56 protein-coding genes and 1 tRNA gene (1 of these 57 only partly in view) are annotated in these 56,532 nt (G+C 69.0%); 32 read left to right on the forward strand and 25 right to left on the reverse strand.

Translation table 11 applies throughout. The features are described 5' to 3' along the window. Positions 1-211 precede the first annotated feature (211 nt). Positions 212-844: a DUF305 domain-containing protein gene (locus tag ON41_RS40630; protein WP_083905660.1), complete on the forward strand. Its 633-nt coding sequence runs from the start codon at positions 212-214 to the stop codon at positions 842-844. Positions 845-891: 47 nt separating this feature from the next. Here ON41_RS40630 and ON41_RS26440 read toward each other — a convergent pair whose 3' ends face one another. The 3 genes from ON41_RS26440 to ON41_RS26450 all read right to left on the reverse strand — a co-directional run bounded on the left by ON41_RS26440 (position 892) and on the right by ON41_RS26450 (position 3,989). Next, complete coding sequence (locus ON41_RS26440) at positions 892-1,182, reverse strand: hypothetical protein (protein WP_174411365.1); 291 nt, start codon at positions 1,180-1,182, stop codon at positions 892-894. Positions 1,183-1,401: 219 nt separating this feature from the next. Beyond that, positions 1,402-3,078: a DUF885 domain-containing protein gene (locus ON41_RS26445; protein ID WP_246460892.1), complete on the reverse strand. Its 1,677-nt coding sequence runs from the start codon at positions 3,076-3,078 to the stop codon at positions 1,402-1,404. 8 nt (positions 3,079-3,086) lie between these two features. Then, positions 3,087-3,989, reverse strand: coding sequence for an NADP-dependent oxidoreductase (locus ON41_RS26450; RefSeq protein ID WP_040750535.1), 903 nt, complete (start codon positions 3,987-3,989; stop codon positions 3,087-3,089). Between the two features lie 66 nt (positions 3,990-4,055). Here ON41_RS26450 and ON41_RS26455 point away from each other — a divergent pair, with 66 nt between their 5' ends. Continuing rightward, entirely contained in the window at positions 4,056-4,475 is a 420-nt protein-coding gene (locus ON41_RS26455) for a winged helix-turn-helix transcriptional regulator (protein WP_051162524.1), read from the forward strand. Here the strand turns inward: ON41_RS26455 and ON41_RS26460 are convergent. Both ON41_RS26460 and ON41_RS26465 read right to left on the reverse strand, forming a co-directional pair. Further along, a complete protein-coding gene (locus tag ON41_RS26460; RefSeq protein ID WP_063709958.1) occupies positions 4,417-5,817 on the reverse strand; it encodes a lipase family protein in 1,401 nt (466 codons plus the stop codon). The two genes, ON41_RS26455 and ON41_RS26460, sit on opposite strands and share 59 nt — an antisense overlap. Further along, on the reverse strand, positions 5,814-6,962 hold the full coding sequence (locus ON41_RS26465; RefSeq protein WP_040750536.1) for an esterase/lipase family protein: 1,149 nt from the start codon (positions 6,960-6,962) through the stop codon (positions 5,814-5,816). The genes ON41_RS26460 and ON41_RS26465 overlap by 4 nt, the downstream gene beginning before the upstream one ends. A 251-nt stretch (positions 6,963-7,213) precedes the next feature. On the opposite strand from ON41_RS26465, the gene ON41_RS26470 reads away from it, so the two are divergent. Both ON41_RS26470 and ON41_RS26475 read left to right on the forward strand, forming a co-directional pair. Beyond that, positions 7,214-8,446 carry a PucR family transcriptional regulator gene (locus ON41_RS26470; RefSeq protein WP_040750589.1) on the forward strand — a complete coding sequence of 411 codons (1,233 nt, stop codon included), beginning with the start codon at positions 7,214-7,216 and terminating at the stop codon, positions 8,444-8,446. 125 nt (positions 8,447-8,571) lie between these two features. Beyond that, the gene (locus tag ON41_RS26475) at positions 8,572-9,774 is read left to right on the forward strand and encodes a PucR family transcriptional regulator (RefSeq protein WP_040750538.1); all 1,203 of its coding nucleotides are present in this window, start codon (positions 8,572-8,574) and stop codon (positions 9,772-9,774) included. Here the strand turns inward: ON41_RS26475 and ON41_RS26480 are convergent. Both ON41_RS26480 and ON41_RS26485 read right to left on the reverse strand, forming a co-directional pair. Beyond that, on the reverse strand, positions 9,768-10,427 hold the full coding sequence (locus tag ON41_RS26480; RefSeq protein ID WP_040750539.1) for a TetR/AcrR family transcriptional regulator: 660 nt from the start codon (positions 10,425-10,427) through the stop codon (positions 9,768-9,770). The genes ON41_RS26475 and ON41_RS26480 overlap by 7 nt on opposite strands. Before the next feature lie 102 nt (positions 10,428-10,529). Continuing rightward, positions 10,530-11,384, reverse strand: a complete 855-nt coding sequence (locus tag ON41_RS26485; RefSeq protein ID WP_040750540.1) for an alpha/beta fold hydrolase — start codon at positions 11,382-11,384, stop codon at positions 10,530-10,532. A 299-nt stretch (positions 11,385-11,683) separates the two neighbouring features. Here ON41_RS26485 and ON41_RS26490 point away from each other — a divergent pair, with 299 nt between their 5' ends. Beyond that, entirely contained in the window at positions 11,684-12,232 is a 549-nt protein-coding gene (locus tag ON41_RS26490; RefSeq protein WP_040750542.1) for a hypothetical protein, read from the forward strand. 19 nt (positions 12,233-12,251) lie between these two features. Here ON41_RS26490 and ON41_RS26495 read toward each other — a convergent pair whose 3' ends face one another. The 3 genes from ON41_RS26495 to ON41_RS26505 all read right to left on the reverse strand — a co-directional run bounded on the left by ON41_RS26495 (position 12,252) and on the right by ON41_RS26505 (position 16,324). Further along, a complete protein-coding gene (locus ON41_RS26495) occupies positions 12,252-13,751 on the reverse strand; it encodes an amino acid permease (RefSeq protein ID WP_051162548.1) in 1,500 nt (499 codons plus the stop codon). Between the two features lie 133 nt (positions 13,752-13,884). Continuing rightward, complete coding sequence (locus ON41_RS26500; RefSeq protein WP_051162526.1) at positions 13,885-14,991, reverse strand: phosphotransferase enzyme family protein; 1,107 nt, start codon at positions 14,989-14,991, stop codon at positions 13,885-13,887. Further along, entirely contained in the window at positions 14,984-16,324 is a 1,341-nt protein-coding gene (locus tag ON41_RS26505; protein WP_040750545.1) for a purine-cytosine permease family protein, read from the reverse strand. Before ON41_RS26505 ends, ON41_RS26500 begins: the two co-directional genes overlap by 8 nt. Positions 16,325-16,403: 79 nt before the next feature. On the opposite strand from ON41_RS26505, the gene ON41_RS26510 reads away from it, so the two are divergent. Further along, on the forward strand, positions 16,404-17,636 hold the full coding sequence (locus ON41_RS26510; RefSeq protein ID WP_063709959.1) for a glycosyltransferase 87 family protein: 1,233 nt from the start codon (positions 16,404-16,406) through the stop codon (positions 17,634-17,636). After that, a complete protein-coding gene (locus ON41_RS26515; protein ID WP_040750547.1) occupies positions 17,633-18,271 on the forward strand; it encodes a TetR/AcrR family transcriptional regulator in 639 nt (212 codons plus the stop codon). The genes ON41_RS26510 and ON41_RS26515 overlap by 4 nt, the downstream gene beginning before the upstream one ends. On the opposite strand, the gene ON41_RS26520 is transcribed toward ON41_RS26515, so the two are convergent. Next, positions 18,247-18,738: a DUF3237 domain-containing protein gene (locus tag ON41_RS26520; protein ID WP_218003565.1), complete on the reverse strand. Its 492-nt coding sequence runs from the start codon at positions 18,736-18,738 to the stop codon at positions 18,247-18,249. The genes ON41_RS26515 and ON41_RS26520 overlap by 25 nt on opposite strands. Positions 18,739-18,822: 84 nt before the next feature. On the opposite strand from ON41_RS26520, the gene ON41_RS26525 reads away from it, so the two are divergent. Next, positions 18,823-19,170, forward strand: a complete 348-nt coding sequence (locus ON41_RS26525) for a hypothetical protein (RefSeq protein ID WP_051162530.1) — start codon at positions 18,823-18,825, stop codon at positions 19,168-19,170. A 285-nt stretch (positions 19,171-19,455) separates the two neighbouring features. Here ON41_RS26525 and ON41_RS26530 read toward each other — a convergent pair whose 3' ends face one another. Beyond that, positions 19,456-20,352 (reverse strand): Sco1979 family transcriptional regulator, encoded by an 897-nt coding sequence (locus ON41_RS26530; protein WP_040750549.1) that lies wholly within the window; start codon positions 20,350-20,352, stop codon positions 19,456-19,458. Between the two features lie 270 nt (positions 20,353-20,622). Between ON41_RS26530 and ON41_RS26535 the strand changes: the two genes are divergently transcribed. The 13 genes from ON41_RS26535 to ON41_RS26595 all read left to right on the forward strand — a co-directional run bounded on the left by ON41_RS26535 (position 20,623) and on the right by ON41_RS26595 (position 34,003). Beyond that, a complete protein-coding gene (locus tag ON41_RS26535) occupies positions 20,623-21,420 on the forward strand; it encodes an SAM-dependent methyltransferase (protein ID WP_040750550.1) in 798 nt (265 codons plus the stop codon). Between the two features lie 43 nt (positions 21,421-21,463). Continuing rightward, positions 21,464-22,783, forward strand: coding sequence for an MFS transporter (locus ON41_RS26540; protein ID WP_040750551.1), 1,320 nt, complete (start codon positions 21,464-21,466; stop codon positions 22,781-22,783). Between the two features lie 247 nt (positions 22,784-23,030). Next, positions 23,031-24,494, forward strand: coding sequence for an MDR family MFS transporter (locus ON41_RS26545; RefSeq protein WP_040750552.1), 1,464 nt, complete (start codon positions 23,031-23,033; stop codon positions 24,492-24,494). 282 nt (positions 24,495-24,776) lie between these two features. After that, complete coding sequence (locus tag ON41_RS42520; protein ID WP_184782127.1) at positions 24,777-25,250, forward strand: hypothetical protein; 474 nt, start codon at positions 24,777-24,779, stop codon at positions 25,248-25,250. A gap of 207 nt (positions 25,251-25,457) precedes the next feature. Continuing rightward, positions 25,458-26,315, forward strand: a complete 858-nt coding sequence (locus tag ON41_RS26555; protein ID WP_246829610.1) for an MlaE family ABC transporter permease — start codon at positions 25,458-25,460, stop codon at positions 26,313-26,315. Beyond that, a complete protein-coding gene (locus ON41_RS26560) occupies positions 26,315-27,166 on the forward strand; it encodes an MlaE family ABC transporter permease (RefSeq protein ID WP_040750554.1) in 852 nt (283 codons plus the stop codon). Before ON41_RS26555 ends, ON41_RS26560 begins: the two co-directional genes overlap by 1 nt. Before the next feature lie 6 nt (positions 27,167-27,172). Beyond that, the gene (locus tag ON41_RS26565; RefSeq protein WP_040750555.1) at positions 27,173-28,174 is read left to right on the forward strand and encodes an MlaD family protein; all 1,002 of its coding nucleotides are present in this window, start codon (positions 27,173-27,175) and stop codon (positions 28,172-28,174) included. Then, on the forward strand, positions 28,171-29,178 hold the full coding sequence (locus ON41_RS26570; protein WP_040750556.1) for an MlaD family protein: 1,008 nt from the start codon (positions 28,171-28,173) through the stop codon (positions 29,176-29,178). Before ON41_RS26565 ends, ON41_RS26570 begins: the two co-directional genes overlap by 4 nt. After that, on the forward strand, positions 29,166-30,221 hold the full coding sequence (locus tag ON41_RS26575) for an MlaD family protein (protein ID WP_051162534.1): 1,056 nt from the start codon (positions 29,166-29,168) through the stop codon (positions 30,219-30,221). The genes ON41_RS26570 and ON41_RS26575 overlap by 13 nt, the downstream gene beginning before the upstream one ends. Continuing rightward, positions 30,221-31,336: an MlaD family protein gene (locus ON41_RS26580; protein WP_246460894.1), complete on the forward strand. Its 1,116-nt coding sequence runs from the start codon at positions 30,221-30,223 to the stop codon at positions 31,334-31,336. The genes ON41_RS26575 and ON41_RS26580 overlap by 1 nt, the downstream gene beginning before the upstream one ends. Continuing rightward, positions 31,333-32,385: an MlaD family protein gene (locus ON41_RS26585; RefSeq protein ID WP_051162536.1), complete on the forward strand. Its 1,053-nt coding sequence runs from the start codon at positions 31,333-31,335 to the stop codon at positions 32,383-32,385. The genes ON41_RS26580 and ON41_RS26585 overlap by 4 nt, the downstream gene beginning before the upstream one ends. Further along, positions 32,382-33,344 (forward strand): MlaD family protein, encoded by a 963-nt coding sequence (locus ON41_RS26590; RefSeq protein WP_040750558.1) that lies wholly within the window; start codon positions 32,382-32,384, stop codon positions 33,342-33,344. Before ON41_RS26585 ends, ON41_RS26590 begins: the two co-directional genes overlap by 4 nt. Before the next feature lie 29 nt (positions 33,345-33,373). Beyond that, positions 33,374-34,003 (forward strand): hypothetical protein, encoded by a 630-nt coding sequence (locus ON41_RS26595; RefSeq protein ID WP_063709962.1) that lies wholly within the window; start codon positions 33,374-33,376, stop codon positions 34,001-34,003. Positions 34,004-34,005: 2 nt separating this feature from the next. On the opposite strand, the gene ON41_RS26600 is transcribed toward ON41_RS26595, so the two are convergent. Continuing rightward, a complete protein-coding gene (locus tag ON41_RS26600) occupies positions 34,006-34,659 on the reverse strand; it encodes a TetR/AcrR family transcriptional regulator (RefSeq protein ID WP_169336515.1) in 654 nt (217 codons plus the stop codon). A 38-nt stretch (positions 34,660-34,697) separates the two neighbouring features. Then, on the reverse strand, positions 34,698-35,435 hold the full coding sequence (locus ON41_RS26605; RefSeq protein ID WP_083905664.1) for a GntR family transcriptional regulator: 738 nt from the start codon (positions 35,433-35,435) through the stop codon (positions 34,698-34,700). A 162-nt stretch (positions 35,436-35,597) separates the two neighbouring features. Here ON41_RS26605 and ON41_RS26610 point away from each other — a divergent pair, with 162 nt between their 5' ends. From ON41_RS26610 to ON41_RS26630, 5 genes are all read left to right on the forward strand, one after another. Beyond that, positions 35,598-36,518 carry a polysaccharide deacetylase family protein gene (locus ON41_RS26610; RefSeq protein ID WP_051162542.1) on the forward strand — a complete coding sequence of 307 codons (921 nt, stop codon included), beginning with the start codon at positions 35,598-35,600 and terminating at the stop codon, positions 36,516-36,518. Further along, positions 36,515-37,834 (forward strand): MFS transporter, encoded by a 1,320-nt coding sequence (locus ON41_RS26615; RefSeq protein ID WP_040750559.1) that lies wholly within the window; start codon positions 36,515-36,517, stop codon positions 37,832-37,834. The genes ON41_RS26610 and ON41_RS26615 overlap by 4 nt, the downstream gene beginning before the upstream one ends. Continuing rightward, positions 37,834-38,262 carry a GAF domain-containing protein gene (locus tag ON41_RS40635; RefSeq protein WP_040750560.1) on the forward strand — a complete coding sequence of 143 codons (429 nt, stop codon included), beginning with the start codon at positions 37,834-37,836 and terminating at the stop codon, positions 38,260-38,262. Before ON41_RS26615 ends, ON41_RS40635 begins: the two co-directional genes overlap by 1 nt. 17 nt (positions 38,263-38,279) lie before the next feature. Continuing rightward, positions 38,280-39,713 carry an NCS1 family nucleobase:cation symporter-1 gene (locus ON41_RS26625; protein WP_040750562.1) on the forward strand — a complete coding sequence of 478 codons (1,434 nt, stop codon included), beginning with the start codon at positions 38,280-38,282 and terminating at the stop codon, positions 39,711-39,713. 62 nt (positions 39,714-39,775) lie between these two features. Then, the gene (locus ON41_RS26630) at positions 39,776-40,714 is read left to right on the forward strand and encodes a polysaccharide deacetylase family protein (RefSeq protein ID WP_051162544.1); all 939 of its coding nucleotides are present in this window, start codon (positions 39,776-39,778) and stop codon (positions 40,712-40,714) included. Positions 40,715-40,718: 4 nt separating this feature from the next. Here the strand turns inward: ON41_RS26630 and ON41_RS26635 are convergent, their stop codons facing one another. Both ON41_RS26635 and ON41_RS26640 read right to left on the reverse strand, forming a co-directional pair. Then, entirely contained in the window at positions 40,719-41,681 is a 963-nt protein-coding gene (locus tag ON41_RS26635; RefSeq protein WP_040750563.1) for an AraC family transcriptional regulator, read from the reverse strand. A 125-nt stretch (positions 41,682-41,806) separates the two neighbouring features. Next, entirely contained in the window at positions 41,807-42,244 is a 438-nt protein-coding gene (locus ON41_RS26640) for a MarR family winged helix-turn-helix transcriptional regulator (RefSeq protein ID WP_040750564.1), read from the reverse strand. A gap of 102 nt (positions 42,245-42,346) precedes the next feature. Here ON41_RS26640 and ON41_RS26645 point away from each other — a divergent pair, with 102 nt between their 5' ends. After that, on the forward strand, positions 42,347-42,997 hold the full coding sequence (locus ON41_RS26645) for a maleylpyruvate isomerase family mycothiol-dependent enzyme (protein ID WP_040750565.1): 651 nt from the start codon (positions 42,347-42,349) through the stop codon (positions 42,995-42,997). A 50-nt stretch (positions 42,998-43,047) separates the two neighbouring features. Here ON41_RS26645 and ON41_RS26650 read toward each other — a convergent pair whose 3' ends face one another. Beyond that, complete coding sequence (locus tag ON41_RS26650) at positions 43,048-43,941, reverse strand: helix-turn-helix domain-containing protein (RefSeq protein WP_040750566.1); 894 nt, start codon at positions 43,939-43,941, stop codon at positions 43,048-43,050. Positions 43,942-44,127: 186 nt separating this feature from the next. Between ON41_RS26650 and ON41_RS26655 the strand changes: the two genes are divergently transcribed. Then, positions 44,128-44,937 (forward strand): SAM-dependent methyltransferase, encoded by an 810-nt coding sequence (locus ON41_RS26655; RefSeq protein WP_040750567.1) that lies wholly within the window; start codon positions 44,128-44,130, stop codon positions 44,935-44,937. 63 nt (positions 44,938-45,000) lie between these two features. On the opposite strand, the gene ON41_RS26660 is transcribed toward ON41_RS26655, so the two are convergent. The 7 genes from ON41_RS26660 to ON41_RS26690 form a co-directional block, all read right to left on the reverse strand. Further along, positions 45,001-45,074 (reverse strand) — tRNA-Leu (locus tag ON41_RS26660). A gap of 56 nt (positions 45,075-45,130) precedes the next feature. Next, positions 45,131-46,597 carry a peptide MFS transporter gene (locus ON41_RS26665; protein WP_040750568.1) on the reverse strand — a complete coding sequence of 489 codons (1,467 nt, stop codon included), beginning with the start codon at positions 46,595-46,597 and terminating at the stop codon, positions 45,131-45,133. Between the two features lie 441 nt (positions 46,598-47,038). Then, the gene (locus ON41_RS26670; RefSeq protein WP_040750569.1) at positions 47,039-47,986 is read right to left on the reverse strand and encodes a Ppx/GppA phosphatase family protein; all 948 of its coding nucleotides are present in this window, start codon (positions 47,984-47,986) and stop codon (positions 47,039-47,041) included. Continuing rightward, positions 47,979-48,509: a DUF501 domain-containing protein gene (locus ON41_RS26675; RefSeq protein ID WP_040750570.1), complete on the reverse strand. Its 531-nt coding sequence runs from the start codon at positions 48,507-48,509 to the stop codon at positions 47,979-47,981. Before ON41_RS26675 ends, ON41_RS26670 begins: the two co-directional genes overlap by 8 nt. An 83-nt stretch (positions 48,510-48,592) precedes the next feature. After that, a complete protein-coding gene (locus tag ON41_RS26680) occupies positions 48,593-49,231 on the reverse strand; it encodes an FtsB family cell division protein (RefSeq protein WP_040750571.1) in 639 nt (212 codons plus the stop codon). A 43-nt stretch (positions 49,232-49,274) separates the two neighbouring features. After that, entirely contained in the window at positions 49,275-50,564 is a 1,290-nt protein-coding gene (eno, locus tag ON41_RS26685; protein WP_040750572.1) for a phosphopyruvate hydratase, read from the reverse strand. A 302-nt stretch (positions 50,565-50,866) separates the two neighbouring features. Beyond that, positions 50,867-51,622 carry a lytic transglycosylase domain-containing protein gene (locus tag ON41_RS26690; protein WP_040750573.1) on the reverse strand — a complete coding sequence of 252 codons (756 nt, stop codon included), beginning with the start codon at positions 51,620-51,622 and terminating at the stop codon, positions 50,867-50,869. Positions 51,623-51,830: 208 nt separating this feature from the next. Here ON41_RS26690 and ON41_RS26695 point away from each other — a divergent pair, with 208 nt between their 5' ends. Beyond that, the gene (locus ON41_RS26695; RefSeq protein WP_040750575.1) at positions 51,831-52,820 is read left to right on the forward strand and encodes an AurF N-oxygenase family protein; all 990 of its coding nucleotides are present in this window, start codon (positions 51,831-51,833) and stop codon (positions 52,818-52,820) included. A gap of 102 nt (positions 52,821-52,922) precedes the next feature. On the opposite strand, the gene ON41_RS26700 is transcribed toward ON41_RS26695, so the two are convergent. After that, a complete protein-coding gene (locus ON41_RS26700; protein ID WP_051162546.1) occupies positions 52,923-53,684 on the reverse strand; it encodes a TetR/AcrR family transcriptional regulator in 762 nt (253 codons plus the stop codon). 177 nt (positions 53,685-53,861) lie between these two features. Between ON41_RS26700 and ON41_RS26705 the strand changes: the two genes are divergently transcribed. The 3 genes from ON41_RS26705 to ON41_RS26715 all read left to right on the forward strand — a co-directional run. Then, positions 53,862-54,971 carry a TauD/TfdA family dioxygenase gene (locus tag ON41_RS26705; RefSeq protein WP_040750576.1) on the forward strand — a complete coding sequence of 370 codons (1,110 nt, stop codon included), beginning with the start codon at positions 53,862-53,864 and terminating at the stop codon, positions 54,969-54,971. 13 nt (positions 54,972-54,984) lie between these two features. Next, the gene (locus ON41_RS26710; RefSeq protein WP_174411364.1) at positions 54,985-55,971 is read left to right on the forward strand and encodes an ornithine cyclodeaminase family protein; all 987 of its coding nucleotides are present in this window, start codon (positions 54,985-54,987) and stop codon (positions 55,969-55,971) included. Between the two features lie 191 nt (positions 55,972-56,162). Further along, a protein-coding gene (locus tag ON41_RS26715; RefSeq protein WP_051162552.1) for a type III PLP-dependent enzyme domain-containing protein crosses the window boundary here: on the forward strand, positions 56,163-56,532 show its beginning. Its footprint extends 959 nt past the window's final position; the window shows 370 of its 1,329 coding nt (coding positions 1-370); its start codon is at positions 56,163-56,165; its stop codon lies beyond the right edge, outside the window.

Here is a 56,532-nt window from a genome sequence, read left to right on the forward strand (position 1 = left end):
TGGGTGGGCATCCGCGGGCGCGATTCCGGAATGCGGACGGCGTGGCCGCGTGCGGTCCGGCGCACCCGACCGCCACCATGGACGGTGCTCTCGCTGGCGGAGTTGGCGATTCTGCGGATCTGACGGGCCACCGCGCCGGCGTGCACACTCCACGCGGGCGCGAGTCAACCTGCCGATCGCAGAACTTCCCCAACTCCAGAGGAGTATCACCATGTTCCATTCGCGTACCCGAATCACCCTGGCCGGCACCGGTATCGCCGCCGTCCTGCTCATCGCCGGCTGTAGCAACGGGGACTCGAACACCTCGACGCCCGCATCGCACGCTCCGGCGACCGGTATGTCGGATATGCCCGGCATGAACCACGACAAGCCCACGGGCGCCACCGCGCCCACCCGGACCGACTTCACCGACGCCGACGTCTCGTTCCTGGAGATGATGTATCCGCACCACGCCCAGGCGGTCGAGATGGCGAAGCTGGTCCCGGGCAGGTCACAGAATCAGCAGCTGATCGCGCTGGCGGCGGATGTGGAGAAGGCCCAGGCCCCGGAGATGCGACAGTTCACGGAGTTGCTGGGCAGCTTCGGCAAACCGGCGCCCGGGGCGATGGGGCACGAGATGCCCGGCATGATGTCGCACGATCAGATGTCGGCGCTCGAGAATGCCACCGGGCCGGAGTTCGATCGGATGTGGATGCGAATGATGATCGACCATCACCAAGGGGCCATAGATATGGCGAACACCGAGCTGGCGCAGGGCGTGAATCCGGACGCCAAGGCGCTCGCCCAGGCCATCGTCACCGCCCAGCAGGCCGAGATCCAGCAGATGCGGGGCATGCTCGGCTGAGTACACGCGTCGCGGGTGTGCCTCGCGGGCACACCCGCGCGGGCCGGTCAGCTGCCGATGACGGCGTTCATGATGGTCCCCGCGCTGGTCGCGACGCCGCCACCGATCATCGCGCCGGCGATCATCTTCGGCGACTCCAGGCTCCCGCCGCTCCACTTCTCCCAGGCGAACTTGCCGCCACCGTAGGTGACGGCCGTGACGCCGGAGAGCAGAACGAACCAGGTGAAGTACCGGACCAGCTTCATGAGCTTGTCGGCCGCCGGCGGGGTCTCCGGCGTGGGATTGCCGACCTGGGCCAGCACCGTGCTGTACATATCGTGGGCTGCGGCGAGAACCATGCTCACGGTCGTTGTCCTCTCGGATGCTGAGGTGATGCCGGTGTGTAGCGATACGCCCGGATGGCGCGCTGGGCGGCTGAGCATGCAGCTAGAACTCGTCGATCACATCAATTGAACCGCATTTGCTGCTTACCCCGTGAGCGGACACACCAACATCGCCGCAGCTGATCACGCGACCGAAAACCTGCGCCCCGTTTAGGGCTGGTTCTCACGACACGCCTACAGCGAGGACACCAATTCTCGGAGCACCGGCAGGCCGACCGAACCCGCTCCCAGGACGACGTCGTGGAAAGCCTTGATGTCGAAGCGATCACCGAGGCGCTCGGTCGCCAGGGCGCGCTGCCGGAGGATCTCCAGCTGACCCACCTTGTAGGCGACGGCCTGGCCGGGGATGGCGATGTAGCGGTCGACCTCGACGACGATCTCCGAGACGGCGACCGGCGCGTTGGCGGTCATGAAGTCGACCGCCTGCTGCCTGGTCCAGCCCTTGGCGTGCAGTCCGGTGTCGACGACCAGGCGGCACGAGCGCCAGGAGTCGGCGGCCAGCATGCCGACGCGGGCCAGATCGTCGCCGTACAGGCCCATCTCGTCGGCGAGCCGCTCGGCGTACAGCCCCCAGCCCTCGACGAAGGCGGTGTTGGCGAACGACTGCCGCTGGAATCGCGGCAGGTGGTCGAGTTCGTTGGCGATGGTCAATTGCAGATGATGACCCGGGATGGCCTCGTGGAAGGCCACCGCGGCGGTCTCGAAACGGTTGCGGCCCTTGGCATCACGCAGGTTGACGAAGTACGTGCCCGGCCGGGAGCCGTCGGCGGCGGGCGGGAAGTAGTACGCCCCCGGAGCATCCGCGGCGAGGTAGTCCGGAACCGGGACGATCTCGCAGGATTCGCGGGGCAGGCGCCCGAACCAGCGGGGCATCTCGGCCAGCGCCGCGCCCAGGTAGCGCCGGGCATCGGCCAGGATCTCGTCGGCGTCGGAGTAGCGCAGGGCGGTGTCCTCGCGCAGGCGGGTGAAGATCACGGACTGGTCGGTCGTTCCGAACAGTCGTTCGCCCACCTTCGCGTACTCCTCGCGCAGTCGCTCGAGTTCGGCCAGGCCCAGGGCGTGGATCTCGTCGGCGCCCAGATCGGGCAGGGTGGTGTGGCGATGCAGCTGGCGGCGGTAGATGTCGGCCCCGTCGTCGCCCAGCCAGCACAGGCCGGGCCGGTCGTCGGGGCGGGCGGCGGGCAGCAGTTCGCCGGCGAGGACGTCGCGGTAGGCCCGGAACGCCGGGCGGATGACATCGGCGGCCACCTCGGACAGCGTTGTGCGCCATTCCTTTTCGCCGTCCCAGTCCGAGGGGCCGGAGAGAGTGACGAAAGGATCGTCCGCGAGATCGGAGGCCAGGTAGCCGTCGAGCTGGTTGAGCGACCGCTCGACGGTGATGCGCGCGGGCGTGCGCCCGGCCGCCAGCCCCGCCCGAAACCGGCCCGCGGCCTGGTCCAGCAGCGTGCCGAACTGCCGGTGCCGCCGCACCAGGGCCTCGGCGTTCTCCGGCTGCGGGGCGTTGACCTGCGACGCCAGCGTCAGCAGTCCGGCGTGCACGCCGTCCATCTGATCCGACGCCAGCTCCGCCGGCCGCCAGGACAGCTGGCCGATCCCGGACTCGAGTTCGGTCTGCAGCAGGCTGCGGGTGATGCGGTCCTCGGCGGTCAGGCGGGCCGGATCGAGCACGGACACCCGGCCGAGCAGGCCCTGCCAGACCGTCAGCAGCCGCTGTTCGGCGGCCTCCGACAGGTCCTCGATACGATCGTCGAAGCGCCTGTCCCCCAGCAGCGTCGCCGAACTCGGCGACGCCTCCAGCACGCTCTCCCAGTACCGCTCGGCCAGATCCGTCAGCTCGTCGTGGGCATCCATGACGACCATCATGCCGTGGGCGCCTCCCAGGGAACCAGCACGATCTTGCCCCGGACCCGGCCGGATTCGCTGAGCTTGTGCGCCTCGGCGACGTCCGCCAGCGACATCACGCGCTCGACCTCGATGTGCAACGGACCGGATGCGAGGACCGCGCGCAGATCGGATCCCGAGGGCTGGACGTAGATCCGGACGTAGCGCGGATCGTTCTCGGCGTCGGAGCCCTGCGTGTCCAGATAGGCGCCGCCGGGGCGCAGCACCGTGAGGGAGCGGGAGCCGTAGTCGCCGCCGATCAGATCGAGCACGACATCGACGTCGCGCACCGCCGTCGTGAAATCGACTGCGGTGTAATCGATCAGCTCGTCGGCGCCCAGGCCGCGGAGGAATTCGTGGTTGACGGCGCGGGCGGTCCCGATGACGTAGGCGCCGCGGGCCTTGGCGAATTGCACTGCCAGATGGCCCACTCCGCCCGCGGCCGCGTGGATGAGGACGCGCTGCCCCGCGCGCAGTTCGGTCAGCGCCTGCCATCCGGTCAGCGCGACCACCGGCAGCGCGGCCGCGTGCACGTGGTCGAGGTCGGCCGGTTTGGCGGCGAGCGAATCCGCCGGAACCGCAACGTATTCCGCGTATGCTCCGAATGCGCTGAAGAGCATTCCGAACACCTCGTCCCCCGGTGCGAACGCCGTCACGCCCGGACCGAGTTCCGCGACCGTCCCGGAGACGTCGAAGCCGAGGGTGATCGGCAACTCGGGGCTGTGCGGCAGGGCCCCCGAACGGAGTTTCCAGTCGGCCGGATTCACCGAGGTGGCCGCCACCCGGACCAGCACCTCGCCCGCCTGCGGCACCGGCCGCGGCGCCTCCACGGTCTCCAGCACGTCGGGGCCGCCGAATGACTTCTGAGTGATCGCTCGCATGCCACCGATTCTGTGCGGCTTGGTATCTTCTGGAAAGAAGGCACTAATTCGATACCGAGGTACCCGATGGATACTGTCTGTGACTGGGGGGCCGATCCCGACGACCTGGTGAACAGCTACCTGCACCAGTGCCCCGCCCGCGAGATCCTCGCCGTGCTGGCGGACAAGTGGGTCCTGCTGGTGCTGGGCGTCCTGCGCTCGAGCGGCGCCCCCGTCCGCTTCAACGATCTGCGCCGCCGTCTGGACGGCATCACCCAGAAGATGCTCACCCAGACCCTGCGCACGCTGGAACGCGAGGGCCTGGTCCTGCGCTCGGTCTACCCCACAGTCCCGCCCCGCGTCGAGTACTCCCTCACCGACCTCGGCAACGACCTGGGCCGGGTGACACACCTGCTGGGCGAGTGGACCGTCGAGCACAAGGACCAGATCATCGCCGCCCGTGCGGAATTCGACGAACGTCAGGTGGCAGTACCGACTCCCCTCTGATGTCGGGGGTACGGCGGGGAGCATGTCCCGCGATGAAACCGACTCTTCTTCCGGCACGCTTTCGGCCGGAATCCATTGCGGGAGATGACGGCTGGATAGGACGGGCGGTCAGCAGCCGGAGCGTCAGATAGGCCATGTGCAGGTGGAGGGCCAAGGCGCGGCGGGCGAAGGCTACCGACCAGACCGTGGTGGTTCCTTCGGGGGCGGGGGCGCCTGCGAAGCGGGCGGCTATCCAGTCGGTCATGACCGGGATGCCGAGGAATTGGAGGGGGAGGTGGGTGCTGAGGCGGTCGCGTATGTACCGGACCCGGGCGCCGGCCTCGGTGTAGCGGTGGACCAGGGCGTCCACGTCGGCGGCGGCGATGACCTCGTCGTTGACGCCCTGGAGGACGAACAGGGGCATCTCCGGGGCGTGGGCGCCGGGGCGGATGTCGTCGAGGATCTCCACCATCCGGGGGTGGGTTATCAGGGCGGCCAGGCCGGTGTCGGAATGTCTGTCCACATTGCGGCGGGCCAGCGCCGCGAGCAACGGAATGGTCGGCGTCACTTCGGCTTTCGCGAGCATGGCCAGATAGCGCGGGCGCAGCCGGCCGCGCAGGACGTCGTCCAGTTCGGGATATCCCCGGCGCAGGCCCGCGGTGAACACCATCGCGAATCCGGCGAACCAGGTGCCGTTGAGCCGCACGAACGCATTGCCGGGATCGCCGACCGGCGAACCCGCGACCGCGCCCACGATGCCGAGTTCGGGCGCGTAGCCGGCGGCGAGTTCGGCCGCCCACGCGGTGGCCAGTCCCCCGCCCGAATACCCCCACAGCGCAACCGGTGTCGTCGCCGCATCACCCCCGATCGGCGCGAACGACAGCGCGGCGCGAATACCGTCCAGCGCCCGGTAACCAGGCTCCCGCGCGACCCCGAACCGCCCGCCGAGGCCGCCGTGATCGGGCACCGACACCGCCCACCCCCGCGCCAGCGCCGCGACGATCAGCGGCAGCTCCAGTTGCGGAATCGCGCCGAGCGCCCGCGCGCCCCGTCGCAGGGCGTAAGACGGAAAACACTGCGGCGCAACGGCATCGATCGCGCACTGGAACGACACCAGCGGCCTCGACGGGTCCGGCCGGGACCCGTGGGGCAGAAGCACCGTGGTGACCGCCGCCTCCGCCACACCGTCGCGATCCCGGGTGCGATAGAGCAGCTGCCACGCCGACACCCGAAGCGGGACAACGCCGAACACCGCGAGTTCGACCACGCGGCTGCGTAGCACAGCCCCGTCCGGCAGCCGCTGGAATCCGTCCGGCGCCCGGTAGAAGGGATCCCGGTCGGGCAACAGCGGGCGCTGGCTCACAGCCCGCCCCCGCCGCCGACGAACCAGGGATTGAACGCGCACACCAGATCCGGCTGTCCGGCCGGATCGAGCGCGTGCAGGGCGATCGACAGCGCCCGCGGCGAGTACATCATCGTCAGGTGATCGGACAGATCCTGTTCGCACCCGTTCTGCAGGGTGACGTTGTCGACCGTGGCATCCGCCCCGGCGCGCAGGAAGGTCAGCTCGAGCGGATTCATCACCTCGTCGTAGCGCGACCCGACGACCGTGTACGCGACCCCGGGAACGGTATCGCCGGCGGCGTTCAGCCGCGTCACGAATTCCGAGCCGACCGCCTGCTCGAAATTGGCGGGCCCGATGATCGGCCGGTAGAAGCCCAGGATGTCGAGGCCCGCGTTGGTGATCAACCGGCCCAGGGTCGCCATCCCGAGCATCGATGTGCCGTGATGGGTGGCGCCGAAGGTGACCAGCCGCTCCACCTTCCCGGCGCCGCCCTCGAATTTCAGATACTGGTTCGACACCGTCCCGCCCTGCGAATGGGCCACGATATCGACCCGCTCGGCATGCGTGGCCGCGCGCACCCGATCGACGAAGGCGCCGAGCTGCCGCGCGGAATCCTCGATCCGGCCCACACCGAAGCGCCCCGGCAGGATCGGGCCGATCCCGCCGCCCTCGAGAATTCCCGACAACCCGTAATCCAGGGCGAATACGCAATATCCCTCGCGGGCCAGTTTCGGCGATATGTACGCGAAATTGTCGTAGGCATTCAGCCACGTCCCGTGCACCAGCACCACCGGATTCGGATGTGCCGCACTCGGAACGCAGTCCCAGCGGTTGGCGCCGGGCGGCGCGGCATTCGGATGGGTGAGGCCGTAGGCGAACGCGGGGAGATACGCCGACATCTCCGGGCCCTCGCCGATCGCCTCGGCCGCACGGCTGACCACCTCGCCGGATCCGGAACCGCTCCCGGAGTCGACGATCGGCCGGGGCACCCGCCCGTCCGGCGCGGGACGCAGGCCCGCGGCCACTTGGTCGGCCAGGTCGGCCGCGGCGGGCGGCGGGGCGGGCGCCGCCGCGGCCGCACCCGCTACCATCGCGGCGGCGACCACGACCGCACCGGCCATCGCCGCGCCGACCGAGGCGCTCCGCCGAATCTTTCGCATCATTGCAAAACCTTCCGTGTGACACGAGGCGACCGCGCACCACAGTCCCGCCGGAATTGTGGCGCCGATCATTTCTCGTGCCCGATGTGATGTCGAACATATCGACCCCACGAGAAATGTAGAGCCCGGAATCCCCCACTGTCACTGCACTTGGACGAACAGATATCCACGACCCCTTTGTCGCCCGCGACAAAAAACGGTTCCCGGAAACGCAACCCTTGCCGCTCACTCTGTCGCGCACAACAATCACCAGCATGTCGGTCGCCGTTCACCCGCTGCCCAGCTCCCCCGGTCTAGCCGCCCGCATGCTCGATCGCCTGCCCCAGTTCGCCGAGCGCATCCTGGCCTCCGGCCTGGGTTCGACACCCCAGGCCGCGGACCTCCCCGAGGACCACTTCCTCGAGGTGCTGCCGGCGATCTACGGCTGCGCGCACGCCTTCCTGCACGCGACGGAACAGCGGCGCGAATTCGGCCAGGAGGAGGTCGCCGAACTCATCCTCCCGGTGGTGCGGCACCACGCCGAGGACCGGCTGCCGCTGCGCCTGCTGATGGAGGCGGTGCACCTTTCGGCGCGGCAGGTGCTCCGCGAGGCGGTGGAACTCGCCGACCCGTCCGAACTCACCGAACTGGTGGATTTCGGCGACCGGCTGCTGCAACTGCTCATGCACATCACCGCGATCACGGTCGAGTCCTACGGCGATGTCGAGCAATCGATCTACCACGCGGAACGCGAGGCCCGCCGCGCGCTGTGCGCCGCGATACTGCGTGGTCAGCCCGCCGAGGAACTGGCCGCCCGCGCCGATATCGCCCTGGCCGACCGCTACACCGTGCTCGCGATCCAGCCACGGCCGGAGGACCAGCCCGCCGCGGTCGCGAATCTGCTCATCCGGCGCCGCATCCGGCTGCTGCAGCACACCCTGGACCGGCTGGCCAATGCCCCTACTTTGCATACCTTCGACGGTGCCTCCGGGATTGCTCTGCTGCCCAGCGGATCCGATCTGGACCGGGTCGAAACATCGCGGCTGGCAACCGAACTCGCCGAGCAATTCGACGCGGACGTCTTCCTGGCCGAGATCCCGGCCGCCACGCGCGCCGATGTGCCCGTCGCCGCCCGGCAGGCCGCCGAGCTGGCCGAACTGGCCCGGCTGCTGGGCCGGCCGGGCGGCGCCTACCGGTTCGACGACCTGCTGCTCGAGTACCAGCTCACCCGCCCCGGCCCCGCCCGCGACCGGCTGGCCGAGCGCATCGCCCCGCTGCTGCGCAGCCCGCATCTGATGGAGACCCTGGACGCCCATCTGCGCCACGGCCCGGACCGCAAGGCGGCGGCCGCCGAGATCCACGTCCACCCCAATACATTCAGCTACCGCCTACGCCGCATCGCCGAGCTGACCGGCACCGATCCCGCCGATCCGAACGGCTCCCGGCTGCTGGCCGCGGCGCTCACGGTGCACCGCCTGCATCCGATGCCCGACGATGCCGCCGGATAACCGAAAGTGCGCGAGCCGCCGTCACTTTCGAGACGGGAAGTTGCGCCCGCCGGGGTGCCGTCGCTAGGGTTGGCCGCCAATAGGAACGTTGTAGTTCCTTGAATCCCCCCAGCGCGGAGCCCTGCATGAGCGGACGCACATCTCATGATCTTCGGAGTCTGTCCCGGCAGCTTGTCGGACACTTCGCTACCCACGTGGCATCGTGCGCCACATTGCCCGGGGATGCCCTGCACGGCGATATCACCACGGTCACCCGGGTCTGCCTGGAACTGACGATCGACCTGCTCGAGGGCCGCGATCCCAGCGACAAGGTGGCGCGCCTGCAGCGGGCCGCCGCGGACTGGGCCCGCGAGGGCATCCCGATCGACACCGTGCACCACGCGGTCCACGAGGGGTTCCGCCTGGCCTTCGATCTGCTGCTGAACAAGACCGATCCGGCGCAGCGGCCCGAGGACCCCGCGCAGTTGCTGCTGCGGACGCTCGACACCATCACCCCGGCCGTCGCGCTGGCCTACGTGCGCGAGCATCAGGCCGCGGTGACCGAGCACCACACCGCGGTGCACACTCTGGTCTCGGCGCTGCTGGCCGGGCATCCGACCTCGACCATGGCCCGCGAGAGCGGTATCGAGATCGGGCCGGCGTACGCGGTTCTCGCCGTTCACGTGCCGCGCCACCGCGACGAGACGCATCCGAACGTGGATCCCAAGGTCGTCGCCCGCCGCAAGCTCCGGCGACTACAGGCCGAACTGGGCGCCCGCTGCGGCGGCCGCGCCCTGTCGCTGCTCAGCGTCGACGGCGGCACCGTGCTGATCCCCGGCGACCTGGCCTCCGAGGACACGACCACCGAGGCGCCCATCGACGAGCTGGTACCCGGACTGTCCGCCGCCGCCCAGGTTCCCGTCACCGCCACGATCATCTCGGCCACCACCCCGCAGATTCCCGACGCCGCCGACCGCGCGCACGAACTGCTGGACATGGTCTTACGCCTGGACAGCGCCCCCGGCCTGTACCGGTTCGCCGACCTGGCCATGGAGTACCAGCTCACCCGGCCCGGCCCCGGCCTGGACCGGCTCGGCGCACTGCTCGACCCGCTCGAGACCTACCCGGATCTGCTGGACACGCTGCGCCGCCACCTCGCCACGGGCCTGTCGCGCCAGCGCACCGCCCGGCAGTTGCAGGTGCACACCAACACCGTCGACTACCGCCTCAAGCGCATCGGCCAGCTCACGGGCCTGGACCCCGCCCAGCCCAGCGGCCTCTGGTACCTACGCGCCGCCCTCATAGCCCGCACCTACCGAGACGCCGCCCCCGGCAACGGCATTCACTGACCCCTCCCCGCGCCGCATAGGGCCAGGGCTGTGCGGGTGAAGAGGGGGGCCAGGTCGGGGAGGGCGGCGGCGCCGCGCTCGTGGAGGCAATCGCGGATGCGGTCGTCTATGCCGCCGAGCAGCATGTCGATCATCTGGCGGTCCGGTTCCACGGACAGTTCTCCGCGGCCCACGCCGAGGCGGGCCACATCGATGATGTAGTCGGCGAACAGCCGGTGCACGCGGGCGCGATGGGAGACCAGCGGGCCGCCCGCGACGAGCGTCTCCACGTACAGGGCGCGGGTGGCCGCCGGTTGCGCGGCCAGGACGGCCAGGTAGATCTCGAACAGGGCGCGCACCCGGTCGTGGAAGACCGCCGAGCCGGAGGCGTCCACCGCGTCGCGCAACCGGCGCAGACCCATATCGACGCCGTAATCGTAAGCGGCGGCGAAACATTCGTCCTTGGACGAGAACATGGCGTAGAAGGTGCGCCGGGCCACCTGGGCCCGCGACACGATATCCGCGACCGTGGTCGCGGAGTATCCGAGCTCGCCGACCGCGACGAGCGCCGCCCCGCACAACCGCCGGTACTGCGACGACTGCACCTCGGCACGGGTCAGCCGGTGCCGGCCCCGCGGTAAGGGGCCGGTGCGTCCTCCGGTCTGCGCGCTCATGCACACAGGATATTGAGCAAACGCACAGCCCTCTCGATGGCCACCGAACCGGTCGGGCTGTACTTCCACGAGATCGCTACATGATGGCTGGGGCGGGGCGGCTCAATCGGGCTCGCGGAGCAGGAAATTCGGCACCAGATCGCCCCGCGGCGGGATCAGATGCCCGGCATCGGGCACCAGCTGCACCTCGGCCCGGGTGCAGGCGCGCAGCCGCCGCGCGGTCTGCGCCGAATCGAGCAGAACGTCCCGCGCGCCGACCACCACGAGCAGCTCCGCCGTGATCGCGGCCAGCTGCGCGTCGGTGAACAGCGGGATCGGATCCATCCGCGGCCGGAAGTGCCGGGCGACGGTCGCGGTGTCGTCCACCAGCCGGTCGGCGCCGGGCGTCCGTTCCAACCCGGGACCTAGGAGGTAGCGGCTCAGAGCGCGCCGGCCCGGACCCCCGCCCAGCGACAGCAGCAGCGCCGGCGCCAGGTAACCCCGCCGCTGCCGCCCGATTCCGCTCGGCGACAGCAGCGCCATCCGCGTAATCCGGCCCGGCCGCCGCACCGCGTGGTCCAGCGCGATCCAGCCGCCGAGCGAGACGGCCAGCACCGCCGTCTCCCCGACCGCACACCGGTCCAGCACCGCGTCCAGCCAGGCGGCGTAGCGCCCCGACCCGAGCGGCGGCCGGGTGGGCGCGCTGCCGCCCGGCTCGCCGATGATGTCGACGGCCAGCACGCGAAACCTGCTGGCCAGCATGGTCATCGCCGGCAGCCACGCCGCGGAGTTGGTGGCCGAGCCGTGCAGCAGCACCAGCGGCGGCGCCTGCGGCGACCCCGCCGTGAGCAGGAAGGTCTCGCCGTCCGGCACGGAGACGCGCCGTCGCTCCAGCGGAATCGGCGCCTGCGCCAATCGTTCTCGATATCGCTCGGTCAGGACCCGATGGCCCGCGGCACTGCGGTAGATATCGATCACGACGCCGGGGCGGTGCGGACCGCCCCGATCGACAATCCGTTCATGCCCCCTGATTCTTCCAGCCGAATCCGGTCACGGTGCGGCATTCGGCGGCGAAAACCGTACGGGCGACGGTTCACTCGCTCTTCGCCACGGTGCCGATCCGCCCGGTAGCGAAATTTCCCATTTACCGCAAATCGCACCCCGGGCCGGGCGGATTCGCGAGTGTCGGCGCAGGTCAACGGATTCGGTGGCAAACACTCGGAAACCGGTGCGGCAACCCTCTGGGAAAGATGTTTGCTAGAAGGTAGCCTTCGTTCATGGCCACGATCGGGCAGTTGCGGGCGGCGCTGGCGATTCTGCACGCCGAGGTCGACGAGGTGGCGCAGCAGGTCTGGAGCCGGGAGATGGCCGGCTCGGATACGGCGGCGGTCGAGCACGCCATGCTGGCCGGACTGCTGTACCGGCTGATGGGCGCCGACCTGCGACATTCGCTGACCAGCGCGCCCGATATCGCCACCCTGGAGGACCGGGCCCGCGCCGCCGGCCCCAGCGCGGTGTCGATGTCCGGCGAGGACCTCTGCGCGCAAGCGCATTTCGAGGCCTACTGGCTGACCGACCGGATCGCCGAACTGTTCGGCGACGCCGAGACCGTCCCGGCCCCGCTGGCCGCCGCGGCCCACACCGCCGAGGCCGCCCGCACCCTGTTGCGCATCCATCGCGAACTGGCCGAGGGCGTCCGCTTCGACGCCGGCCACGCGGGCTGGACGGCCGTGCTCGATCAGCTCGACCGCGCGCGGGCGCTGGCCCGCGCCGCCCACGCGGCCGCCGAGACCGCGCCGCAGCACGGCCTCGTCCAGCCCGGGTGAGCGGCGCTCCGGCCGCTGGCTACTTCGCGCCGGTGCGCAACACCGAATGCCGTACGCCATAGCTGAAATACAGCACGAAGCCCACGACCATCCAGATGAGGAATCGCAGCCAGGTCTCCACCGACAGGTTCAGCATCAGCCACAGGCACGCCAGCACCGCGAGGATCGGAACCACCGGGACCAGCGGCACGCGGAAGCCGCGCGGCAGGTCCGGCCGGGTCCGGCGCAGGATCAGCACACCGATCGACACCAGCACGAACGCGAACAGCGTGCCGATGTTGACCATCTCCTCGAGGGTGCCGAACTCCACGAATCCGGCCAGCACCGCGCAGATCACGCCGACGATGACGGTGATCCGGACCGGGGTGCCCTTCTTCCCGGTGCGGGCCAGCGAGCGCGGCATCAGCCCGTCGCGCGACATCGCGAACAGCACCCGGGTCTGACCCAGGAACATCACCATCACCACGGTGGTCAGACCGGCCAGCGCGCCGATGGAGATGACGTTCTTCGCCCACGTCACCCCGTGCAGCGCGAAGGCGGTCGCGAGCGTGGCGTCCTTTCCGGCCAGATCGGTATAGGGCACCATGCCGGTCAGCACCAGCGAGACGACCACGTACAGCACGGTCACGATCAGCAGCGAGCCGAGAATGCCGCGCGGCACGTTGCGCTGCGGATTCTTGGTCTCCTCGGCGGTGGTGGCGACGACGTCGAAACCGATGAAGGCGAAGAAGACCAGGCTCGCGGCGGCCAGCAGGCCGTACCAGCCGAAGGTGCTGTTACCGGCGCCGGTCAGCCACGAGAACAGCGACTGGTGCACGCCGCTGCCGGCATCGCTCGGCTCCGACGGCGGGATGAACGGCTTCAGGTTGGACGCCTTGAAGTACGTCAGGCCGAGGACCACCACCAGCGCGATCACCGCCAGCTTGATCGCGACCGCCACCGCGGACACCCGCGAGGACACCTTGGTCCCGATCACCAGCAGCACCGTGAGCACCGCGATCAGCAGCACCGCGCCCCAGTCGAAACTGACCGAGCCGAAATGCACGATCGGCGAGAGCGATCCGATCACCTCGCCCAGATATTGGGACCAGCCCTTGGCCACCACCGACGCGGCGAGCGCGAACTCCAGCACGAGGTCCCAGCCGATGATCCAGGCGGCGAACTCACCGAAGGTGGCGTACGAGAAGGTGTACGCGCTCCCGGCCACCGGCACGGTCGAGGCGAACTCCGCGTAGCAGAGGGCGGTGAGCCCGCAGGCGATCGCGGCGAAGACGAACGCCAGCGAGACCGAGGGCCCGGCGACATTGCCCGCGGTGCGCGCCGTCAGTGTGAAGATGCCGGCGCCGACCACCACGGCGACGCCAAAAATTGTCAGATCCCACGCCGTGAGATCCCGGCGCAGTTTCGCATCCGGTTCATCCGTATCGCGAAGCGACTGCTCGACACTTTTGGTGCGAAACAGACCGCCCCACCGGCTCGCCGACGCAGAGTTTGTTACCTGCTGTTCTGGCTCCGGTATAGCCAAGTTCTTCTCCTCCGTCCGCGGCGCCCACGCCGGACACCGCGCTTTCAGACGTGCTGGCAGAATCTAACAGCAGGAGAGTGTGATCTGCGTCTCGGGTCGCCGACTCGAGACCAACCTGATGCCCGCGTCATACGGGCCGGTAACAGAGGGCCGACAGGAGCCCGAGGAATTCGCGCCCCGCGCCGGAACCCGCCCAGCGGAGGTGGCCGAGCAGGTGGTCGCGATAGGCGATATCGGCGTTCTCGTGGTTCGGGCGCGGCAGGACGGTCAGGAAGTACTCGATCTCCGACAGCTCGTACACGACGTGGACCAGGGGGAACAATGCGGGCAGCGCCTCCCGCTCGGCATCGCTCAGCGGACGCGCCGCCCGGTAGGCGTCGAGGAAGGCGGTGAGCTGATCGACCGGGACGCGCGCGGGACCGCCGGCCCGCAGCGACAGCCAGTCGACCGCGAACCGCTCGATCGCCGTGGCCACATCGAAGACGGCCGTGGTGCGGTTGGCCAGGCCGAAGTCGATGACCGCCGTGACCTCGTCCCCGGTCCACAGCAGGTTGGTGCCGTGCCAGTCGTTGTGCGTCCACAATGCGGGCAGGTCCGGCACCTCGGCCCGCAGGGGGTGCGATTCGCTGCGCAGCGCGGCGATGTCTTCCCGCCACCGATGGGCCGCCAGGAAGTCCGCCAGCTCGGGCCGCCGGGCCGCCCACTCCTCGACCGTCGCGACGAGATCGGTGCACAGCCCGGCCTGCAACGGGCGCGGCGGCCGCGCGGGAGCGTCGTAGCCCTCGGCGGCGTGATGCAGGCGCGCCAGCATGCGCCCGGACGCGGCGGCCTGCGCCACCGAGAGATAGGGCGACCACGAGAAGCTCCGCCGGTAGAGGTCCGCACCCGTGCCGACCTCCTGTGTCTCGTAGACGAATTCGCCACGAGTGACGGTCCGCGGCACCCGTGGCACCGGAATTCCGTGCGCCCGTAGATGATCCATGTACGCGTGCTCCTCGGCCAGTGCCGCGGTGTCACGCAACGCGATCGGCAGCCGCTTCACCACGAGCCGCTCGCCGCCCGTCCGCACCAGCGACGTCGACGACAGCGGGCGCGGACTGCGCCATTCCACGGATACCGGTTCCGGACGGCCGGAATGCGGCACCACCTCGGCGATCTCGTCGAGTTCCGGTGGCGGCCAGTCGGGTTCGGCCAGCGGGCTCGCGCCCATCCCGAAGACGCGGCCGTCAGTCACGGGCGATCCGCCGTTCGATCACCACCAGCACGCCGGTGGCCAGTCCCGCGGCGGCGAAGGCGAACAGCGAGGCTGACGACCACCAGCCCGGATGCACCCCGAGCGCGTTCTGCACAGCGGTCCACAGCCGCGCCCACCATTCCACCGACCCCGGGTTGAACAGCTGGTAGACCGCGAAACCCAGCAGCCACGGCAGCAGCATCAGCGGTCGAGCCGGCGCGGACTCGGACAGATCCCAGCCGAATCGTCCCCTCCCCCAGCAGAAGTCGACCACCAGCACCGCGCACAGCGGCACGAATACCGAGCCGATCAGCAGGAGGAAGTTGGAGAAGCCGGTGAAGTCCCGCACGCCGAGCGCCAGCACGGTGGCCAGCGCGCCGACCCCCGCCGCCAGCAGGCGGCGGTCCACGCGCGGCAGGAAATTCTGTAGCGACATGGCAGTGGAGTACACGTTGGCGAAGGACTGGTCGGATTCGCGCAGCACCAGCACCGCGAAGAACAGCCACCCGGCCGCGACGCCGAGGAAGGTGTCGAAGATCCGATCCGGATCGCCCCCGACCTGGATCAGCGCGACCACACCCAGCAGATAGCACCAGGTCTGGGCGACCGAATAGCCGAGCATGGTGGCGCCCGTGGCGGCGCGGGCGGATCGCGCGTGCCGGGTGTAGTCGGCGGCCAGCGGCACGAACGACACCGCGACCGCGAGGGCGGTGTCCACGCCGGGGAAGAAACCGCTCCACGAGGTGCCCGGCACCGGCGGGAGCGGATGGCGCAGCAGCTGCACGGTGAAATACAGCATCGAGATCGCCACCGCCACGGTGACGTACTTGCGCAGGATGTGCAGCACGCTCAGCGGCCAGATGGCCATCACCGTGCACAATGCCCCCGCGGCCAGGATGACGACCGCATGACTCACCCGATCGTGGGTGAGCACCCGGACGCCGCCGGAGATGACGGTCAGCTCGAAGACGCCCCAGCCGACGCACTGCACGATATTGGCCAGCGTCGGCAGATAGGACAGCCGCGTGCCGAACAGGCCCCGGAAGTTCGCCATGGCGGGTGCGCCGGTCCGGGCGCCGACCGCGCCGGCCGCCGCAACCATGCCCGTGCCGAGCAGCGTGCCGAGAACGGTGGCCAGCAACGCGCCCGCGATCGGCAGCTGCGGATGCCCCGCCGGCTGCAACACGTAGACGGCGCCGGTGAAGCCGATGAGGCTGACCCCGAGATTCGCCCAGAACGCGGTCTGATCCCAGAAGGACAGGCTGCGAGCCGGGTCGGTGGTGAGCACGAGGGGCGCCTCGGCGGACCGCCTGCGCGCACGGTTGATCGTCATAGCGGCTCTCATGCTACGGACCGAGCCATTCCGACCCATCCGCGCACCGCAGGCCGCCTTACCGGTAATCTCGTGCCGGATGGTTAGTGTCACCACCCCCGTCCTGCCTACCGCCGCGACCCACCGATTCGGGCGCGGGGTGTGGCTGATTCCGGCATTGCTGATCGCGGTGGTCGCGTGGTGGCTGCTACATCCGACCTGGCCGCTGAAGCCGATCGGCCGGGAATTCATCGATCTGCAGGTCTACCGCCTCGGGGTGCAGGCGTGGTGGCACGGCTCGGATATGTACGGGACGCTGCCGAAGACGACCGTCGGGATCGGGCTGCCGTTCATCTACCCCCCGTTCGCGGCGCTGGCGCTGAGCCCGTTCGCGATGCTGCCCCTGCACGCCTCGTCGATCGCGTTCTTCGTCGTCTCCACCGCGGCGCTGGCGGTGACCCTCTACTTCGTCGCCCGCCGGGTCTGGGACGGCGGTACCGAACTCATGCTGTGGGCCACGGCCTGCGCGGTGCCGCTGGGCCTGCTGCTGGAGCCGATCCATTCGACGCTCGACTTCGGCCAGGTGAACATCATCCTGATGGTCCTGGTGGTCGCCGACTGCATGGCCACGCGGCCGAAGTGGAAGCGCGGCATGCTGGTCGGCCTGGCCGCGGCCATCAAGCTGACCCCGGCGGCGTTCGTCCTCTACTTCCTGGTGCGCCGCGACTACAAGGCCGCCGCCACCGCCGCGATCACCGGCGTGGTGACCAGCGCGCTGGCCTACGCGATCATGCCGGGCGAATCGACGCGGTACTGGTTCGGCGGTATGGGCAACGTGTCCGGGCTGAGCGGTTCGGCGTTCCACACCAACCAGTCGATCCAGGGCGTGCTGTCGCGCCTGCAGGTGCCCCGGCCGGAATTCACCGTGGTGTGGCTGCTGCTGTCGCTGGCGCTGCTGGCACTGGTCGTGACGGCCATGCGGCAGGCGTCGGACGCACCGGCGCTCGCGCTGGCCTTCAATGCCGTGTTCACACTGCTGGTTTCGCCGATCTCGTGGTCGCACCACTGGGTGTGGATCGCGCCGGCCCTGATGGCCGCAGTGGGCGTCGCGACCCGGCTCCCGCGACGGCAGGCACTGATCTGGTACGCGGTCGTCACGGTGACGACGATCGTCTTCGTCATCGGCCCGCAGAACTGGGAGCCCGGCGACGACAACCGCGAATACGCCTGGACGCCTTGGCAACACATCATCGGCAACACCTACGTGTGGCTGAGCGTCCTGCTGGTGGCGGTGTACGTGGTGGCCGCGCGGAGGCGCAGCGCGCGCGAATGAACGAGATCTCCGACGGCCGGCTGCTGCGCGGTGCGCGCTCGCGGCAGGCCGTCACCCGCCACGCCGCCGATATCGCCTCGGTCGACGGGCTCGGCGGGCTGAGTTTCGGACGTCTGGCCGACGATCTCGGAATCAGCAAGGCCGGAATCCAGACGCTGTTCCGGACGAAGGAGAGGTTGCAGCTGGCCACCGTGGCCGCCGCGGCCGAGATCTTCACCGACCGTGTGATCCGTCCGGCGGAGGAGGCCGCCGAGGGCGCACCGCGCCTGCGCGCGCTCGTCGCCGCCTGGCTGGACTACGCGGCCGAGCCGGTCTTCCCCGGCGGCTGCTTCTGGAGCGCCACCCTGCCCGAATTCGACAGCCGCCCAGGGCCGGTCCGCGACGCCCTGATCGAACAGCACCGCGGCTGGATCGCCCTGCTGACCCGGGAGGCCGAAAACGCGGCTGCCGCAGGTGAACTGCCCGGCGCCGAACCGGGACTCGCCGCCGTCCAGCTCGCGGCGGTGCTCACGGCCACCAATATCGCTCTCCGGCTCGGTGATTCGAGCAGCCTGGACACCGCGCGCCGCATCGTCGACGGCATGCTCGGCGAACCCCCGCGACCTGCCACTCAGCGCACCCGGAAGACGCGGTAGGCCACGCCGCCCTCGACCGGATATCCGGATCCCACGCAGACGATGTCGTTCAGCCAGGCGTAGCCCGGCGCACCCGTCTCGAACAGCGGCGCGGTGCGAAAGTAGTAGCGGGACGGATCGACGCCGTAGCGGCCGCCCGGCGCGCCCATCTCGGCGCGGACCTCGGGCGGGATGGTCCAGCGGCCGCCGTAGGTCATCGACACCAGGGCCCCGTCGTGCGTGCGCAGCGTCAGCCGGACATCCAGGGTCATGGTGCCGTCCGGGCGGAACAACGCCCAATCCCCGCCGCCCGCAACGACTTCGCCACGCAGGCCGGGACCCTCGAACGAACCCCCGGCCGCGCCGAACAGCACCCGCCGCCCGAACGGCCCCTCGCCGATCGAGAGCGGGGTATTCAGGTCGACGACGATATCGAACAGGTGCTCCGTCGCGATCTGCCCGACGTCTTTCACACGTGTATCCGTCACCACTAAAGAATGCGGTCGGTCGTATGTATTGTCAAACGGCCGGGCCCGGCCCGAAATATCCCGATCCCCCCTACACTGAGCCGCGTGTTCGTTCGACGGCTGCTCGCCATATCACTGTTTGCCCTGGTCACCCCGCTCGCGGTGGCTGCCTGCACCGCCGAGGGGGCCGGGACCAAATCCGAGTGCGCCGTCAGCGGTTGTACGGTCACCTTCGATCGCGGCGTGAACGCCAAGGCCAGCATCCTCGGCGTGGAGGCGGAACTGCTTGCGGTGGAGGGCGATACGGTCACGCTGAAGGTGGCCGGCCAGCAGGTCGACGTCCCGGTCGGGCAGACCCAGCCCTCCGACGGCCTCAGCATCACGGTGCAGGAGGTCACGCAGGACAAGGTCGTCGTGAAGTTCGCAACGGGTGTGAACGGCAACCCCTCCTGACGTGGTGCCCGCCCAGTGATTCCGGCCGAAAGCACGCCGGAATCACTGGGCTGGAACGAGGGTGAACGGCGGCGGTCACCAGCCGCCGAGCGCTCCTTGGTTCTGAATGGCCAGGGACTGCGCGTTATCGGCGCCCAGGAATGGCAAGAGGGCCAGGAAGACAACCATCGACATCGGTAAAGCTCCTACGTACTCGTCGGTTCCGATGCCTCTACCGTCTCAGATCGATCGGCCTCCGCGCACGGCGAATCACCGATTCGGACGTCACAATAGGGACCAACGACCCTAGGCCAGGCTCGCGGCGGCCTCTACCATCATCTGCCGCGAGCGCTCCGGCGGCTCGGCCTGCACGCTCAGGCGGTCCATGACGCGCCGGTAGAGCTCCAGATCTGTCAAGCGGTCCAGATACAGCGCGCTTGTCAACTGCTCTATATAGACGATGTCGGGAAGTTCGGCTTCGGCGAAGCGCAGCATCGTGAACGAGCTGCCCGCGGCCGCGTGCCCGCCGGCGGCGTACGGCAGCACCTGGATGGTCACGTTCAGGCGGTCGGACATCTCGACCAGATGCTCGAGCTGGCCGCGCAGCACCTTGTTGCCGCCGATGGGCCGGTGCAGCACCGTTTCGTCGAGGACCGCCCACAGCGTCGGGCCGCCCTCGCGGTCCAGGATCTCCTGGCGGCGCCGGCGCAGCTCCACGCGCCGGGACTCCTCGGCCTGCTCGTGGCCGAGCGCGACGATGGCGCGGGTGTACTCCTCGGTCTGCAGCAGACCCGGAACCAGTTGCGCCTCAAAGGTTCTGATCGAGTGCGCGGCATGTTCGAGGCCGATGTAGGTCTCGAACCACTGTGGCAGCAGATCGCTGTAGCGGTGCCACCAGCCCGGCTGATTGGCCTTGCGGACCAGATCCAGGAACGACTCGCGCTCCTCGGTATCGGTGACCTTGTACAGCGTCAGCAGGTCGCGGATATCGCGTTCCTTGAATCCGGTGCGACCCAGTTCCAGCCTGCTGATCTTGGCGTGCGAACCGCGGATGTGCTCGCCGGCGGCCTCGCGCGTGATGCCACACTGCTCGCGCAGCTTGCGAAGCTGCCCGCCGACGGCGATCCGGAGCGCCGTCGGACCGCGTTCGGCGACAAGCGAATCCACGCTGCCGATCCGAAACGGGACGGGTTCTGGGATCATCTGTTTCTGCTCCGATGCTCGACGGTCACCGGCGGTGTGGCCGTAAAACCGCGAACTACACCGCGTCGAACGCCTATCATACTCCCGCGCCGCTTCCTGACCAGTCCGTTCGGCCTCGCAGCGTGCGAAGTCGGGGGGTGGTCCCCCCGATCCCCCTGTCGGCCTGGGTTGAATCTTGTACTGTCACTTCGGCAGACCACACCATCACCCGTTCGTGCCTCCGTTTTTCCGGAGCCAACACCTCGGGCCTCTACGAGGAGCCGACCCATCATGCCGACAGGGCACAACACGGAGATCCGTACCGACATCCCACACTCCGCCCGGATCTGGAACTACTGGATGGGTGGTAAGGACAACTATGACATCGATCGTGAAGTCGGCGACGCGAGTCTGCAGATAGATCCGGATATCGGGACGATGGCGACCGAGAGCAGACGGTTCCTCATCCGCGCGGTGACCCATCTGGCGCGCGAGGAGGGCATCCGGCAGTTCCTCGACATCGGCACCGGCCTGCCCACCATGCAGAACACCCACGAGGTCGCGCAGAGCATCACTCCCGACTCCCGAGTCGTCTACGTGGACAACGACCCGCTGGTGCTGACGCACGCGCGCGCCCTGCTGACCAGCACCACCCACGAGGGCGTCACCACCTACATCGAGTCCGATTTCCACGACCCCGAGCAGATCCTGGCCGACGCCAGGAACATCCTGAACTTCACCCAGCCGATCGGCGTGATGTTCATGGGCGTGCTCGGACACGCCCAGACCTACGACGACGTGCTGCGGATCGTGCGCACCGTGATGGGCGAGGTGCCCTCCGGCAGCTACCTCGTGTACTGGGACGGCACCGTGGACAGCCCCACCTACGTCGCGATGTGCGAGGAGTACGCCAAATCCGGTGGCGTGCCGTATCACACGCGCACCCAGGACGAGCTGCGCGCGGTCTTCGACGGCTTCGAACTCCTGGACCCCGGCTTCGGAAAGGTCACCCACTGGCGCCGGTCCGAACTGGAACTGGTCGGTATGCGCGATATCGCCGCCTACGGCGGGGTGGCCCGCAAGCCCTGAGATCACCCCGTCTCCCCGGCCGCGGTCGAATACGCTGCGCTGCATGACCGAAGTGTCGGGACGGGACACCGTCGGACAGGCCGCCGGGCGCGGCCGGGTGGTGGCGTGGGGACTGTGGGACTGGGGATCGTCGGCGTTCAACGCGGTGATCCTCACGTTCGTGTTCTCGGTGTACCTGACCGATACGGTCGGCGACGATCTGCCCGGCGGGATCTCCGCGAGCGCGTGGCTGGGGTGGGCGCTGGGCCTGTCCGGTCTCGTGGTCGCGCTGACCGCGCCGGTCAGCGGGCAGTGGTTCGACGCCACCGCGCGCCGCAAACAGTCGCTCGGCCTGCTGACCGGATGCACGATCGTCGTGATGGCCGCGATGTTCTTCGTGCACGACGACTACCGCGACCTGTGGCTGGGCCTGCTGCTGCTCGGGCTCGGTTCGGCGGCCTTCGAGCTGGCCGGCGTGCCGTACAACGCGATGCTGCGGCAGGTGTCCACCCCGGCGACCGTCGGCCGGGTTTCCGGATTCGGTTGGGCGATGGGCTATTTCGGCGGCATCTTCCTGCTGCTGATCTGCTATTTCGGATTCATCGCGGGCGAGGGCGACACTCGCGGGCTGCTCGGCGTGCCCACCGACAACGGGCTCAACATCCGGCTGGTCGCGGTGCTCGCGGCGGTCTGGTTCGCGGCCTTCGCCGTCCCGGTCCTGCTGGCGGTGCCGGAGCTGCCGCGCACGAACGCCGACCCCGGCGCCGCGCGGGCCGGATTCCTCGCCTCCTATCAGGTGCTGTGGCGCGATCTGCGCGAGCTGTGGTCGGCCGATCGGCGGACGGTCGGATTCCTGCTGGCCAGCGCGATCTTCCGGGACGGGCTGGCCGGTGTGTTCACCTTCGGCGCGGTCCTGGCCGTGCGCGTGTACGGCATCGCCGACGACGATGTGCTGCTGTTCGGGATCGCCGCGAATGTCGTTGCGGCGCTGGGTGCGATCGTCGCCGGGCGGTTCGACGACACCGTCGGGCCCAAGGCGGTCATCGTCGCCTCGCTCGTCGCGATGATGATCTGCGGCGTCGTCCTGCTGTTCGTCTCCGGTCCCGCGATGTTCTGGGTATTCGGCCTGCTGCTGACCATCTTCGTGGGGCCCGCGCAGGCGGCCGCGCGCAGCTTCCTGACCCGCGTCGCACCGCCGGGCCGCGAGGGTCAGCTCTTCGGCCTCTATACGACGACCGGGCGGGCGGTGTCGTTCCTGGCCCCGTCGCTGTTCGGGCTGTTCGCCTGGATCTTCGACGCCGACCGCGCGGGCATCGTGGGCCTGCTGCTGGTGCTGGGCGTCGGCCTGGCCGCACTGCTGCCCGTGCGCGCGACGCGGGCGTGACCAGGCTCACCATCCCCTTTGTCCGATTTACGGAAAGGGCTGCTGAGCAGGTCCTTTCGATTCCGCCGTGTCGCCCGCGACCAGGGAAAATGGGATGCCCCGGCGGCCGGACGCCGGAATACTGACGCGCGGCCGATGAGTTGAGCGGTCCAAGCCCGTCTGATCTCGTGTGGCGCCGGAACGGAAGTCGGTGACATCCCCCGGGCCACACGTCATCCCGAGTTCACGATATATCCGGAGGTACCCGATGTCCGCCGTAACAACCGATCGCCCCACGGGGCGGCGGACACCGACAGTCATCAGACTTCTGGTGCTCGCGACCTTCACGGTGATCCTGAACGAGACCATCATGATCAACGCGATTCCGCGGCTGATGAACGATCTCGAGGTCACCGAGCGGTCGGCGCAGTGGGTGTCGACGGCGTTCATGCTGACCATGGCGGCCGTCATCCCGGTCACCGGCTGGTTCCTGCAGCGGGTCACCACGCGCCGCGCCTACGCGATCGCGATGGGCGTCTTCCTGGCCGGTACCGCGTTGTCGGCGGTCGCGCCGTCGTTCGCCGTACTGCTGGCCGGGCGGGTCGTCCAGGCCGGCGGCACCGCGGTGATGATGCCGCTGCTGATGACCACGCTGATGACCGTCGTGCCCGAACAGGATCGCGGCCGGGTCATGGGCAACGTCACCCTGGCCATCTCGGTGGCTCCGGCGATGGGTCCGGTCATCTCCGGTCTGGTACTGCAGATCGGCTCGTGGCGCTGGCTGTTCGTGCTGGTGCTCCCGATCGCGGGCGCGGTGACCTGGTTCGGCCTGCGCAAGCTGGAGAATGTCGGCGAGCCGGAGACCGGGGCGATCGACTGGTCCAGCGTGGCGCTGGCGGCGCTCGGATTCGGCGGTCTGGTGTACGGGCTGAGCCGCTTCGAGACCCACAATGTCACGGCCCCCGCGCTCATCGTCGCCGCCGGTGTGGTGATCATCGGGCTGTTCGTCCTGCGCCAGCTGCGGCTGCAGCGCACCGGCACGCCGCTGCTGGATATGCGGGTCCTGCTGTCGGCCACCTACGCCAAGGCGCTCACCCTCATGGCCGTCGCGTTCCTGGCGATGCTCGGCTCGATGATCCTGCTGCCGCTGTACCTGCAGAATCTGCGGCACCTGAGCCCGCTGGCGACCGGCCTGCTGGTCATGCCGGGCGGCCTGGCGATGGGCCTGCTGGGCCCGACCATCGGACGCCTGTACGACCGGTTCGGCGGACGGCTGCTGGTGATCCCCGGTTCGATCGGCGTGACCGCGGCGCTGGCCGGATTCACCCAGGTCTCGCTGACCATGCCGTACTGGGCGCTGCTGGCCCTGCACATCCTGCTGATGGTGTCGCTGGCCGCGGCCTTCACGCCGGTGTTCACCCTGGGACTGGGCGCGCTCCCGGCGCACCTGTACTCGCACGGCAGCTCGATGCTGGGCACGCTGCAGCAGGTCGCCGCGGCCCTGGGCACCGCCTTGGTGGTCACGGTGATGACCGCCCGCAGCACGTCCCTGGTGGCGAGCGGCACCGACCCGATCACCGCCCACCTGGACGGCATGAAACTCGCCTTCGCGGTCTCCGCAGCCCTGGCGGTGATCGTGATCGTCATGGCGGTCCTGCTGCCGAACCGCTCCAGCGCCCCCGCGGAATCGGACGAGTCCGAGCCCCGCGAGCCCGCTCTCGCCCACGGCTGATCGCCACCCGACACCGAAGGCGCACCCCGGATTCCGGGGTGCGCTTTCGTCTGTCCCTGCCCCCTTCCCGGCACATGTCCCCACCCGTTCCCGGCACTTGTCCCCACCCCGTTCCCCGGCACTTGTCCCAACCCCGTTCCCGGCACGCTTTTGGCCGGGATCCCCCGCGCCGATCACCAGCCTGCGGGCCCCCACAGTCGGGAAGTTGCTGTTCCCGCTGGGACCCGTACCGTGTGGAGCCGTTGGGGAGAAAAGCCGAGCTCGAAGATCGAGGGGATTGTTTTGTCGTATATCGACCTATTGGCCGATGCAAGTCTGCTCAGCGCACGCGCCCGGATGCACAGCACCGCGTTGTCGGTCGCACTGGACTCGTACGAGGCCAGACGTCATGGCGGCCACAGCGGCGGCACCGATTCCGATGATCCCGTCGGCTGGTGGTGGATCGCGGGCATCGCCGGCCTGGTCGTGGTGTGCATCATCGTCTTCGTCGTCGTCAAGCGGGCGCAGCAGAAGAACCAGAGCGGAAATCCGGCCGCGCAACAACAGCAGTACCCACAGCAGCACGTTCCGCCTCAGCAGCCGCAGGGTTATCCGGCTCCTCCCCAAGGATTTCCACCCCAGCAGTACGGCCACCCTCAACAGCAGTACGGCCATCCACCCCAGCAATACGGTCATCCGCAGCAGCAATACGGTCATCCGCAGCAGCAATACGGTCATCCGCAGCAGCCGGCATATCCCCCGCAGCAGTACCGCTGACCCACTGACGTTGAACACCGCCTAGTCCGGCGACGTCTCCGCCGTACACGACCCTTGTGACTTCGCGGCCGATCCTTCGGCCGCCGTTGGGGTTTGCCCCAGCGTTGGCGGATTCGACGCTCATTCAGTGGAAAGCATCCGTACCAATGAATCCGAAGGAGCGGCCCCAGCCGCCTCCGGAACCACCGGATGAATTCGGAAAGCATTGTGACGGTTACTGTTTCGAACTCCGGCACACCCGCGCGCCGGATCTCGGCCGTGCGGGTGGTGCGGGACAACTTCTCCGGCACCCTGGTATCGGCGGTGCGGACCTTCGGGCGTGCGGTGCGCATGGCCGGGGAGGCGGTGCTCGGCACGATCACCGATATCGTCCGGGGTCGCCTGCAATGGCGTGACACCGTCCTGCAGGGCTGGTGGCTGGTGACCGTCACGGCGATTCCCGCGATCCTGATGGCGATTCCGTTCGGCGTGATCGTGTCGGTGCAGGTCGGCAACCTCATCCGCAGTCTCGGCGCGGATTCGCTGCTGGGTGCGACCGGCGGTCTGGGCGTGATCAAACAAGGGGCCCCACTGGCCACCGGATTCCTGCTCGGCGGGGCGGGCGCCGCGGCGATCGCCGCGGATCTCGGGGCGCGCACGATTCGCGAAGAGATCGACGCGCTGAACACCATGGGCATCAGTCCCGTTCACCGCCTGGTGATCCCGCGCATGGTGGCCATGCTGGTGGTGGCGCCGCTGCTGAATATCCTGATCATCTTCGTGGGCGTGATCGCCGGGTACGCGGTGGCCGTCGGCGGCCAGAACGTCACGCCCGGCAGTTACTGGGCGACGTTCGGATCGTTCACCACACTCGCGGATGTCTGGGTGTCGCTGGTGAAGTCGATACTCTTCGGCTTCCTCGTGGTGATCGTCGCCTGCCAGCGCGGCCTGGAGGCGAAGGGCGGCCCGCGCGGCGTGGCCGACGCCGTGAACGCCGCGGTCGTGCTGTCGGTGATGGCGATCGTGCTGGTCAATCTCGTGATCACGCAGATCACCGCGCTCTTCCTGCCGACGAGGCTGGCGTGATGACCGCATCGACCTACGCGCCCAAGGGTTTCGGCTGGCTGGTCCGCCGCGCTTGGCTGGCCCGCATCGAATCGGTCGGCTTCGCACTGACGTTCACGTGGCAGGTGCTGTCCGCGATTCCGCTGACGCTCAAGCGGTATCGCGGCGAGACGATGCGCGCCATCTCGAATATGACCTGGGGCAGCGGCTCGGTGATCGTCGGCGGCGGCACCGTGCCGATGATGATCGTGCTCGGGCTGGTGATGGGCGCCTCGGTCGCCATCGAATCCTTCGCCACCCTGGACGTGCTGGGGATGGGCCCGGTGACCGGCATCGTGTCGGCCTACGCCATCACCCGCGAACTGGCGCCGATCGCCGCGGCGATCGGCTTCGCCGGGCAGGCGGGTTGCCGGATGACCGCGGAGATCGGGTCCATGCGGATCAGCGAGGAGATCGACGCGATCGAGGGACTGGGCCTGCGCTCGGTGCCGTTCGTCGTGACCACCCGCGTCATCGCGGGGGCCGTGGCCATGGTCCCGACCTTCCTGATCGCGCTGATCCTGTCGTACCTGGCCTGCCGGGGTCTGATCACGCTGGTGCACGGCCAGTCGGCGGGCGTGTACGACCACTACTTCTACCAATTCGTGTCCGGATTCGACGTCCTCGCCGCGGTGGTCAAGGTGGCGGTGTTCGCCACCGTGGTCATCCTGGTGCACTCCTACTACGGATTCTTCGCCGCCGGTGGCCCGGAGGGTGTGGGGATCGCGTCGGGCCGGGCCGTGCGCGCCAGTTCCGTGGCGATCATCGCCACCGATATGGTGCTGTCCCTGCTGCTGTGGGGCCTGGACTCGGCGGTGACCTTCACGGGATGAATGCCTATGCCTAACTACGGAATTCCCGGTGTCACGGCCGATCGCCGCCACGCCCGCCTCGTGGGCGCGGCCGCGATCGCGGTGGTGACCCTACTCGCGCTCGCGACCATCGTCTCGCGCGGCACGAGCGACGACGGCGTACGAATAATATTGCGCACCAGCACAGTTGGCGACGGCGTGGTCGAAGGGACGCCCGTGCGGCTCGACGGTGTCGAGGTCGGCCGGGTGACGGACATCTCGCCCGCCGACCGCGGCACCCAGAACATCGCGGTTCGGCTGGCCTCCGCGCGACTGCCCGGCCTGGACTCCAGTCTCCGGGTGGACTATTCGACCGGAAACCTGTTCGGTATCAGCGAGATCGAGCTGCGGCGCGGTCCGGGCGGGCCGCCGCTGCGGCCGGGGACGGTGCTCCAGCTGACCGCCCCCGGCGCGGTGTACGACGCGACGATGGGCAACCTGCTGCGCGGTATCTCGCAGGCCGGCGACGCCGTCCTCACCCCGCGGATGGCCTCGCTGCTGGCCACCCTGGCCGCCGACACCCGGGCCTTCACGCCGTTCCTGGAATCCGTCGTCACCCTGGCCCGCACCGTCACCGAGGTGCAGCGGGTGCCGATATCGCTGGTCCTGGGCCGGTTCGGCACGACCCTCGACGGCGGCGGCGACTTCCTCGATTCCCTGGTGGACCTGATCGATCGCGTCTACCGGATCCAGACGCTGCACACCGACCGCGACCGCATCAACGGCGGCATCTCGATGGTGGTCGACCAGTTGCTGCCCGGCGTCGCGCAGACGCTGCGGTACGCCGAGAACGGCTTCGCCGGCTACACCGGTCTGGCGATACCTGTCCTGGACATGGTGGCGGGGACCGTGCCGGATTCCCGGCGGTCGGGCGCGGAACTGCGCGAACTCATCGAGCGCATGGGGCACGCGCTGCCCGACACCCCGGACGGGCCCGTGCTGCAGACCGACCTGGACCTGCACGACCTCACCGAGGGAGGCGGACGATGAGGACCGTACGCGGGGCCGCCTGGCGGTTCGCCCTGTTCGCCGCGGCGATCGCCGTGCTGCTGGCCGCGATCGTCACGGCCATCCGGCAACCCGTCGACGGCGACACCGACACCTATACGGCGCTCTTCTCCGACGTCAACGGCCTGCGCACCGGCGACGACGTACGCCTGCGCGGAGTCGCGGTAGGACAGGTGGAATCCATTGTCCTGCAAGGCAATCAGGCGTCGGTGCGCTTCGGTCTCACCACCTCCACGCCCCTGTTCGACACCAGCAAACTCGCCGTCCGCTACCAGAATCTGGTGGGCCAGCGGTACATCGACGTGCAGTACGCCCCCGATCACGGCCCCCGGCTCCGCGCCGGGGCGACCGTCGGCGTCGACCACACCGTGCCCTCCTTCGATGTGACCAGCCTGTTCAACGGGCTCAAACCGGTGCTGGCGACGTTGTCACCGGAGAAGCTCAACCGGTTCACCGAGAGCATGCTCGCCGTCATCGAGGGCAACGGCAGCGGTATCGGCCCGGCGCTGGACGCCATGGGTGAACTGTCGGAGTACACGGTCGACCGGCAGCGGGTCATCACGACGCTGGTGCACAACATGTCCCAGATCAACGACAAGATCGGCGGGTCCTCCGCGCCGCTGATCACGCTGCTGGGCAATGCCGCCGACATCTTCGATTCGCTGCAACGCAATGTGGTCGGCCTGATCGACTTCTCGCTCACCGCGCCGCCGGTGCTGCGGCCGGCCGACAGCCTGCTGTCGACCCTCGGCTTCACCGAGAACGAGAATCCGGATATCGAGGCCATCCTGCGCCTGCTGATTCCCGATCCGCAGCTGGTCGTCGACGTGCTCGGCAGGCTGCCGGCCGCGCTCGCCGCGCTCGATGCCGCCATCCCCCAGCGCATTCCGGGATCGTCACCGGTCTGCGGCAAGGGCGACGCGCCCGTGCCGCAGCCGCTGCGGATCCTCGTCGCCGGACAGCGGGTGTCGATATGCAACGCATGAGCGGGCGGGTACGCGAGATGTTCTCCGGGCGCGACGAGATCAGCGCGCGGCGCAGGGAATTCGGCCTGGGCGCACTCGGCGCGGTGCTGGTGGTACTGGCACTGCTGATCACGGCCGCGGTCTACGTGATCCCGTTCGGCCACCGCACCTACACCGCCGAACTCGCCGAGGCCGAGACCGTGAAGGCCGGTGACGACGTGCGGCTGGCGGGCATCTCGGTGGGCACGGTGCGCGATCTCGAACTGCACCCCGACAAGGTGGTCATGCGGTTCACGGTCGACTCCGGGATCTTCCTGGGCGACGAGACCACGCTGGACGTGCGCATGCTCACCCTGGTCGGCGGCCACTACGTGGCGCTGTTTCCGGCCGGTGCGAAACCGCTGGGCGGCACGGCGATTCCGCCCGACCGCATCCGGCTCCCCTACAGCCTCATGGAGACCTTCCAGGACGCCGCCGCCCCGGTCCGCGGCATCGACGGCGGCACGCTGCGCGACAACCTGTCGGTCCTCGCCGATTCGCTCGTCCAGGCGCCCGAGGGCATCCGCCAGATGATCAGCGGCGCCGATCATCTCGTGGACGTGCTGAATCAGCAGCGCGTCGAGGTGTCGAAGGCCATCTCCCTGGCGCAGGAGTACCTCGGCGTCGTCGACCTGGGCAAGGGTCAGCTGCGCCGGATGATCGAGAAGATCGACCTGCTGGAGACCATGCTGGGCGACAAGCGGGCGGAGGTGCGCGAGGCCACCCGGCTCCTGCGATCGGTATTCGGCCGGGTGGCGGCATTGCAGCCGTCCTGGGAGACGACGCTGAAGCCGATGGCCCAGCAGCTGGCCGATGCCGTCGACCGGCTGGAGGATATCGGCGAAAAGCTCACTCCCCTGGTCGATTCCGTGCACGGGATCGGCGAGAAGCTGACGCGGCTCGTTCTCCCCGACGGTCGCGTCCAGGTGGGCGATCCCGCCGCCACCGTCACGGCTCCCGGACCGGTGGACGCCGCGGCGATCGTCGGCGGGATCTGCATCCCGGTTCCCGGAAAGGCGTGCTGATGCCGCTGCGAACGATGCTGCACACCGCGCTCGGTTCCCGCGTGACCATGTCCGTGGCCGGGGCGCTCGCCTTGGTCGCGGTCGCCGTGCTCGGGTACATCACGGTGGCCGATCCGCTGCGCCGGACCGAGTCCTATTGCGCGCTGATGCCCGACAGCGTCGGACTGTATGCCGGCAACCACGTCACCATGCGCGGCGTCCCCGTCGGCACCGTCACCGGCATCCACCCCGCCGGTGACAAGGTCCGCGTCGACTTCGCCGTGGACGCCGACCATCCGGTGCTCACCGACGCCTCCGCGACGACCCTGTCGCGCAATGTCACCACCGATCGCGACCTCGCCGTGCTGAACAGCGGCACCGTGCTCGATCGCTGGGATCCCCGGCAGTGCATCACCAGAACTCTCACGCCCAAGAGCCTGACCGAGACCCTGCACGCCGTCGCGGGCCTGTCGAAACAGCTGCTCGGCACCGAGCCACGGCAGGACGACGCGATAGGACGGCTTGTCACGCAGTTGAATTCGGCCACGGCGGGTACCGGTCCGCAGCTCAATGCCCTCATCGGGAAGATCGGTTCCGCCCTGGACCATCCCGACGCCGCGATCGGGCGGCTGTCGGCCATCATCGACAGTCTCGCGGCGCTGTCGGACAGCGTCTCCACCCACTGGGGCACCATCGATTCGATGGTGCGGGGGCTGGAATCGATCCTGCATCAGGTGAACGACGAGCTGTTCAGCGAGACCACCACCATCATCGACGACTTCCGCCGGGTGCTGCCCATGCTCAACGACATCACCACGATGTTCGGCGATCCGATCTTCCTGCTGCTGGACGCCTCGGTCCCGCTGATCCGGTTCCTCGGCGCGCACATCGCGACGCTGCGCCAGATCATCGATATGGTCCCGGTGATCACCGGCGCGTTCACCGCGATCGTCGATCCGCGCACCGGCGCACCCGGCCTCACCTTCGCGCCGCCACGCGTCGCCCTCCCCACGCCCGAGGGCGACAAGATCTGCGCCGCAGTGAATTCCGTCGCGCCCGGCCGATGTTCGGCGACCGGCGATACGGCGAATGTCGACCTGGTACGGATGATCCTGGCCACGGCGGGCGCCCGATGATCCGCGCACGCACCGCACTCCCGGCCCTTGTCCTCTCCGTATTGTTCTGCGGGGCATGCGCATTCGACCCGTCATCGCTGCCGCTGCCCGGCGCGGGCGTCTCCGGCCCGACCTATCACATCCGCATCGAGTTCTCCGACGTGCTGAATCTGCCCGCCCGCGCCAAGGTGGTGGCCAACGGCGCGCAGATCGGCGTGGCGACGAATATCGCTCTGGCACAGCGGGACAACGGGGCCGATCACGTCGTCGTCGATGCCGAGATCGGCAGGGACGTCGAACTGCCCGCCGCGACCACGGCCGCGCTCCGGCAGAACACCCTGCTCGGCGATATCCACATCGCGCTGACCACGCCGCCGGACGGTTTCGCGCGACTGCTGCGCGACGGCGACACCATTCCGGTCGGGCAGACCCGCCCCTCGGTGCGCATCGAGGACACCCTCGCCGGTATCGCGACCTTCGTCCAGGGCGGCGCGGTCGACCAGTTGCAGGATCTGGTCACCGAACTCAACGGCGTACTCCCCGAGGATCCCGCGCGGACCGCCCACATCTTCCAGGTGCTCGGCGAGGACGTCGCCGATCTCTCCGTCCATCTCGACCAGGCCGACCAACTGCTGAACGGCCTCACCAAGGATTCGGAGGTGATGAACCGCCAGCGGGACACCCTGGCCGAACTGCTCACCGATTCCGCCGTCGACCAGGTGTCGGCCGCCGTGGCCGCCATCGTGAACGTGATCGGCGTGCTCGGCGGGATGGCTCCGGTCGCGCACGCGCTCACCTGGCTCGCGCCCGTCACCCAGTCCGCCGACAGTGCGCTGGGGGCGATCTTCCCGCTGATATTCACCAACCGGCCCCTGGATCTCCAGGCGCCGTCGAACCTCAATGCCCTCGTGGCGGTGATCCGCGACAAGCTCATCCCGTGGGTCGAGCACGGGCCGAAGGTGACTGTGCGCCGGGTGAATGTCGTTCCGGCACAGGGGCCGCCGGTGCCCGCCGACGATCAGGTCGAGCAGATCGTGCGGGTCATGCGGATGATCGGAGTGGTGCGATGAAGGCGCGGTCGGTGCTGTCCCTCGGTGCGATCGCCGCCGTGTCCGTGCTCGGGTCGGCGTATCTCGCCTTCGGCGTCGTGGGCGCGGATCCGTTCGCCGAGTACACGACAATCACTCTGCGCGTGTCGGACTCGGGTGGGTTGGCAACGGGATCACCCGTTCTGCTGTCCGGCATCGAGGTGGGTGAGATCGCGGCCGTCGATTCGATGGCATCCGGCGTGCGAGTCCGGATGGATATCCGTTCCGCCTACCGCGTTCCGGCCGACAGTGCGGTCACCATCGAGAATCTGTCGTGGCTCGGCGAGCCCTATGTGGAATTCGCGCCGCGATCGCCGAATTCGCGGGAGCTGCGGGACGGGGAGGAGGTCGACACCTCACTCGTGCGACCGCCGCTGTCGATTCCGGAGCTGGCCCGGCTGGTCACCCAGGTGCTGAGCCGGATCGACCCGGCCGCCGCCAACGCCCTCGTCGGCACCTTCACCACCGCGCTCACCGGGACCGAGGCGGTCGTTCCCGAACTGTCGCGCTCCACCGGACTGCTCGCCGCTGCCCTCGCCGACCGGTCCCCCGCGGTCGGCGAGATATTCGACGATCTGCAACGCATCGCGCCGGATATGGCGGCGGCCGGTCCCGCGATGACCGTCGCCCGGCCGCCGCTCGTCGAATTCGGCCGGCGCGTGGACGATATCGCCGAATCGATCGGACGCCTGTTCCGCACCGGCGACGCGCCCCGGATGTACCAGGAGGGTACGGGCCTGGTGCCGTTCGTGGATCGGCTCGGCGCGTGGGTGGACGAGGTCGGCCCGCAACTCGCGCCGCTGGCCCCCATCCTCCAGCCCCTCGTCGACGCCGTGGTCTCGATGCTCCCCCGCATAGACATCGGCGGCCTCATCTCCGCCGCCCTGGCCTCCACCGGCCCCGGCGACGGGGCCATCCACCTTCAGATCGCCGTGAAGTAACCCCTGAGCCGCAGAACCGAGGACCGCTCATGCCCGATGAATCGACCGAAACCACGCCGGAGCCAACGGCTTCCGAGGAGACCACAGAGAAGCCGGTCAGTAGCAAGGAGGTCCGGGTACGCCGTGGTTCGCGGGGCCGGACCGTCTCGGTATCGCTGCCCGCGCTCGGGATCACGGCCGGAGTGGTCGTGCTGATCGTGGCGCTCGCGGTGGCGTGTGTCGGGTGGTGGTCGGCCCGAGGCGATCTCGCCGACGCGCGTGCGAGCGCTGACCGGGACCGGCATGCCGAGCAGGTGGCCACCGACTACGCGGTCGGCGCGTCGACCATCGATCACACGAACGTCCCCGCGTGGGTGGCCAAGTTGAAGGCCAACACGAGCCCGCAGCTGGCGAACAAGTTCGACGCCACCGCGCCGAAACTCGAGGAGATCCTGCTGCCGCTGCAATGGACCTCCACGGCCTCCCCCATCGCGGCCACGATCGGCTCGGTATCCGGCGGGGTCTACAAGGTCAACGTCTTCGTCAACGTCAATTCCACCAATGCCCAGAATCCCAAAGGCGGGCAGATGACGGTCACCTACAACGTCACCGTCGACAGCAACGCCGGATGGCAGATCACCGACGTCGGCGGGCTCGACGGGGCGCTACCCACCCGCTGACCTCACACCGGCACCGCGAACAGGCGGATCAGCACCTCCACCGCGGGCTGCTCCACGGCGGCCAGTTCGTCGGGAAAGCCCGCGCTGATCGGCCCGAGCACCAGTTCCTCGATCGCCCCGACCGCCGCGGTGAACATCGGCCCCGGCACCGCGGGCCAGTCCGGGTGGATCTCCCGCGCCCGCGCGTGCCACTCCCGCAGGATATCGGCGATCCGCTCGTACCCGGCATTACGCAGCGCCAGCCCGAGCGGCCCCATGCCCGGCAGCTCCACGATCAGGCAGCGCGTGAATTCCGGTTCGGCGGCGCATAATTCGAGATACTTCCGCACCCGCCACCGCACCAGGTCGAGCGGTTCGACCGCCTCCCGCGGCGGCTCCAGCGCGGCGAACACCACCTCGGCCCCCGCCGTCGCCGCCGCCAGGAAACACTCCTGCTTGTGCTCGAAGTGCTGATAGAACTCCCGCCGCGAAACCCGCGCGCACGCAACGATATCCGCGACCGTCGACCCCGCGTACCCCTTCTCCGCCACCACCGAGATCACCCCCCGCAACAACCGCCCCCGCTGCTCCGCCCGCACCTGCTCGGCGGGCAAACTGCTCCGCCCCCGCGGCAACCCCGGACGCGACGCGTCGTAGACGCCCGACAACTGCGTCACACCCACGCCTCCCCACACCTAGACCATTGACCGATATTCTATGCGCGCGAAGACATCCGGCCACCTGAGCCGGGGAGGTGGGCCAAGACGTCCCGGCGGGTGGCGCGCATGTGGGCGGCGGCCAGGTCGGCCGCGCGGGCGGCGTCTCCGGTCGCCACCGCCTCGGTGATGGCGGCGTGTTCGCCGAAGATGCGGTGGCCGTCGCCGCTGTGCCGGAGCAGGCATTGCACCCGGCCGCGCAGCGGGGTGATGAGGCCGTCGAGGACGTCGTTACCGGCCAGCCGCGAAATCTCCTCGTGCAGGGCCATATTGACGCCGTCGGAGACGGGGCGGCCACCGCCGTCGAGTTCGGCGCGACCGGCCTCCAGCAGATCCCGGAGCCGCCGCGCGCCCGCCGGGGTGATGGCCTCCGCGGCCTGGCGGGTTGCGAGCGCCTCGAGCGTCTCGCAGACGTCGAACAGGTGCGCCACCGAGGCCGGATCCAGGGCGCGCACCCGGACCTGCCGGTTGTGGACGGTGACGTAGCCCTCCGCCTCCAGCATCCGGATGGCCTCCCGGATCGGCACCCGCGAAATCCCCAGCGCCGCAGCGATATCCTGCTCGTACAGGCGCATGCCGGGAGCCAGCCGGCCGTCGACGACCCAGTCGCGCATCAGGTCACGCACGCGGGCGCGCAGCGGCGGGAGACCCGGCCCGCACCGGTGCAGCGCGACGCGCGTCCCGGCCGGGATCCTCGGAAGTCGCGCGTGACCGGGAACGGCTGCCTGAAGCGTCATATATCAGTGCTAACAGAAATATGCTAATTGTTCGCGCCATTCACGTTTCCATCGTGTTTCCGACAGCGTATACCTGGCGAAGTATACTTCGATATTCGTTGACTTCCGCATTCGCCAATTCCGAGAATATCGGCATCGAGATTTTCGGAGGAGCGCATTTTCATGATGAGGGAGTCAGCCGCCCGGGTGGGCCCCGACCGCGACCTGATCGGCCACGGGCGGCGCGGCGCGGCGGTGCGCTGGCCGCGAGATTCGCGCCTAGCGGTATGCCTGATCGTCAACTACGAATCGGGTGCGGAGGCGTCCTACTGGGCGGGTGACGGCCGCAACGAACCGCCGCAGGAATTCGGCTATCCGCAGCCGCCGATCCGCGATCTCGGCAACGAGTCGATCTTCGAATACGGCAGCCGGACCGGAGTGTGGCGATTGCAGCGCATACTCGATCACTACCAGCTCCAGGCGACCTTCCACGGCTGTGCGCGCGCCTTCGAACTCGCGCCCGAGGTCGGCGCGTACATCGCCGAGGCCGGGCACGAGGTCTGCGCGCACGGCTGGCGGTGGGAGGACGTCAGCCGGCTGCCGCGCGAGGTCGAGCGCGAGCACATCGCCCGCGCCGTGGCCTCGATCGAGAAGACCTGCGGCCACCGCCCGGTCGGCTGGTACAGCAAGTGCCCGCCCTCGCTCAGCACCCGCGAACTCCTCGTCGAGGAGGGCGGATTCCGGTACGACAGCGATTCTTTCGCCGACGACGTCCCGTATTTCACGCGGGTCGGCGAAAAACGTCATCTGGTGATTCCGTATTCCTTCGTCACCAACGACTCGCTTTTCCATCCGGGACAGGCGTATTCGTCTCCGTCGGATTTTCTGGACAGTTGCCGCCGCACCTTCGACATGCTGTGGGAGGAGGGCGACCGGCGGCCGCAGATGATGTCGGTCGGGCTGCATCCGAGGCTCGCCGGGCAACCCGGCCGGGCCCACGCCCTGCGCGAATTCCTGGAGCACTGCCTGGGGAAGGGCTCGGTGTGGTTCGCGCGCAAGGCCGATATCGCGCAGTGGTGGTACGAGCACGGGGAGGCGGCGTGACCGCCCTACCGACTCGGCTCGACGCCGAGGCGCTCGCGCCGTTCACCCGCCGCCGCGTCGTCTACACCTCGGCGGTCGCCTTCCTGGCCTGGACGATGGCCGTCTACGACCAGATCACCTTCGGCAATCTGCTGCCGACGATCCAGGACGATTTCGGCTGGTCGTCGAGCACCGCGTCCTATGTGGCGACGGCGGTCTCGGCGGGTTCGGTGGTCATCGCCCTCGCGGCGGGTCCGCTGATCGACCGGCTCGGACGCCGTCCCGCGCTGCTGATCACCACCTCGGGCGCCGCCGTCAGCTCCGGGCTGGCCGCCGCGGCGATGGGCCCGGTCAGCCTGGTGCTGACCCGCGCGCTGTCCGGCTTCGGCGCGGCCGAACAGTCGGTCAACGCCGCCTACCTCAACGAGATCTACGGTCCCCGGCGCAAGGGGCTCATGTACGCGGTGGTGCAGGCGGGGTGGCCGGTCGGCGTGATGCTCTCGGCGGGTCTGGCCGCGCTGCTGGAGCCGGTGATCGGATGGCGCGGCGTCTTCGCGGTGGCGACGTTCCCGCTGCTGGTCATCCTCGTGCTGCGGACCGGGCTGCGGGAGTCGCCGCATTTCCTCAAGGTCCGTCGGTTACGCGAATTACGGTCCGCCGGAGCCGAATCCGAGGCCGCGGAACTCGCCCGGACCTGGAATATGCAGCAGCCCGGCACCGGCCGCGTCACCTATCTCGAGCTGTTCCGGGGCCGGCTGCGCGGGCCGACGCTGTTCCTGTGCCTGGCGTTCTTCGTCAAGCTGATCGCCGATTCACAGCTGACCGTCCTGGCCACCACGGTGCTGCGGGACGTCAAGGGCGTCTCGGTGACCGGCGCCCTGTGGATGGTCGTCGTCGCCAATCTGGTCGCGGTCGCGGGATATCTGGCACTCGGCCGGCTGGGCGATCGGATCGGCCGACGCGAGACGGTGATCGCGGCGCAGCTGGCCGCCGCGTGCCTCACGGCCTATCTGATCTTCGGGGCGCACAGCGGCGCCGCTGTCGTGGCGGCGTATTCGGCGACGCTGTTCTGTGCCCAGGGCGCGGCGGCTCCGCTGTTCACGTATCTCGGCGAGGTGTTCCCGACCCGAGTGCGCGGCAGCGGCGCGGCCCTGGTCGGCGCGGTCGGGCCGCTCGGCGGGATCTTCGGTCCGCTGCTGTACGGCGGATTGCAGGACGCCGGGTGGAGCGCGACCGCCGCGGCGGGGTCGGGGGTCGTGGCCTGCGCCGTGGCCGGTGTGCTGATGTTCGGGTCGCCGCGCGTGCGGCCCGGCAGCCCCCTCGAGGGGAGTGCGTGATGGCCGTCGACTACGCCGCGCACTGCCGCCGCCTGCTGCGAGAGGTCGCCGCGGGCCGGGTCACCCTCCGGCTCGCGGACGACACGGGATTTCCCGCTCTGGTCGCCGAGGAATGCGCGCCCGGGGTGCCGTCGATGCGGACCGCGACCGCCGTCAACCCCGCCGACTTTCCCACCTACCGCCATCTGGTCGAGACCGGAGATCTGCTCGTCCAGACCGACACCCGGACACATCCGATCCGGCCACCCGACTCGCTGATCGACGAATTGCGCGTCTACGCACAGATTCTCGCGCCGATCCGCCGCGGCGGCGCGACCGTCGGCACGATCTCCGTGCACATCCAGGACCATCCCCGCCGGTTCTCCGAATCGGATATCGCCGCCGTGCGCGCCTGCCGGGACCGTATCGAGGCCGCGCTCGCCGGCTGATCCTCCGAGGAGTTGTCTTGTCCGAACCACCATCGCTCAGCGCCCGCCTGCACAATCCGGATCTCGCACCCGCGACCACCCGGGAATGGAGCGGATACAGCGTCTTCGCGCTGTGGATGTCGGTGCTGCACAACGTCGGCGCCTACACCTTCGCCATCGGTTTCTTCTTCCGCGGGCTGAGTACCTGGGCCGTACTCGCCGCGATGGCCGTCGCCCTGGTCGTCGTCTATCTGCTGATGAATCTCAGCGGCGCGATCGGGCAGCGCACCGGCGTCCCGTATCCGGTCGTGGCCCGGATCGGGTTCGGCGTCTTCGGCGCCAACCTGCCCGCGCTGGTCCGGGGCGTGCTGGCAGTGTTCTGGTACGGCGTGCAGACCTACCTCGGCTCGGTGGCGATCTCGGCGCTGGCGCTGCGGCTGCTGCCCGGGCTCGCGTCGTGGAACGAGCATGGGCTGCTGGGGCTTTCGGCCCTCGGCTGGTGCTGCTTCCTCGCGCTGTGGGCGGTGCAGTTGCTGGTCGTGCGGCACGGCATGGAGGCCGTGCGCCGGTATCAGAACTGGGCCGGGCCGGCGGTCTACCTGGTGATGTTCCTGCTGCTGGGGTGGGTGCTGGTCCGCACCGGCGGCGCTCCGGGGTTCGAGGTCTCGGCGGAGCGGGTGCACGGCGGTTCGGCCGTCCTCCAGTTCGCCTCGATCGTGGGCCTGATTGTCGCGTTCTTCGGCACGTTCCTGCTCAATATCAGCGATTTCACCCGATCGAGCCCGTCCCCGCGGTCCATGCGGCGGGCGAATCTGTGGGGCCTGCCGGTGAACTTCCTGGTGTTCGCCGTGACGGTCGCGGTGGTGACCACCGGCAGCGCGACGCTGTTCGGCGAGGCGGTCACCGATCCGATCGAACTCGTGCAGCGCATCGACAACACGCCCGTGCTGGTCTTCGCGACGCTCGTGTTCACGGTGGCCACCGTCGGCGTCAATGTGGCGGCGAACGTGGTCTCGCCCGCCTTCGACTTCTCCAATATCGCGCCGCGGTACATCACCTTCGAGCGGGGCGGGGTGATCGCGGCGATCGGGTCGATCCTGGTGTGCCCGTGGGCGTTGTATTCCAGCCCCGTGGTGGTCGACTACTTCATCGGCGGTCTCGGCGCGCTGCTCGGGCCGCTGTTCGGGGTGATCGTCACGGACTTCTACCTGGTCCGCCGTGGGCGGGTGGATGTGGCGGCCCTCTATGTCGAGGGTGCGGGGCCGTATTGGTATCGGCGCGGGGTGAATCCGCGCGCCATGGCGGCGGCCGCGCTCGGCGCGGTGGTCGCGATACCGGTCGCGTTGCTTCCGGCATGGCATGCGGCCGCGCCCTTTTCGTGGGCATTGGGTGCGGCGCTCGCCGCCGCGGCGTACCTCGCGATGGGCCGGGGCGCCACGGTCGGCACGGAACCGGAAGCCGCACATGCCTGATGGCACGGAATCGAGGCCACGAATGCCCGACGGCACAGTCGGCACGGAAAGAAGGGCGGCACATGCCTGATTCGGGCGATGCGCACGTGAACGCGGGACCGCGGCGGGACTTCGTCGGCTACGGCCCGGTCCCGCCCCGGGTGGTGTGGCCGGGCGGGGCGCGGATCGCCGTCAGCCTGGTGGTGAACTACGAGGCGGGCGCGGAGTACAGCTTCGCCGCGGGCGACGGGCGGCGGGAAGCGGTGGGCGAGTTCGGCGTCGCCATCAATCCGACCCGGCCCGGTATCCGGGACCTGTGCGTCGAGTCCACCTTCGAATACGAAAGCCGTTCGGGCACTTGGCGACTGGCGCGACTCCTGGACGAGTACGGCCTGCCCGCCACCTTCAACTGCTGCGGCCGCGCCCTCATCGAGAATCCCGCACTCGGCGAGTACCTCGAGACGGCCGGGCACGAGCCGATGGCTCACGGCTGGCGCTGGGAGGAGCCGTGGCGGCTGTCGGAGTCCGAGGAACGCGAGCACATCGCCCGCGCCGTCGCCGATATCGAGACCATCTGCGGCACACGGCCTCTCGGCTGGCACTCCCGCTGTACCCCGTCGATCCACACCCGCGAGCTGGTCGCCGCCGAGGGTGGATTCCTGTACGACTCCGACGCCTACAACGACGATCTGCCCTACTTCACCGATACCGCCGCCGGGCAGCACCTCGTCCTCCCCTACTCCCTGACCTTCAACGACATGCGCTTCGCCTTCCCGGGATACGCCGACCCCACCTCCTTCACCCGGTACCTCACAATGGGTTTCGACGATCTGTGGGAGGAGGGCGCGACCCATCCCAAGATGATGACGATCGGCCTGCACGGCCGCTGGGCCGGAATGCCCGGTCGCGCCCGCGCCTTTCGCGACTTCCTCGACCACGCCCTGTCCCGCGGCGAGGTGTGGTTCGCACGCCGGGCCGACATCGCACGGTGGTGGCTGGAGCACCACCAGGAGTTCGGATGACCGGTCAGGGCTTGCCGTCGAGTGCGATGCGGCGCCAGTGGACCGGTGTCATGCCGTAGGCCGCGCGGAATCGGCGAGTGAAGTGCGTGGCGTCCCGGAAACCGTGCCGATACGCGATCACCGCTATCGTGTGGTGCCTGAGTTCGGGGCGGGCGAGGTCGGCACGGGCACGATGCAGGCGTTGGGAAATGATCCACTGTTCGAGCCGGAGCCCGGCCCGGGCACAGAGTTTGTACAGGTATCGGACCGAGACGTGGTGCGCTCGCGCGATGCGGGTCGCGTCGAGGTTCGGGTCGTCCAGATGCCGGCGTATGTAATGGCGTATCTGGGTGAACAGAATATCGGCCGGCAGCGCCGTACCGTCCGCGGTGCCGCTCCCGGCCGCCGAACCGAGCATGGCGCGCACGATCTCGACACACGCGTCCCCGAGAAAAGATGCGGCCGGGTCGGCATAGAGGGCATCCGCGTCTTCGTCCATGTAGGCCAGCTGCCTGACGAACAGCTGATAGACGGGGCTGGCCTGAAGCTGGGGCATCGCGAGCTGGATCGTATCCGCGGGCAGGGCCAGTTGGTCGAGTGGCACCTCGAGGCCGGTCATCTTGCCGCCGGACCATTCCGCCTCGTACGGCGTATTGAGATCGACGATGAACAGCTGATTCGGTGCGACCGCTTGCCGAACCTCACCCTGGGCCCAGTGGATAGCGGTTTGCCGCAGGTAGATGAGCAGCAGTTTCGGGCTGGGAGACACCCGGATGAGTTTCGGGCTGCGCACGGTCGCGAAACCCGTCACCCGAAGCCGGCTGAAGTTGGTGGCGCCGAGTTCCCAGTTCTCCAGCCTGGCGGAGACCCGGGTGCCCGGCCCGGCGAGTTTCAGGTGCATGGGAGCCGAATTCATCTCCAACGCCGCCGCTGTCAATTCCGCGCGGTCGGTCGCGTCTACGGTCTCGGTGTCGAGTACGAGTGGCATACCGGATCCTTCCGCTGCCGGTACCGAGGTGGGGCGATAATACTGCGCCGACAGATCACACCCCGACGAATTATCCGGCCCTTGACATCCTGACTTTTTAAGCAGAATTGCGCCGTTTACCGTGATCAGGCGTAAGGGTCGGTGATGTCGCGCAGGTGCGTGAGGGCCTCGCGCAGGTTTCGCATGCGCCGCGCGCCCAGATGCGCGGCCCATTCGTCCTGCACGGCGTGGGCGATCTCGTTGGAGTAGTCGGCCATCTCGCGTCCGCGGGGCGAGAGGCGGACGAGGCGGGCGCGGCCGTCGCTCGGATCCGGGGTCCGCTCGACATATCCGGCCCGCTCGAGCTGATCGACGAGGAAACCCGCGGTCTGCTTGGTGACCTGCGCCTGCTCGGCAAGCTCGGTGATGCGGCTCCCCTGCGGCGCGAGCCTGCCGGCCAACCGGCCCTGGGCCACGCTGACATCGCCGTACCCGGCCTCGGCGAGCGCGGCGTAGATCCGCTCCTCCATGGATCGATAGGCGATGAACATCAGCAGACCCACATTCATCTCGTCGTCGGCCATCCCACTCCTTGACTTGGTAAGAGAATCTGACCACACTGGTCAGTGCATCTTACTAATAGTCCGGGCGGCGCCCATCGCCGCCCCGCGTCGCCGAGGAATGCCGTGGACCGCGAAACCTCTTGGCAGGTCATCGAACAGCAGCGGCGTGCGATCGCCGATCTACTCGACGATCTGACCCCGCAGCAGTGGGAGACGCCGTCGCTGTGCGAGGGCTGGCGCGTTCGCGACGTGGCGGCGCATATCGCCCTCACCCCGAATCCGCCGCCGGTGGCAGTCATGCTGCGCACCGGACTGCGCGCCCGCGGCGACTACAACCGGTTCATCCACGAACTCACCACGCGGCACGCGGATCGGCCGGTGGCCGAGCTGGCCGCGAGCATTCGCGAGAACGCGGCCACGCGCCGTCTCCCGAAACTGACCAACTACCGCAACATCCTCTTCGACACCATGGTTCACGGCCAGGACATCGCCATCCCCCTCGGCCGTACCCTCACCATCCCACCCGCCGCGGCCGCCGCCGCGACCGAGCGCGCTGTCCAGATCGGCTGGCCGGTGTGGGACCGCCGCCGCCTCGAGGGAATCCGCCTCTCCGCGACCGATATCGACTGGACCCACGGCGCCGGCGCCGAAATCCGCGGCCCCATCACCGCTCTTCTGCTCCTGGTCACCGGCCGCATCACCGCAGTGCGGGACCAGGTCACCGGTCCGGGCGTCGAGGAACTGACCCGCCGCCATACCGCCGATTCACGCTGATTCGACGGAAAGTTCCCACGGCATCGACAGCGGCAGGGAGCGGGGCGCTCTCACAAATGGGCGCCGGCGGCGGCCGCGGTGACGATGTCGCCGGTGCGTTCGGGCTTGATGGCGGTCACGCAGAGTCTTTCCCAGATCCCGTGATAGGTGTCGAGATCGGGACGGGTGTCGAGTAGTTGTGCGCCGGTGGCGTGGTGGACGTGGACCACGTCGTCGAGGTCGGCGTCGGCGAATCTGAACACCGTGAACGGAACGGTGCTGATAGCCGGGCCGGCGGCGTGGTCGGGCATGATCTGGACACAGATATTGGGGCGCGCCACGGCCTCGGTCAGATGGTCGAGCTGGTCACGCCACACCTGGTGGCTGCCGAGCTGACGCCGCAGGGCGGACTGTTCGATCACGATCCAGACCCTGGGCGGGTCGTCCTCGTCCAGCAGACTCCAGCGCATGTCGTATGCCGCCAGGTGCCGTTCGACTTCGGCCGGATCATCGGGGTAGGTGACGGCGAGGACTTCGCGCGCGTAGCCGGGCGTCTGCAGCAGGCCGGGAATCATTCCCGGGGCGTAACACCGAATGAGCGAGGCGGAATCCTCCAGGACCAGATAGGAATCGAGCCCGCGCGGCAGCAGATCGGAGTCGAACGGCCGGCGACTACTTCGGCCGGCGCGGTAGGCCAGATCCAGGTATTCCGCCCGCGTGCGGACGTCGTCCATTCCGTACAGGCGCAGCAGCCCGGTGACGTCGCTGATGAGAAATCCGGCCTGCCCTGTTTCCAGACGGCTGAGCCTCGACCGCGAGGTTCGTATCGCGTGCGCCGCGACGTCGCCGGTGATGTGGGCCGCCCGGCGAAGGTTCCGCAGTCGTGCGCCGAGCACCCGCCGCAGGACCGCGGGGTCGGCTTCCGGCTCACTTCCGTAGTGAGCGGAGACGGGCGCAGTGCTCATCGATCACTGGCCCTTCCGAATGGAATGGGCAGTCATTGCAATGAGTTTGCCACAGCCGGTCCCACGCCGCCCGGTATCGAGGGCCGACCGAGCCCGAGCAGCCGGTCATGTTTCACCCCTATAGTGAGCGTGACTGAATCGGTATGTGCTGCAGCGGGTTCCGACCGGGCCGAAAGAAGGTAGTTCGTGAGTAACGAAGAAGCGGTGGATCTGGGTCTCGACCGGGCGCACGGCGCTCGGATCTACGACTACATCCTCGGCGGTAAGGACCACTACGAGCCCGATCGCGCCGCCGGCGACGAGTCTCTGCGCGCGTGGCCCGCGCTGCGGACGCATATGCGCGCCAACCGGGCGTTCATGCACCGGGTCGGCCGATTCCTCGCCGCCGAGCGCGGCATCCGCCAGTTCCTCGATATCGGTACCGGCATCCCCACCAAACCGAATCTGCACGAAGTGGTGCAGTCCGTGGCGCCCGACGCGCGAATCGTCTACGTCGACAACGACCCGATCGTGCTCAACCACGCCCACGCGCTCATGGTCGGCACTCCGCAGGGCCGGACCACCTACATCAACGGCGATATGCGCGAGCCGGAGGCCATCCTCGCCGCCCCGCAACTGCGCGAGACCCTCGACCTGAACGAACCCGTCGGGCTGCTGCTCATCGCGATGCTGCATTTCATCGAGGACGACGACGAAGCGCTGCGCGTCGCCCAGCACGTGATCGACATCATCCCGTCGGGAAGCTACTTCGCCGCCACGATCGCCACCGACGACTTCGATCCCGAACCCCTCGCCGCGGTCCGCGACCTCTACCACTCGCACGGGGAAACGCTGAGGTGGCGCACGAAAGCGCAAGCGCAGCGCTTCTTCGACGGCCTCGAACTCGAGGAGCCGGGCCTGGTCCAGATGCACAAGTGGCGCCCCGACCCCGTCGACATCGGCACCATCGCCGACGTCGACATCGCGATGTACGGTGCGGTCGGCCGCAAACCGTAACGGCCGGAAATCCGGGAAAAACACCAGCTCACGTGGCATCGGGGTGGGCACCGATGCTGTACGTGCCCCCGGTCGGGATCGAACCGACACTGGACGGATTTTAAGTCCGCTGCCTCTGCCAATTGGGCTACGGGGGCGCTCGGTCAGCCTACCGAATTTGTACGGGCGTCTCGGAATTCTCCGGAGGGTTTGCTCAGTGGACGCCCTCCATCAGACGGCTGACCCGGGGAGCGAAGAAGTACACGACGATTCCGACGGCTACGGCGACGATGCCGGTGAGGCCGAAGTAGGCGACCTCGTGCGCCGGATCGTAATACTTCGATAACACGCCCGACATCGCGGTACCGAGGCCCACGGAGAAGAAGTAGAGGGCCATCATCTGCGCCCGGAAGGCCTCCGGCGCGAGTTGCGTGGTCACGGCCAGGCCGATCGGCGACAACAGCAGTTCGGAGACCGCGAAGCCGGCCAGGATGAAGAACACCAGCAGCGCGGGGACGGTCTGCCCCTCGAATCCGGCCAGCAGGATGAACAGCAGGAACGACAGGCCCATCCCGATCACGCCGTAGGCGAATTTGTGCGGCGTGGTCGGCGCCCGGTTGCCCAGGCGTGTCCACATGATCGCGAACAGCGGCGAGAGCGTGATCACCCAGACCGGCTCCTCCGAGCCGATCCAGCTCGACGGCGCGGTCCAGCCGAACAGCGACCAGTTCATCCGCTCGTCGGAGTACACGGCGAGCACGGTGAAGATCTGCTGGAACAGCGACCAGAACACCGCGTTGGCGATGAACAGCGGGATGAACGCGCGCACCCGGGTGCGCTCGACGGGCGTCACCTTCGAACTGGTCAGCATCACCGCGAAATAGGCGATCGACGCGACCACGATCACGCCGGTGGTCACATCGGAGAGATTGTCGAGCACCAGCAGGTGGGTGGCGACGGCGGCGGCCACCACCAGAATCAGCGCCGCGACGACGCCGAGTACGGGACCGATCGCGGTGCGCGGCAGCGGGTTCGGCACCGTCCGGCCGGCCGTCCCGAGATTGCGGCGGAACACCACGTACTGCCCCAGCCCCAGCGCCATACCGATCGCGGCCGCGCCGAAGCCGTAGTGGAATCCGGCGTGGGTCTGCAGCAGGCCGGTGAGCAGCGGGCCGACGAAGGCGCCGAGGTTGATGCCGAGATAGAACAGCGTGAAGCCGCCGTCGGCCCGCGCGTCGCCCTTCTCGTAGAGGGTGCCCAGCAGCGAGGAGGCGTTGGCCTTGAGCGCACCGCTGCCGAGCGCCACCAGCACCAGTCCGACGCCGACCCCGAGCAGGTCCGGAATCACCGCCAGGGCGAGATGCCCGGCCACCACGACGACGCCCCCGTAGAGGACGGTGCGCTCCATGCCGAGCACGCGGTCGGCCACCCAGCCGCCCAGCACCGTCGACAGGTACACCAGGCCGCCGTACGCGCCGACGATGCCGGTCGCGGTGGATTTCTCCAGCCCCAGACCGCCGTCGGTGGCCGAGTAGTAGAGGTAGTAGCCCAGGATGGTGACCATCCCGTAGAAGGAGAACCGCTCCCACAGCTCGACGCCGAACAGGTTGACCAGCCCGATGGGGTGCCCGAACACGGTGCGTTCGGCACTCCCCTGGGTCGGGTGGGCAACTCCGGTCATGTGGTCGACCTTTCCATGTCACGCAATTCTCCAGCAACCTGGTGTCGGCCGCTGTGATTCGGCGGCTCCGTGTTTCGGCGCGCCGCCGCAGGGCAGAGACTAACTGGACGCCTGTATCCATGCGACGAATTCCGGTCAGAATGTTCAGGTCGTGAGCAGCATGCACGCATCGTGCCCAAAACAGCCGGTCGAACCTCGACAGAATGCACGACAATCGGCCCGATGCTGTCACGGTGTGACGAGGTTCCCGGGTGCGCTGACCATTCACGCCATATGTCGCGAATGCGCCACCCCTACCGCCACGGGTGGCGACAGCGGGACGCGCTGCGACGCGCGCCGCGCGGGACCACCCGGACCGGTATCCGGCCACGTTGCCGGGGGGAGGTCGCGTATACCCGACTTATCGGCGCCGCAACGGGATTCGGGGAAGCGGATGCGCCGTCAGGCGATGGATGCGGCGATGCCGTCGAGGATGTCGTGCTCGCTCACGATCAGCTCGGCGATGCCCGCGCGGCGTGCCAGCTCGTCGGCGAGGACCTCGGTGATGACCGCCCCGCCACCGATCACGTCGACGCGACCGGGGTGGATCGGACCCACCGCGGCACGCTCGTCGTGGTCCATCGCGATCAGCCGATTACACACCGCGCGTACCTCGTCGAAGCTCAAGCGCGTGAGATGCACCTTCTCCGAATCGTATTCGGGCAAATCGAGCGCAACCGCCGCGAGGGTGGTCATGGTGCCGGCGACGCCGACCCAGGTGCGGGCCCGCCCCACCGGCACCACGCCGAATGCCTGGGCTAAGCGCTGGGATGCGAAAAACCGTGCGGAGGCGACCTCTTCGGGCGTGGGCGGGTTGCCGTGCAGGCACCGCTCGGTGATGCGGACGCAGCCGATATCGGCGGAGTAGGCCGCCTCGACGCCGTCGGCGCTGCCCAGCACCACCTCCGTCGACCCGCCGCCGAGATCGACGACGACGAAAGGTCCTTCCGCACCGGACAATTCGCCGACCGCACCGGCGAACGACAGCCGGGCCTCCTCGTCGCCGGTGATCACCTCGGCCTGTGCGCCGGGCGTCACGCGGCCCAATTCCGTTGCGGCCATGGTGAAGAAGTCGTCGCGATTGCGGGCGTCGCGGGTGGCGGAGGTGGCGACCATGCGCACCCGCGTCACGCCGGCGTCCACCATCCGGTCCACGTAGTCGTGCAGGGCGACCCGGGTGCGTTCGATCGCCTCCGGATTCAGCTCGCCGGTGGCGTCGACGCCCTTGCCGAGGCGCACGATCCGCATCTCCCGGTGCACGTCGGTCAATCGCTTGCCGTCGCCCACATCGGCGATCAGCAACCGGATCGAATTCGTGCCGCAATCGACGGCGGCCACCCGGTCACTCATCGCTGTCCCTCCGGTAATTCTCGTATTTCGGCCAGTCTGCCGGAACGGCCGTGCCGCGCAAGCCGGTATCGGCCGCCAGCGCCACCGCCTCGTCGCCGAGCGGATTCACCCCGGGGCCCTTCGCCAGGGCGTGCGCCATCAGGACGTGCAGGCATTTCACCCGGTCGGGCATGCCGCCGCCGCTGAAATCGGTGCCCAGCGATTCGATGGCGTCGCGCTCGGCGAGATAGCTCGCGTGCGCCGCCCGGTAGCCCTCGGCCAAGCCCGCGTCCGTGCCCAGGCGTTCGGTCATGCCCCTCATCAGCCCGGCCGCCTCCTGCCTGCTCGCCTCCGCGGTCAGCCGCGGATCGGTCAGGTAGTACAGCGTCGGGAACGGCGTGCCGTCGGGCAGTCGCGGCGCGGTCTTCACCACGGCCGGTTGCCCGTCCGGTGTCCGGTAGGCGATGGCGAGCACCCCGCGCGGCTCCCGCCCCAGCTGCCGCGCGACGATCTCGAGATCGGCCGGGTCGGGCGCCGTGCTCACCGCTGTCGCAGAGACACTCTCGGCAGTGCCCTCGCTCGGCCGTGCCCCCGGGACACTCTCGATATTGCCCTCGCTCGGCTGTGTCACCGGGGCGCTCCTTCGGGGTTTCGGGCCGGCGGGGCCGCTGGGTCGGGGGTCGGCGCGGCGGCCGGCTGGGGGGTGGACATGCTGCGCCACAGTTCGGTGTACCAGGGGTCGGGCTCGCGCTGCCGGGTGGCCTGCGCGGGGACCGGGGGCTGCTCGATACCGGGGACCTGCACGATATAGGCGGTCTCCCCGGGCATCACCAGCCGCAGCCGGTCGCGCGCCTCGGATTTGATGTAGGCCGGATCCTGCTGCTGTGAACGGCGATCGCGCAGTCGGGCCAGATCGCTCTCGAGTTCCGTGCGCTCCTGCGCGAGCTGGGCGGATTCGGCGCGCTGGCTGAAATAGGTGCGCATCGGCACGGCCAGTGTCAGGGCCAGCGCGCACAGCACCGCGGCCAGGATGACCGCGCGGCCGGTGGACAGGCCCAGGATCTTGCGTTCGTGCTTGTCGCGGGCGGCCCCGGACCTCGGCCTGCCCGCCGCGGTACGCCGTTGAACAGCGCGTTTACCCGCGGCGGTGCGCGCCGAGGAGGCCGACCCGGCCGCGGGCTTGACGGGGCGTCTGCCCGACGCCCGCGACGAGCGGCGGTCCCCACGTCCTCCCGGACTGGTACCGCGCGCCCGTCGTTCCGTCATCGCACACCTCGAAAGTCGGTATTACACAACCGTTCCGACGGTACTATCCCTCGTACTCGAAGCGCGGGAACGCAACGTCCCCGGCGTAGCGCGCGGAATCGCCCAGCGCGTCCTCGATGCGCAGCAGTTGGTTGTACTTCGCCACCCGCTCGCTGCGGGCCGGGGCGCCGGTCTTGATCTGGCCGCTGCCGACGGCGACCGCCAGATCGGCGATCGTGGTGTCCTCGGTCTCGCCGGAACGGTGGCTCATCATGGTCTTGTAGCCGTTGCGGTGCGCCAGCTCGACCGCGTCCAGGGTCTCGGTGAGCGTGCCGATCTGGTTGACCTTCACCAGCAGCGCGTTCGCGGCGCCCTTCTCGATGCCGTCCTCGAGCCGCTCCGGGTTGGTGACGAATAGGTCGTCGCCGACCAGCTGCACCTTCTCGCCGATCTGGTCGGTGAGCGAGACCCAGCCGTCCCAGTCGTCCTCCGCCAGCGGGTCCTCGATGGAGACCAGCGGGTAGGCGGCCAGCAGCTCGCCGTAGAACTTGGTCATCTCGTCGGCCGAGCGGACACTGCCCTCGAAGGTGTATCCGGTGCCGGCGGTGTAGAACTCGGTGGCCGCGACGTCCAGCGCCAGCGCCACGTCGGTGCCGACCTTGTAGCCCGCCTTCTGGATGGAGGCGACGATCAGGTCCAGCGCCTCGCGGGTGCCGCCCGGCAGGTCGGGGGCGAAACCGCCCTCGTCGCCCAGGCCGGTGGCCAGGCCCTTGCTCTTCAGCTCGCCCTTGAGCGCGTGGTAGACCTCCGCACCCCAGCGCAGCGCCTCGCGGAAGGTGGGCGCGCCGATCGGGGCAATCATGAATTCCTGCACGTCGACGCTGGTGTCGGCGTGGGCGCCGCCGTTGAGGATGTTCATCATCGGGACCGGCAGCACGTGCGCGTTCGGGCCGCCGAGGTAGCGGAACAGCTCCAGGCCCGACGATTCGGCGGCCGCGCGGGACACCGCCAGCGAGACACCCAGCAGCGCGTTGGCGCCCAGCCGCGACTTGTCCGGGGTGCCGTCCAGATCCAGCAGGACCTGATCCACGGTGCGCTGCTCCACGGCGTCCAAACCGATGACGGCCGGGGCGATCTCGTCGAGCACGCCCTCCACTGCCTTGCGGACGCCCTTGCCGGAGTACCGCTCGCCGCCGTCGCGCAGCTCCACGGCCTCGTGCTCGCCGGTGGAGGCGCCGGAGGGAACGGCAGCCCTGGTCACGGTGCCGTCGTCGAGAGCGATCTCGACCTCGACAGTGGGGTTACCGCGCGAATCCAGGATCTCGCGAGCTCCGACCTGTTCGATGATGGCCACGAAAACGACACTCCTTCGGCTCCTGACTCGGTCCCGCCCACCGCCGTCCATGAGCAGGTCGCACGGGTTCCGTGCAACGCGAGCCTAACAGTGATGAAGAGGGCCGCCTCCGGCGTCGCGGGTTGATACACGACAGGCGTCTGCGCGATCACGTCTTGCGCCTCATTCCCGGCATGCTGTGCACCTCATTCCCGGCATGCCGTGCACCTCATTCCCGGCATGCTTTTGGCCGGGATCCATCGCGCGCACGGTTGGATTCCGGCCAAACGCATGCCGGAATCAGGGGCTTACTCCGCTGACGGTCAAGCCTTCCTACCGACGCTGTAGGCGGCGGCGTGGAGGCGGACCTTGTTCATGTAGGCCGTGGACTGGTTGTAGGTGAGCAGGGCCTGTTGCCAGCCTTCGGGGGTGGTGAGGACGCCGCCGCTGGCGCACAGGTAGCGGGCGGCGGTGAGGGCGGCGTCATCGATGTTGTCGGGGTCGGCGACGCCGTCGCCGTTGGCGTCGACGCCCCAGCGCTGCCAGGTTTCGGGGAGGAACTGGAAGGGGCCCTCGGCGCGGGCGTAGACGGGCTCGCCGGCGGTGGCGGTCTCCTTCTCGTCGAGGATCCTTGCCACGCCCGGGGATCCGTCCAGGGGTATGCCGCGGATGGGCGGCCGCACCTCGCCGTCGGCGTTGAGGCGGGAGCCGCCGTGACTGCCGTGCTTGCTCTCCACCCGGGCGATGCCCGCGAGCGTGGTCCAGCCGATGCCGCAGTCGGGGCGGGAGCGGGCCAGCACGGCCGCGGCGTACCCGTAGGCCTCCAGCGCCACGGCGGGAATGCCCAGGGCGTCGGACTGCTCCTCGGCCCAGCCGTGCAACTGCCCGGCGCTGCGGCCGGGCGCGTCCAGATCGATCGGCGGGACCGGGGCGCCCGCACCGGGCGGTATCCCGTCGGGAATCGGCGGCAACTTCTCCCCCGCCCCACACCCGGACAGCACGACGGCAGCCGCGACCGCACCGAACAGCGCGGCGCGGACCTTCGAAACGGTACGAACACCGGCCTTCTTCGGACGCACCCCTCCATCATCCAGATGACGGGGCGGTTGCGGGGGCAGCCACGCGCAATCAGATGACGGAGCGGTAGCGGGGCAGCGACGCGCAACCAGATCACGAGGTGGTAGCGGGCAGCCACGCTGCAACATCACATTCGTTGCCTCCGGACGGTTGTGTGGGACTCGGAGTCCCACGTATTCTCGACAGTGAGGTAAGGCACAGGAGGCACCGATGACGTTGTCCGAGACCATGCACCCCGGCCCGTTCACCCCGGAGTACCGGGAGGCGCTGGCGACCCTGTCCGAAGGGTCGGTGCACCGGAATTTCGACCCGTATCTCGATATCGATTGGGACAGTCCGGAATTGGCGATCCTGCCGGACGATCCGCGCTGGGTGCTCGATCCGGAGATCGACCCGCTGGGCGCGACCCGCTGGTACCGGGAACTACCGCTCCACAAGCAGATCGAGATCGGCCGGTGGCGCATCGCCAACGTCGTCAAGGTCGGCGCGGCCTTCGAGAGCGTGCTGATCCGCGGCATGATGCAATACATCATGAAGCTGCCCAACGGGTCGCCCGAATTCCGGTACTGCCTCCACGAGATGACCGAGGAGTGCAACCACATCCAGATGTTCCAGGAGCTGGTCAACCGGATCGGCGTGGACGTCCCCGGGATGCGGCCGGTATTCCGGGCGCTGTCGCCGCTCATCGGCGTGGCCGGCGGGTACGCGCACGTCATCCTGTTCATCGGCATCCTCGGCGGCGAGGAGCCCATCGACCACTATCAGAAGGCGGTCATCCGCGCCGAGGCCAATATGCCGCCGATGGTGTTGCGGACCATGCAGATCCACATCGCCGAGGAGGCCCGGCACATCTCCTTCGCGCACGAGTACCTCACCGCGCACATCGAGAAGATGGGCGTGCCCGGAAAGGTGGTGTGCGCGGTGGCGTTTCCGCTCGCGATGCGGTGGCTGGCCGGGGAGATCATGACCCCGCCGCGCTCGTTCGCGCGCCAGTTCGACATCCCGCGCGAGGTGATCAAGGAGGCGTTCTGGCGCGGACCGGCCGCACGAAAGATCCTCTCCGGCTACTTCGACGACGTCCGCAAGCTGGTCGACGACCTAGGCCTCATGCCCGCCCCGGCCAAGATGCTGTGGCGCGCACTGAATATCGACGGCGACGCCTCGCGCTACCGCAGCGAGCCCGCCCGCCGAGCAGCGTAGGGCCGGGCGCGCCCTCCCGCTCCGGCGCGCTACACCCTCCCCGCTCCGGGCACTTCACCCTCGTTGCTCCGGTGCACCTCACCCCCACTGCTCCGGCGCACCTCACCCCCACTGCTCCGGCGCGCTTCCCCCTCGTTGCTCCGGCGCGCTTTTGGCCGGAGCCGCCAACGCCTCGATCAGATCCAGCAACGGCCGGTCGCGGTCGAGCGTGAGCCCGTGCGCCACGGCGACGCCGTCGAGGATGCTCCAGGCATAGCTCGCGACCTGCGCGATCAGCTCGGCCCGGCCCAGCGGCGGGTCCGGGTCGTGCGCCCAGCGGGTCACGGTCGCCTCGGTCATCGACACGATGGCGAAGGACATGGTGTCGACGACCGGCGGATCCGCGACCCCGACCACTCCGGCCAGGCCGCCCACCAGCCGACCCGCCCGCGCGGTGATGGTGATCATCATGCCGCTCAGCGCATCCCGGTCCGCGGGCCCGTCGCCGGGACCGGTCCGCAGGAACTCGTGCTGGCGCGGGTGATCGCAGATCCAGTCCACGACCACGCCGACGGCACGCGCCAGGATCTCGGCGATCGAGCCGTCCCCGATGTCCAGCGCGGCGTCCAGTGCGTCGGTGAAGCGCTCCGCGATCGTCGCCCGGACCCGGCGATCGAGTTCCTCGCGACCGGAGAATTGGCGGTAGAGAACGGATTTCGCCAGCCCGGCCCGCGCGGCGATCTGCTGTGCCGAGATATCCGCCCCGGGCGCGCTCTCCTCGAGCAGTTCGATCGCGGCCGCGATGATCTGCGTCCGCCGCGCCGCGTTGTGCGGCTGCCACCGTGCCTGCCGTCCCCCGGCCGTAGGAGCTGCTGCACTCGACACGCCCGCAGTCTATGCCCCGGCGGCCACCGCTACTCTGCAAGACGATCTCGGTTGCGCCCGTTCGATGTTGGGCAACACACTTTAGGTAAGCCTTGCTTAAGCTGCGCCGAGACGATACCTTCGCAATCCGTATCTCACCGCCTGCTTCACCACCGTTGCGAAGAAGGGAATCCCCTGGTGAAAAACGTTCTCTGCGAACGTCTGAAGCACCACCCCACCGAGTCGGACGAGATCGAACGCCGGCAGTTACCCGCCGACGCCGCACAGGCCATTCGCGACACGGCCCGCGACATCGCGGTCACAATCGAGGACATGCCGGGTTCCTCCGCGCGCGCCGCCACCCTCACCGATCCGACGCTGATCGGACTGGTCGACGCGCGCGCCGCCCGCCTACCGGAGTCGGTCCGCACCGCGCTACGCCCGCCCGCGACCTCGGCGGGCGCGGCGATCGTGGGCCGGTTACCCCTGGACGACGGTGAATTGGGCCCCACCCCGCGCGATTGGCGCCAGGCCGCCGCCTGGAGCGGCGATCCGGCGCGCCGCCACGCCTCGTTCCAGCTGGATATCGCGATGCTGCTGCTGGCCCGCTGCGCCGGTGAGCCGTTCGGCTGGCAGGGGCAGCAAGATGGACGTCTGGTCAATAACATCCTGCCCTCCCCCGGCCACGAGCACGAGCAGTCCGGCGCCTCCAGCACCACCCTGCTCACCCCGCACACCGAGGACGCCTTCCACCCCCGGCGCGCGAATCTGCTGATACTGGGCTGCCTGCGCAATCCGGACCGGGTCGGGACGACGGTGTCGTCGGTGCGGCAGGTCCGGCTGGACGAACGGCAGCGGCGGCGGCTGGGCGAGCCGACCCTGCCGATCCTGCCGGATGTGTCCTACGGCAACGACTTTCACCGGTACCCGGCCACCCCGATCGCCACGGTCGGCGACGAGGCCGGCCGCCCGACACTGCGCTACGACCCCGCCTACACCCCTGTCGAGGACGCCGATCCGGAGTTCCGCGAGGCCTACGATCGTCTCGGCGCGGAACTCGAGCGGGTCTGCCGCACGGCGGTGCTGGAACCGGGCGACGTGCTGCTGGTGGACAACGACGTGGTGGTGCACGGGCGAGTACCGTTCACTCCGCGCTACGACGGAACCGACCGCTGGCTCAAGCGGGTGAATCTCCGGCTGCCGCGCCGCCGCCCCGCCGCCGAGGCCGCCGAGAGCGGTTACGGGCAGGAGACGATCACCCCGTTCGACACGAAAAACGTTGCGACACAGGAGGTGCGACATCCATGAAGCGAGGAGCCCCGTGACCCGCCCGACCCCGCTGCGCGTCCTCAGCCGCAGCGATCTCGCCGACGTCCCGATCACACCGGTGGACGTGGTGCGCGCCGTGGAGGAGGCGTATCTCGCCCTGGCGTCGGGAGATTCGGACAATCCGCGCAAACTCAGCGTCGCCCATCCCGACGGCTGGTCGGTCGCCTACGCCATGCTCGGCCGCGACGGGCGGCGGCGAGTGGTGGCGATGAAGACCTCCTACAAATTCGATCCCCACCACGATCGCAGCACCAAGCGCTACTACACCACGATCACGCTGTACGACGACGCCACCGGCATGCCGATCGCGATGATGGACTGCGCCCGGGTCGGGGCGCTGCGCACGCCGGCGGTGTCGGCGCTGCTGGTGCGGGAGACCGTCCGGTCCGACGCGCGCAGCGTGCTGCTGGTCGGCACCGGCACGCAGGGCCGGAACGCGCTGCCGCACCTGCTCGCCGCGAATCCGCAGTTGAACCGCCTGATGCTGTACGGCACCCATCCGGACGGCCTGAAGGCGGTGCACGAGCAGTTGGCCGCGCACCATCCGCACACCGAACTGGAGACGGTGTCGGATCCGTACGCGGCGGCGCGCGAGGCCGACGTGGTGCTCGCGACGGCGGGCCCGGGTACCAAGGTCGCCATCGAATCCGACGATCTCGCACCGGGTTCGGTGGTGGTGCTGGTCGGTTACGGCCTGGCCCCCTCCACGCTGACCGGTGCCGATCGCGTGGTCGCGACCAATGCCGAGCAGATGTCGCTCACCGGCACCGACATGGCCGGACCGGACGGCAAGCTGCGCCCGGTCGACGCCGAACTGCCGCAGATCCTCAGCCGCCGCACCACCGGTCGCACCAGCGACGACGAGCGCATCTTCGTCTACAACAGCGGCCTGGTCCTCACCGACATCGCGGTAGCCCACGCCCTGGCCGAACGCGCCATCGCCGACGGCCGCGGCACGGAGGTCCCGGTATGGGATTGAGGTCGGCCCCATCGCCATTTTTCCGGCACGCGTTTGGCCGGAATCCACAGGAGGTGGCGGTGGGTCCCGGCCAAAAGCATGCCGGGACAACAGGAAGCGCTGGCACCGGAACAACGGGAAGTGTCGGCACCGGGACAACAGGAAGTGCTGGCACCGGAACAACGGGAAGTGCCGGCACCGGAACAACGGAGATCGCGGGCACCGCCACGGATATCGCCGCACCTCCGCTGCCCGCGTATCAGGACGAGTGGGAGCGGCGGCTGCTCGCGCACCCGGATCTGCTCGGCGATATCGCCTTCGCGATCGGGGGGCCGTTCCACGTCATGTTCCCGGCGCGGGTCGGTCGCAACATCGACGCCTTCCACAGGGCGTTCGAGGACGCCGGAGTGGACGGAGCGATCTACTACGGGAAGAAGGCGAACAAGGCGGCGTGCGTGGTGCGGGCCTGTGCGGAGCACGGCGCGGGCGTGGATGTGGCGAGCGCCGGGGAGCTGAGTTCGGCTCTGGCGCACGGCATCCGGGGTGCCGAGCTGATGGTGACGGGGCCGTCGAAATCCGACG

The sequence above is a fragment of the Nocardia transvalensis NBRC 15921 genome (assembly GCF_000308875.1).
Lineage (GTDB): Bacteria > Actinomycetota > Actinomycetes > Mycobacteriales > Mycobacteriaceae > Nocardia > Nocardia transvalensis.

What these genes read in the sequence shown, in the direction of transcription:
- ON41_RS40630 (WP_083905660.1), top strand. Translation starts at nt 212, where the DNA reads ATGTTCCATTCGCGTACCCGAATCACCCTGGCCGGCACCGGTATCGCC.
- ON41_RS26440 (WP_174411365.1), bottom strand. Translation starts at nt 1,182, where the DNA reads ATGGTTCTCGCCGCAGCCCACGATATGTACAGCACGGTGCTGGCCCAG.
- ON41_RS26445 (WP_246460892.1), bottom strand. Translation starts at nt 3,078, where the DNA reads ATGGATGCCCACGACGAGCTGACGGATCTGGCCGAGCGGTACTGGGAG.
- ON41_RS26450 (WP_040750535.1), bottom strand. Translation starts at nt 3,989, where the DNA reads ATGCGAGCGATCACTCAGAAGTCATTCGGCGGCCCCGACGTGCTGGAG.
- ON41_RS26455 (WP_051162524.1), top strand. Translation starts at nt 4,056, where the DNA reads ATGGATACTGTCTGTGACTGGGGGGCCGATCCCGACGACCTGGTGAAC.
- ON41_RS26465 (WP_040750536.1), bottom strand. Translation starts at nt 6,962, where the DNA reads ATGATGCGAAAGATTCGGCGGAGCGCCTCGGTCGGCGCGGCGATGGCC.
- ON41_RS26470 (WP_040750589.1), top strand. Translation starts at nt 7,214, where the DNA reads ATGTCGGTCGCCGTTCACCCGCTGCCCAGCTCCCCCGGTCTAGCCGCC.
- ON41_RS26475 (WP_040750538.1), top strand. Translation starts at nt 8,572, where the DNA reads ATGAGCGGACGCACATCTCATGATCTTCGGAGTCTGTCCCGGCAGCTT.
- ON41_RS26480 (WP_040750539.1), bottom strand. Translation starts at nt 10,427, where the DNA reads ATGAGCGCGCAGACCGGAGGACGCACCGGCCCCTTACCGCGGGGCCGG.
- ON41_RS26490 (WP_040750542.1), top strand. Translation starts at nt 11,684, where the DNA reads ATGGCCACGATCGGGCAGTTGCGGGCGGCGCTGGCGATTCTGCACGCC.
- ON41_RS26505 (WP_040750545.1), bottom strand. Translation starts at nt 16,324, where the DNA reads ATGACGATCAACCGTGCGCGCAGGCGGTCCGCCGAGGCGCCCCTCGTG.
- ON41_RS26510 (WP_063709959.1), top strand. Translation starts at nt 16,404, where the DNA reads ATGGTTAGTGTCACCACCCCCGTCCTGCCTACCGCCGCGACCCACCGA.
- ON41_RS26515 (WP_040750547.1), top strand. Translation starts at nt 17,633, where the DNA reads ATGAACGAGATCTCCGACGGCCGGCTGCTGCGCGGTGCGCGCTCGCGG.
- ON41_RS26530 (WP_040750549.1), bottom strand. Translation starts at nt 20,352, where the DNA reads ATGATCCCAGAACCCGTCCCGTTTCGGATCGGCAGCGTGGATTCGCTT.
- ON41_RS26535 (WP_040750550.1), top strand. Translation starts at nt 20,623, where the DNA reads ATGCCGACAGGGCACAACACGGAGATCCGTACCGACATCCCACACTCC.
- ON41_RS26540 (WP_040750551.1), top strand. Translation starts at nt 21,464, where the DNA reads ATGACCGAAGTGTCGGGACGGGACACCGTCGGACAGGCCGCCGGGCGC.
- ON41_RS26545 (WP_040750552.1), top strand. Translation starts at nt 23,031, where the DNA reads ATGTCCGCCGTAACAACCGATCGCCCCACGGGGCGGCGGACACCGACA.
- ON41_RS26560 (WP_040750554.1), top strand. Translation starts at nt 26,315, where the DNA reads ATGACCGCATCGACCTACGCGCCCAAGGGTTTCGGCTGGCTGGTCCGC.
- ON41_RS26565 (WP_040750555.1), top strand. Translation starts at nt 27,173, where the DNA reads ATGCCTAACTACGGAATTCCCGGTGTCACGGCCGATCGCCGCCACGCC.
- ON41_RS26570 (WP_040750556.1), top strand. Translation starts at nt 28,171, where the DNA reads ATGAGGACCGTACGCGGGGCCGCCTGGCGGTTCGCCCTGTTCGCCGCG.
- ON41_RS26575 (WP_051162534.1), top strand. Translation starts at nt 29,166, where the DNA reads ATGCAACGCATGAGCGGGCGGGTACGCGAGATGTTCTCCGGGCGCGAC.
- ON41_RS26580 (WP_246460894.1), top strand. Translation starts at nt 30,221, where the DNA reads ATGCCGCTGCGAACGATGCTGCACACCGCGCTCGGTTCCCGCGTGACC.
- ON41_RS26585 (WP_051162536.1), top strand. Translation starts at nt 31,333, where the DNA reads ATGATCCGCGCACGCACCGCACTCCCGGCCCTTGTCCTCTCCGTATTG.
- ON41_RS26590 (WP_040750558.1), top strand. Translation starts at nt 32,382, where the DNA reads ATGAAGGCGCGGTCGGTGCTGTCCCTCGGTGCGATCGCCGCCGTGTCC.
- ON41_RS26595 (WP_063709962.1), top strand. Translation starts at nt 33,374, where the DNA reads ATGCCCGATGAATCGACCGAAACCACGCCGGAGCCAACGGCTTCCGAG.
- ON41_RS26605 (WP_083905664.1), bottom strand. Translation starts at nt 35,435, where the DNA reads ATGACGCTTCAGGCAGCCGTTCCCGGTCACGCGCGACTTCCGAGGATC.
- ON41_RS26610 (WP_051162542.1), top strand. Translation starts at nt 35,598, where the DNA reads ATGATGAGGGAGTCAGCCGCCCGGGTGGGCCCCGACCGCGACCTGATC.
- ON41_RS40635 (WP_040750560.1), top strand. Translation starts at nt 37,834, where the DNA reads ATGGCCGTCGACTACGCCGCGCACTGCCGCCGCCTGCTGCGAGAGGTC.
- ON41_RS26630 (WP_051162544.1), top strand. Translation starts at nt 39,776, where the DNA reads ATGCCTGATTCGGGCGATGCGCACGTGAACGCGGGACCGCGGCGGGAC.
- ON41_RS26635 (WP_040750563.1), bottom strand. Translation starts at nt 41,681, where the DNA reads ATGCCACTCGTACTCGACACCGAGACCGTAGACGCGACCGACCGCGCG.
- ON41_RS26640 (WP_040750564.1), bottom strand. Translation starts at nt 42,244, where the DNA reads ATGGCCGACGACGAGATGAATGTGGGTCTGCTGATGTTCATCGCCTAT.
- ON41_RS26650 (WP_040750566.1), bottom strand. Translation starts at nt 43,941, where the DNA reads ATGAGCACTGCGCCCGTCTCCGCTCACTACGGAAGTGAGCCGGAAGCC.
- ON41_RS26665 (WP_040750568.1), bottom strand. Translation starts at nt 46,597, where the DNA reads ATGACCGGAGTTGCCCACCCGACCCAGGGGAGTGCCGAACGCACCGTG.
- ON41_RS26670 (WP_040750569.1), bottom strand. Translation starts at nt 47,986, where the DNA reads ATGAGTGACCGGGTGGCCGCCGTCGATTGCGGCACGAATTCGATCCGG.
- ON41_RS26680 (WP_040750571.1), bottom strand. Translation starts at nt 49,231, where the DNA reads ATGACGGAACGACGGGCGCGCGGTACCAGTCCGGGAGGACGTGGGGAC.
- ON41_RS26695 (WP_040750575.1), top strand. Translation starts at nt 51,831, where the DNA reads ATGACGTTGTCCGAGACCATGCACCCCGGCCCGTTCACCCCGGAGTAC.